The sequence below is a fragment of the Mesorhizobium sp. W016 genome, assembly GCF_054719485.1.
Genome location: NZ_JBTTIF010000002.1, coordinates 1,742,725 through 1,799,764, shown reverse-complemented (window position 1 = coordinate 1,799,764; position 57,040 = coordinate 1,742,725). Strand labels below are relative to the sequence as shown.

Below are 57,040 nucleotides of genomic sequence, written 5' to 3'. Positions count from 1 at the left end.
TTAGCTTTCGTCACATTCCCGCTTTATGTTGCAGGCGCGAAAGCCCCGGGACCATCGCTTGACGAAAAGCCTCCGGGTGGCAGCCAGTGTCAAGGCACATTTGGAGCGAATCAATATGCAGTGATTTGGCCTTGATGTGACACCATGGCACTGGATAGTTTAAATCGATTAGATTATATCCTGCCGCGTCACAGCGAGCGGCGTCAAAGCGGACAGACCATGACCAGCCAGATCATTCCCGTCGAGCCTTTCGACTTCATCATTTTCGGTGGCACCGGCGACCTGTCGGAACGCAAGCTGCTGCCCTCGCTCTACCACCGCCAGCGCGACCACCAGTTTTCCGAGCCGACCCGCATCATCGGCACCTCGCGCTCCAAGATGAGCGACGAGGAATTCCAGGCTTTCGCCAAGCAGGCGATTTCCCAGCATGTGAAGCCGGCCGACATCGACGCCGAGGAACTCAAGACATTTCTTGCCCGGCTGTCCTACGTATCGGCCGACGCGACGACGGGTGCCGGCTTCGACAAGCTGAAAAAGGCGATCGGCGAAAGCGACCGCATTCGCGCTTTCTATCTGGCGGTTGCGCCGGCGCTGTTCGGCGACATCTCGCACCAGCTGAAAGCCCACAATCTCATCACGCCGAATTCACGCATCGTGCTGGAGAAGCCGATCGGCCGCGACCTCGATTCGGCGCGCAAGCTCAACGACGTGGTTGGAGACGACTTCCACGAAAGCCAGATCTTCCGCATCGACCACTATCTCGGAAAGGAGACGGTGCAGAACCTGATGGCGCTGCGCTTTGCCAACGCGCTCTATGAGCCGCTTTGGAATTCTGCCCATATCGACCATGTGCAGATCACGGTGGCCGAGACCGTCGGTCTTGAAGACCGCGTCACCTACTACGACAAGGCCGGCGCGCTGCGCGACATGGTGCAGAACCACATGCTGCAGCTGCTCTGCCTGGTTGCCATGGAGGCGCCATCGTCGATGGATGCCGATGCCGTGCGCGACGAGAAGCTGAAGGTGCTGCGGGCGCTGAAGCGCATCAACGGCAATGAGGCACCCAAGCACACCGTGCGCGGGCAGTACCGCGCCGGCGCCTCTGCAGGCGGCGCGGTGAAAGGCTATGTCGAGGAACTCGGCAAAGACAGCTCCACCGAGACCTTCGTCGCCATCAAGGCCGAGATCGGCAATTGGCGCTGGGCCGGCGTGCCGTTCTATCTCCGGACCGGCAAAAGGCTGGCGACCCGCGTTTCGGAAATCGTCATCGAGTTCAAGCCGATCCCGCATTCGATCTTCGGCGACAGCGCCGGGCCGATCTCAGCCAACCAACTGGTGATCCGGCTGCAGCCCGACGAAGGCGTCAAGCAGTTCATCATGATCAAGGATCCAGGCCCGGGCGGCATGCGGCTGCGCCAGATCCCGCTCGACATGAGCTTTGCAACATCTTTCGACGGTCGCGCGCCGGACGCCTATGAACGGCTGATCATGGATGTTATCCGCGGCAACCAGACGCTGTTCATGCGCCGCGACGAAGTCGAGGCGGCATGGAAGTGGATCGACCCGATCCAGAACGCCTGGGAAAGCGCCAGGCAGGAGGCGCAAGGCTATACGGCCGGCACATGGGGTCCCTCGGCCTCGATTGCGCTGATCGAACGCGACGGGCGGACATGGCACGAAAGCAATTGAGCGAGCCCGTCTATAACTGGAACGGCTTTGCCGGGCGCCAGGATCTGGCGGCAGCCCTTGCCGGCAATGTCGCGGCGCGCCTGACCAAGGCCATCGACGAGCGCGGCACGGCCCTGCTTGCCGTTTCCGGCGGCACCACGCCGGCAAAGTTCTTTGCAGCACTTTCGGCCATTCCGATCGCCTGGAACAAGGTGACGGTGACGCTGGTCGACGAACGGTTCGTGCCGGCCTCCTCGCCGCGCTCGAATGCGGGGCTGGTGGCGGCCAACCTGCTGCAGAACAAGGCGGCTGCCGCGCACTTCGTGCCGCTCTACCATGAGGCGGCAAGCATCGAGACCGCCGCGGCGGCCGACGATGCGGCGCTGAAGGCTCTGCCCTGGCCCCTCGATGTCGTCGTGCTCGGCATGGGCGGCGACGGCCACACCGCCTCGTTCTTTCCCGACGCCGAGAATCTCGGCGATTTGCTCGACCCAGCCTCATCAAGGATCGTGCTGCCGGTTCACGCGGCAAGCGCCGGCGAACCCCGGTTGACGCTGCCGCTGGCGCGGATCGTCGACGCCGGCTTCATCGCGCTGCATATAGAAGGCGAGGACAAGCGCACCGCCTTCGACGATGCGATGGGACCGGGCGCGAAAAAGCCCATCCGCAAAGTGCTCGAAGCGGCACCCACCCCGGTAGAGGTGTTCTGGGCACCCTGATTTCACGCAAAGTAGTCCCGGCAGACGGTGGAGGACGTTCTTCCGGGGCTCGAAAGGACCGACCATGACAGCCAGACGCGACATCGAAGCCATCACGGAACGCATCCGCCAACGCTCGAAAGCCGGCCGCGAGCGCTATCTCGGCCGCATCGCCGAGGCCTCCAGCCGCACCGCCAACCGCGGCGTCCTGTCTTGCGGCAACCTCGCGCATGGCTTTGCCGTCTGCAGCCCGTCTGAAAAGCTGGCGCTCGGCGCCGACAAGGTGCCGAACCTCGGCGTCATCACCTCCTACAATGACATGCTGTCGGCGCATCAGCCCTTCGAAACCTTCCCGGCGCTGATCAAGGAAGCCGCGAAGGAAGTTGGCGGCATCGCGCAAGTGGCCGGCGGCGTGCCCGCCATGTGCGACGGCGTGACCCAGGGACAGCCCGGCATGGAGCTGTCGCTGTTTTCGCGCGACGTCATCGCCATGTCGGCGGCGATCGGCCTGTCGCACAACATGTTCGACGCCGCCGTCTATCTCGGCGTCTGCGACAAGATCGTGCCGGGGCTGGTGATCGCGGCTCTCACCTTCGGCCATCTGCCGGCGGTGTTCGTGCCGGCCGGGCCGATGACGACGGGCCTGCCCAACGACGAGAAGGCCAAGGTTCGCCAGCTCTATGCCGAGGGCAAGGCCGGACGCGCAGAACTGCTCGAAGCGGAGTCCAAATCCTATCACGGGCCGGGCACCTGCACGTTCTATGGCACCGCCAATTCCAACCAGATGCTGATGGAGATCATGGGCCTGCATACGCCCGGCGCGTCCTTCGTCAATCCAGGCACGCCGCTGCGCGACGCGCTGACGCGCGAGGCGACCAGGCGAGCCCTGGCGATCACCGCGCTCGGCAACGCCTACACGCCGGTCGGCCGCATGATCGACGAGCGCTCTTTCGTCAATGGCGTCGTCGGCCTGCACGCCACCGGCGGCTCTACCAACCACACCATCCATCTCATCGCCATGGCCGCGGCGGCCGGCATCACGCTTACCTGGCAGGACATTTCCGACCTGTCGGAAGCGGTGCCGCTTCTCGCGCGCGTCTATCCGAACGGGCTTGCCGACGTGAACCATTTCCATGCCGCCGGCGGGCTCGGCTTCCTGATCCGCGAATTGCTCGACGAAGGCATCCTGCATGAGGATGTGCAGACGGTATGGGGCGAAGGCCTGAGGCCCTATGCGGTCGAGGCCCGGCTCGGCGAAGATGGCGGCGTCGTGCGTGAAGCCTCGCCGCTGCAGAGCGGTGACGAGAAGGTGCTGGCGCCGTTCAAGAAGGCCTTCCAGCCGACCGGCGGCCTGAAAGTGCTCGCCGGCAATCTCGGCCACGCCGTCATCAAGACGTCCGCCGTGAAGCCGGAACGCCGCGTCATCGAGGCGCCGGCCAAGGTGTTCGACAGCCAGCAGGGACTGAACGAAGCCTTCAAGGCCGGCACGCTGACCGGCGACTTCATCGCCGTCATCCGCTTCCAGGGCCCAAAGGCAAACGGCATGCCGGAACTGCACAAGCTGACCACCGTGCTCGGCATCCTGCAGGATCGTGGCCAGCGCGTCGCGCTGGTCACGGACGGGCGCATGTCTGGCGCTTCCGGCAAGGTGCCGGCGGCGATCCATGTAACGCCGGAAGCGGTCGAGGAAGGGCCGATCGCCAGGATCCATGACGGCGACATCATCCGGCTCGACGCCGATGCCGGCACGCTGGAAGTGCTGGTGCCGGGGCCCGAGCTCGCGCTGCGCCGCACGGCCGACATTGATCTCATCGGCAACGAGTTCGGTTTCGGCCGCGAGCTGTTCGCCGGTTTCCGCCAGCTGGTCGGCCGCGCCGACCACGGCGCCAGTGCTTTCGGCACGGCCTGAGGCATCATTGCCTATTTTGTAAAAAGGGCGGCTCGAGCTCGGTTTGAGGCCGCCCTTTGGTGAGGGATGGATGGCGATTACGGCTGAACCGTAATCTCGCTCCGTTCGCCGGCCTTGACCGTCACCGGCATTTCCTTGTCATGGCCTTGATCGGGCATGTGGCGGAGGACGACATAGTCGCCGGCCGGGATAGTCTGCTGCCAGGTGTCGCCATAGTTCAGGCCGAGCGCCTTGCGGTTGCCCTGGATATCCTTCTTCGACGACAGCACCTCGATCGAATAGGCGCCCGGCGCCGACATCACCAGCACGCCGGCATCGAGCGTCACCTTGACGTCCTTGACGTCGCCAACCTTGACGCTGAAAGGCTGCTCGACGGTTGCGAGCTCAAGCGAGGTGACCGCGACATAATCGTCCGGCGGCAGCCAGAATTTGCTGTCGGGCCCATAGGAGTGGGCGACATCGTCACGCGAGCCGTCGATCTTTTTCTTGGCCTTGACGATCTGGACGCTGATTCCCGAGGAGTCGGCCTTGTCGCCACCTGCAGTGTAGTAGGCGTTGACGGCGGCATGGCCGACGCCGACGACTATGTCTTTTTCCACAGTCTGCCCGGCGGCGAGCTGGATGTTCTCGGTCACCGAGCCGCTGCCGATCGCAACCGTCACCTTCTGCTCACCAGCCGGCACGATGATCCTGGTGTCGCCATAGTGGGTGGTGCTGCCGCCCGGGAAGGCGAAGTCGACATCGGCTTCGTCACTGATCTCGGCGCCCTGGCTTGGCTTCGGATGGATGAGCATGGTGCCGGCGTTCAAGGTGAAGAGCGGCTTGTAGACCTGGCCCGCCTCGATCTTGACCTTCTGTTCCGCCCGAGCTTCGTCGGCGCGCGCGACGACGACATAGTCGCCCGGCTCGAGATTGGCCTCGTAGTTGTTGTACTGGGTGGTGACGGCCTCGCCGTGCGTGCCATCGGCCTTGGCCTTGTAGACCTCCCAGGCATTGCCGTCGGTGATCGGATCGCCGCCTTCGGCCATGACCACGCTCGGGATGAAATTGAATTCGGGCTTTGCCGGTTCAGGGGCTGGAGCTGGGGCTGGCGCCGGTGCGGGTTCAGGTGCCGGAGCCGGCGCGGCGACGGTTTCGACCAGTGCTTCCTGCAGCGCCTTCTCGTCCGAGGCCTGGATATATTTGCCGCCGGTGTTGTCGGCAAGGCAGGCGATCTGCTTGCCCTCGTCAGCGGTCAGGCCGAAGCCGACGACGTCGACTGTGAAATCGACGCCTGAGGCCTCCAGTTCCTTGCCCAGCGCGCACGGGTCACCTTCGCAGGTTTCAAGCCCATCGGTGATGAGGACCACGGTCGCCTTGTCCTCGGTGTATTTCAGAGCTTCGGCCGCCTGCTTGACGGCTGCGGTCAGCGGCGTCTTGCCGAGGAATTTCAGGCTGTCGGCAGCGGCCGAAATGGCGCTAGCCGAGCCGGCTTGCGGCGGCACGATCAGTTCGATGTCGTCGCAGCTGCCCTTTTCGCGGTGGCCATAGGCCATGAAGCCGATCTCGTCGTCGCCCGGGACCGACTGCAGCACGGTCCTCAGCGATTCGCGCGCGATCTCGAGCTTCGGCTTGCCGTCGATCTGGGCCCACATCGAGCCCGAAGCGTCAAGAATGATGATGACCTTGTTGGCGGCAAAGCCGAGCGAAGTCATCGACAAAAGGAGCAGCGCCGCAGCGACGCTCCGCAAAAGTCCCGCCATGGAAATCTCCTTGAGACCGCCCTCTGATCCGCGCCGGAAGCTATTTGACGGCGCGTCCGGGCACAAGCCCCGGAGCGGGTTACGAACGGTTGCCGTGTAACAGGATCGGCGCCGGCCGAGGCCTGTTCCGAGGCCGGCTCAGCACCGCGTCAGTACGTGGTGCGCCGCTCTTCGGAAGGCGGACGGCCGAACTGCAGCCGATAGCTCTGCGCGAAATAGGAGTGCGAGGTAAAGCCGGTGGCAATGGCCACGTCGAGGATCGGCATGTTGGTCTGGCGCAGCAGTTCGCGCGCCCGCTCAAGCCTGAGCCGCATGTAGTAACGACCGGGCGTGACGCTCAAATGGCGCAGGAACAAGCGCTCGACCTGGCGCACCGACAGGCCCGCCGATTTGGCAAGCTGCACGGCTGATAGCGGCTCGTCGAGATGGTCGGCCATCAGTTCGACGATGCGCCTTAGCTTCTCCGACTTGCCGGTCAGGTCGCGCTCCGGCCCGACGCGCTGGCGGTCGCCGGCGGAGCGGATGCGCTCATGCTGGAACTGGTTGGCAACGCCGTTGGCGAGGTTCGAGCCGAAGTCGCCACGCACGATCTCCAGCATCAGGTCGATCGAGGTGGTGCCGCCGGCGCATGTGTAGCGCTTGCGGTCGATCTCGAAGACGTTGCCGGTGCAATTGATGTCGGGAAAGCGCTCGACGAAGCCGGCGCGGTTTTCCCAATGGATGGTGCAGCGATAACCTTCGAGCTGACCGGCTTCGGCCAGGAGGTAAGAGCCCACCGACAGCGCGCCGAGCGCATTGCCGCGCCGGCCCCAGCTGCGCAGCGCCGCCAGCACCTTGCTCTTGCCGGGGAACTCGACCGACAGGCCCACCGACACGAACAGGATATCGACCGGCGGCAAATCGGCGACGGCATAGTCGATCTTGAGCGGCAGGCCGTTGGAGGCCATGACGGGATCGCCGTCGGCCGAGACCGTCGTCCAGCCATAGAAATCGCGGCCGAGCAGGCGGTTGGCCGAGCGGAAGGTATCGATCGCCGCTGCCAACGAAAACATCGAAAACTTGTCGACCAGCAGGAACGCGAATTGCCGGCCCCCTTGAACGGGATCATCCACGACCGGCCGTTCAGAGGGAATAGTAAGGTTCGGCAAAGAAGCTGCTTTCTGGGTCAGAAGGAAGGCCGCTTCAAGCCGGCCGCAAGGTAGGCTGAGGCTAACGTATTGGCCATCAGCATGGCAATGGTCATCGGTCCGACACCGCCGGGCACGGGGGTGATGGCGCCGGCGGCCTTGGCCGCTTCGGCATAGGCTACATCGCCGACGAGGCGGGTTTTGCCTTCGCCTTTCTCGGGTGCGGCAATGCGGTTAATCCCGACATCGATCACGGTGGCGCCGGGTTTGACCCAGTCGCCCTTGATCATTTCGGGCCGGCCGACGGCGGCAACCAGAATGTCGGCTGTGCGGGCCAGCGCCGGCAGATCCTTGGTGCGGCTGTGGGCAATGGTGACGGTGCAGTTGGCGGCAAGCAACAGATTTGCCATCGGCTTGCCGACGATGTTGGAGCGGCCGACGACGACCGCGTTGAGGCCGGAAAGATCCTTGCCGCGCACGCGTTCGATCAAAAGCATGGAGCCAGCCGGCGTGCAGGGCACGAAGGCTGTTTCGAGTTCGCCGGTGCCGAGCTTGCCGACATTGATGAAATGAAAGCCGTCGACATCCTTTTGTGGCGCGATGGCCTGGATGATCTTGCCGGCATCGATATGGGCGGGAAGCGGCAGCTGCACCAGAATGCCGTTGATGGCCGGATCGGCGTTGAGTTCGCCGATGATCTTCAGCAGTGCCGCTTCGGACGTGTCGGCCGGCAGTGTGTGCTGCAGCGAATGAAAGCCGCATTCCTTGGCGGTGCGCGACTTCGACGCGACATAGACCTGGCTTGCCGGATCCTCGCCGACGATGACCACCGCCAAGCCGGGCTGGGCCTTTCCCTTGGCGACCAGGTCCTCGGTCAAGGCCTTGACCTTCTGAACCACGTCTGCGGCGACGATCTTTCCGTCAATCACTTCGGCCATGAACCATCCTCGACATCATTCCAGCCAAGGCGCGGCGCGCGCCTTGAACGTTGCTTCGTGCATGTCGTTGTTCCAAACGTTCCGCCCATTCGGGTAAAGCCCGACGGCAGCGTTTTTTGGGCGCCATGCTGCGCGGCATTGTCACGAAATTTGGCCTAAGCAATCCCGTCAAAGCGCCGTCACATGCCGTAAACTCGAAACCGGCAGCTTTTATTCTGTGCTGACGGGCTCAGAGCGACTCATCCTTTCACGGAAAGGCTGAACCGCTCTATTTCTTGTTTTGACGCAATTCCCAAGGGAAAGCGCGCTACGCGCTTTTCCCGGGAAAACCGTTTCACACTTTTCCTGGAATTGCTCAGAAATAGCGGCGGTGCGAACGGCTTTCGGTGAGTTCGCGCACCGCTTCGCGAAATTCGCGCAGGCTGGCGCGGATATCGTCGATTTGCGCCTGCTGGTCTTCCGGCGCCGCCCCAGCGGGCTGCGGAGAAGACCACGGCCCGGACGCCGCGGGCAGCGGCTGAGCCTGCGAATAGGCATAGTCAGCCGGCTGACGAGGCTGCGCGTAGCCAGGCTGCTGCGCAGGGGAATTGGCGTGCGGAACCTCGTTCCGGAAGTCCGGCTGGCGATAGCCCACAGGCTCCTGCACCGGCCTTGTATATTCGGCGGCTGGTTGGGCGCGGTAGGTCTCGACGGGTTCGCCTGACGTCCCGCTACCCGGCGCGGCTTTGCGCATCGCCGAGAACAGTCCGTCGAACAGACCTGGGCTCCGGGCGGGAACGGCCGCGGTCGGCAACACCGGAGGTGCTGCCGGTGGCGGCGCCACAGGCAGCGGCGCGCGATAGACCTTGTCCTCGACCGGAGGGCGGCGCTCGTCCATTCTGCCGCGCGAACGCGAATTGGCAGCGCCGCGCAGGCTGGCAAAGGCGCCGCGCATGGCGCCGACACCGATGCCCGAAGCAAGCCCGAGCAGCAGGCCGGCCAGCGCTATTACAGCCCGCGACGGTCCGTTGGGTTCGAGCGGCGGTTGCGCGGGGGTCATCAGATTGATGTTGGTGGTGTTGATGTTTTGCTGTTCGCCGGTCTCCTTGGCGCGCAGAAGGTACTGTTCGTAGACGGAGCGTTTGGCGGTGGCATCGCGCTCCAGTTCGCGCAGGCTGACCAGATCGCTGTTGACGTCGCCGCTCTGGACCTTTGCCTGAGCCAGGCGGGAAGCGAGATCCTGCTCGAGCTGGACCGAGCGCTTCAAATCGACCTGTAGCGACGAGGCGATGCGGCGCAGTTCGCCTGCGATGCGCTCGCGCGAGCCGTTGAGCTGGGCACTGAGCGCCTGGTATTCGGGATGACGCGGTCCCAGACGCACGGCGGCGCGGTCGGCCTCCTGCTTCAAAGCTGCATATTGCGCGCGCAGTTCGCTCATCGTGTTGGAATTGATTTCTTCCGGCAACGTGCCGTTGATGACCGAATTGACGTCCAGCGAACGCGCCGACGCGGCCCGGGCATTGAGTTCCAGCGTACGGGCCCGGGTGACTGAGAGCTGCTCGTTGAGCTTCAGCATCTGGTCGTCGCTGATCAGATGGCCCTGCGCGTCGACGAGATCATGCGTGGCCCTGAAATCCTCGACCTTGCGCTCCGCTGTCTCGACATTCTTGCGCAGGTCATCGAGCTTGGCCGTCAGCTGGTCCGTCGCGCGCCCGGCCATCCCGAACTGGTATTGGGCCGCCTCCTGCTGGAAAACGTCCCTGGTCCTATTGGCTATCTCCGCCGATTTGTCGGCGCTTTGAGTGGTGGCGCTGATGGAAACGACAAAGCTCTTGCCGCTGCGCTCAACCGACAGGCTCTTGGCCAGATTGCCGACCGCCAGCGCCTGGCGGCGCACTTCACCGCCGCCGCCAGGGCCATCCTGGCGCGACAGTATCGAGCGAATGAGCGACAGGACGCCAAGGCCGCCAGAGCCCTGTCCGTTGAATTCCGGATCGTCGACGAGATTGAGATCGGCCACGACCTTGTCGAGGACCTTGCCGGATGTCACCATCTTGATGCGGGTTTCGACAACAGCCAGCGCCGCATCGGGCTGCCCGACCGGTTGGGTGAGATCGTTGTCGGAAAGCTTCAGGTCGCCTGGCTCGATGACCATCTGTGTGGTGGCTTCGTATTTCTTCGGTGTCGAAACGGCGACGGCGACGCCGAGCACCGTCCCCAATATCGTCGTCGAGACGATCAGCAACTTGGAACGACTAATGCCGCGGACGACCTGGAGCGGATCGATCAGCGGTTTCCATTCCTGCCCGTCATCGTCGTCGCGGTCCGGTCGCTGCTCGTGGAAAGAGCGGGGCTCATAGGCGGCGTGCTGCTGACGCCGGCCGGAAATAGGCTCCTCACGCGCGCTGCCGGCCGAAACGGGTTCGCCGTCGGCCTGGAACTGCGGCGGCTCGGGCGGTGACGTTGGCGCCGGATTCGACCGCGCCTCGCGTTGCGAGCGGGCTATGCGGTGACGCGTGGCGGCATCCTCGCGCCATGACGGATCCACCCGGTCACCGATCGAGACCGCCGACGCATCCGCCGCCTCATCGCCGCGCACGGCTTTGCCGAGCGCCAGGAGGGAACGCTCGCGCCTCCAGTCTTCACGGTTTTCCCTGTCGACCATTGTCTCGAAACTTTACCTTCGACGGCGCGGGAGCGGCGGTCGGCCAATCGTTAAGTCACGCTAAACAGGCATGGGAAACAAAAGGTTAATTTCCGAAGTCTGCAAGTGAAAGTTTCTCGCTTCGCCACGCATTGCCGGGATCTGTAAAATGGCGTCAGAACCGCACGTTAAGCTTTCCGGCTTACGGCTTTCCTCGATATGACGCAGGCCAGCGACATACCGCAAAGGCGGACATTCGCCCGCATCGGCACCTTCCTTGCCGAAAGACGGGGGCTGGTTCGCGACTATCTTTCAGCCATCAGCGGCGCCGGCGGGCGGCTGGTGTTCTCGCTTGCCTATTTCATCGCACTTGCCAACACGCTGTCGATTGCCGAGTTCGGCATGTTCGCCACCGCCTCGGCGGCCGGCGTCATGCTGTCGCGCATCCTCGCTTTCGGCTTCATCTCGGCGCTTTACCGCACAGCCACCATCCGCCCCAATCTGATCGGCACCTTCACCGCCGGCTTCCTTTTGCTTGGCGCCGTGTCCTTACCACTGCTGGCGGCCGCCTCGTGGGGCGTCTACCTGATCTTCTTCGCCAGCACCGTGCCTCTGGCCGTCTTTGCCGCAATCGTCTTTGCCGAAGCGCTTTTGTGGCGGCCGGTCGAGGTGGTGCTGATCGTCAACAACGGGCTCGGCAAATTCGGCCGCGCCGCGGTGCTGTCGATCGTGACCACGGCGTTCCGTGCGCTGGGCGCCGTGCTGTTCATGCTGTCGGGGCAGCACAGCGTCTGGATCTGGTCATTGTTCTACATCGGCGCCAACGCCGCCTCGCTGCTGCTGGCCTTCGGCTTCTATTATCCACGCCAGCGGCTGAGGCTGCGCACCGAGCTCTATCTCAGGCGGCTTGCCGATTCGATCTATGTTGCCGGCGCCGAAGTGCTGTTCTACCTGCAGTCGGAATTCGACAAGCTGCTCGTCCTGGCGATCGGCGGGCCGCGTCTGGCCGGCATCTATGCCATCATCATGCGGCTGGTCGACCTGACGGCAATACCGATCCGCACCTTCTCGATGATGCTGGTGCAGAAGATGATGCGGTCGCCGGAGCTGTTGTCGCGACTGCGGGTCAAGAGCGGTATCGAAGCCGGCGTGTTCCTGGTATCGACATTGGCGCTGGCCGCACTCGGCATCGTGCTGCATTTCGTCCCCAATGCACTTGGCCGGAATGTCGCCGAGGCGGCGCCCTTGGTGGCATTGGCAATCGGCGTGCCGGGACTGCGCAACCTGGTCGAATACCAGGCCGAGCTGCTGTTCGCGCGCGGCCAGACCGCGCTCAGGGCGCTCAACCTCGGCCTGCTGGCGGGGCTGAAGGCGGTGCTGTTGACCTATGTGCTGACCACGATTGCCGACACGCCCACGCTTGTCGTATCGCTCAATGTCGTCTTCCTGCTGCTCTATCTCGCCTCGGCGCTGCTGACCTATTCGGCGCTGCGCAAGCCCGCCAAGGCAATCTAAGCCAATCCGATCAGGCGGCGGATGCGGCCGATATCGGTGCCGATGAAGGATTGCATGCCGATCGCCACCTGCCCCGGTGCCATAGCGGCGACGAAGCTGCGGAATTCGTCATCCGACAGCGCCTCCCCGGTCCAATGCACGCGGCAGAATTCCTCCGAGCCGTGGAAATGGCCGGCGCCCCCCAGCACATCGTCGACATAGCGGCCATAGATCATGCATTCGGAGAACCGGCGCACTGAAGCGATGACCTCGACCCAGCCGCGCGCGTGCACCTTCTCGATCTCGGCGCACATCGCCGTCACGGTCTGACGGCGCCAGGCGATCAGCGTCGAAATATAGTCGTGGTTCGAAACCTCGGATGCATCGATACCAATCGCCGAGGCCGCATTGCGCGACCAGATGCGATGCTCGTCGTGACCGTCGCTCGACAGCACGCCGTCGCGCCGGAACAGCCGCACCTTGCCGTCGCGCCAGAAGGCGCTCAGATCGAATGGCTTGAGGAAGGCGACGTCGGAATCGCAGAAGACCAGCACGTCTTCTCCAGCATGCGCAGCGATGGCGATGCGGCGCAGCTGCTGCACATGCCAGCCGCGCAGCGGCTGGGTCTTGAAACTGAGCCAGATGCGACGGCGAAAGAGGCTCATCGGATCGTCGAACACACGCAGCCAGCGCGGCAGCAGGTCGCGCTCGTCGACAACGCTGCGGCGGTCGTTTTCCAACTGGCGAAACAGCGCCACGTCGCGGTGCTCGACCAGAATGTAATGATGCGCCACGCCGGAGACATGGCGGTCGAGGGTCTCGCACAACAGGCGGCAGCGTTCGAAATCCGGCGCATAGCTGGCGGTCACCACCGCCGCCGTCGGCGTTTGCGGCAGGGCACCGGTCTCGGCTGCAGGGCTCGGCACGACGCGGCTGTTCACCGCAACTCTCCGGCGGGCTCGGGCCGACGCGAGAATTTCTGCCTGACGACACGCAGCAGGAACACCGGATTGCCGACGACGTAGCGGCGCCACAGCCGGCCGGGCTCGATGCACAGACGGAACAACCATTCGAGCCTCAGCTGGCGCATCCACAGAGGCGCCCGCGGCACCGTGCCGGAGAGAAAATCGAGCAGCGCGCCGACGGCGATCGGCAGCGTGCAGTGGCGGGCATCGATATGACGGGCGATCCACAATTCCTGGCGCGGCACGCCCATGGCCACAAGCAGCACGTCGGGCCGCAATGCCTCGATGCGATCGACGATCGCCTGCTCTTCGGCGGGGGAGAAATAGCCGTCATGGATGACGACGAATTCGTGCTGCACCGCCAGAGCGGCTAGCCTGACCGACGCCGCCTCGGCGTTGGCGCGGGTGGCGCCAAGCAACCCGACGGTCAGCGGCCTCGCCGATGCCTGCAGAAAGGCCGGAATGAGATCAGTGCCGTTGAGATTGTCCGGGAACGGCGCGCCGTAGAGCAGCTTTGCCGCCAGATCGACGCCAACGCCGTCAGGCAGGATGAGGAAATCGTCGAGCGCCTCGGCAAAAACCGGATCGGTAGAGGCGATGTTGGCGTTGTGAGCGTTGAGAAAACTGACCTTGGTGAAGCGCCGCTCGGCAATCAGACGAGCGAGCAGCGCGATCGCGTCATCCCAGCCGATGGCAAGGACCGAAATGCCAAGGATCGTCTTCAGCGTATCGAGCCCGAAGGCGGCGCGGGCGGTGTGCATGTTCATGCAAACACCTCCTCCCCCACCGACCCGAGCTTTTCCAGGCCGAGCCTGATGGCGGCATCCAGTGCCTTGATCTGCCGGCGGTGAAAGGCGCTGCCATCGACATCCTTGACATCGGCCGCCGCTGCCTCCAGCGCGCCGGCGAAGGCGGCCGGATCGTCGGTGACGAAGCAATTTGCCGGGCGATGATCGATGCCGCGCAGCGAACGGCTGGTGGCGACCGACGGCAGGCCGAGCTCGAAGGTTTCGATGGTCTTGAGCTGAACGCCGCTGCCCGCGGTGCTGATCAGTGGAATGACGGCGGCGCCGCGCACGAAATTCTGGGCGTCGGACACGCGGCCGACAAATTCGACACCGGGATGGGCAGAGGTGATATCCGACGGCATGTTGCCGGCGACCCTGATGCGAAAGCTCCGGCGAAGATGCGGCACGACTTTTTCCAGGAACCAGTCGAGGCCGATGCGGTTCGGCTGCCAGGTCCAAGTGCCGATCAGCGCCGCGTCGCAATCGATGCGGCGCGGCTTGACCGGCTTTGGCGCCGTGGCTGTGGTCACCAGCGGCAGCACCGCCGAGCGGTCGTCGCTGGCAACGCCGAGTGCGGCGCGGTCTTCCTCGGCCAGCGTGAAGACGAAGCGAGCCCGGCGGCAGAGCCGCTCCTCCATGGTCTTGAGCAGCCTGGCCTCGCGGGCAAACAGCAGGCGCTGGAAGCGACTGTTTGATGATGCCGCATTCTCTTTGGCCGAACCATGTTCGACATTGTGGGCGACGAAAATCGAGGGACGGTCGGCGAACAGTTTTTCAAAGGCGCCGGCGAACTGCACCGAATTCAGGACATAGCCGTCGAAGGGACCGGCGCGCTCGATCGCGGCACGGACTTCGCTGTCGGAAACCGCGCGCAGCTTCACGGAAGCGAAGGTGAGCCCTGACAGCACCGCCTTGCCAAGCCAGGCGAGCTTCTGCCGCGCCGAGGCGCTTTCCGTGCGCACGTCGACGGCGCCGAGCACGATGGTGTTTTCGGGGTCGCTGGGCGCCTTGCCCGGCCAGATGAAGCCGATGACGGTGACGCGCACGCCGGCGCGCCGCAAGGCGGCGATGATCGCAGCATTGGCGATCTCATAGCCCGAAGCGAGAGCGCCGTCGGGCACGATCGATGTGGCGAACAGCAGATGCATCTCACCTATCCAGGCGTCAGCCACTAGCAAAGCTGGGTGAACCCTTGATTAAATCACGCAACGCAACGGCTGAAAGGCGCGGACCGGCAGGCGCCGCTGCGAAAGGTGATTAACGAAACGTTATCGTCGCGGTGTTATCGAAAGCCAGATTCAAAACATGCGGCTGGAGCGGATGATCCCTTTGCCATCGGACGGTTCGGTATCGATTGCGGGACGCTCTCCGGGGCTCGCCGCAGAGACGATGGAAGCCGTCGTCACGCTGCCGACCTTCAAGCGGCCGCAACTGCTGCTCGAAACGCTGGCGTCGCTCAAGGCACAGCAAACCAGCCGGCGCTTCGCCGTCATCGTCATCGAAAACGAGGCCGAGGCGCGTGAGGGCGCCCAGGCGGCCGTGCCGCTGTTCGAACGCGACGATATGAAGGGCATGGTCATCATCGCGCATGAGCGGGGCAATTGCAGTGCCTACAATGCTGGCTGGCAGACGGCGATCCTGCATTTTCCGGATTTCCGCCACCTGCTGGTCATCGACGATGACGAGATCGCCGACGCGGACTGGCTGGAGCGCATGTGCAGGACGGCGGAGACGCTTGGCGCCGACATTGTCGGTGGCCCGCAGGTGCCGGTGTTTACCGATCCTGCTCACGCCAAATGGGCCGAGCACCCGGTGTTTGCGCCGCCCTATCGCCAGACCGGGCGCGTGGCCGCACTCTATTCCTCTGGCAACCTTCTGGTCGGGCGCAATGTGCTCACCATCATGGGGCCACCCTTCCTCGACCTGCGGTTCAACTTCATGGGCGGCGGCGATTCCGACTTCCTCAGCCGCTCGGCGCAGAAAGGTTTCGTGCTTGGCTGGTGCGCCGAGGCAAAGGTGCGCGAAGGCGTTCCAGCCCGGCGCGTCGAGGCTGACTGGATCCGCGCCCGATCCTTACGCAACGGTGTAATCTCGACGCTGGTCGAAAAGAAGAAGCGCGCCGGCATGCCATTCGCCGGCGCCAAGGTGTTTGCAAAAAGCCTGGCGCTGCTGATAGCCTCGCCCGTGCGCGGCGCAATCAAATTGGCGCGGACAGGATCGCTGTCGACGGCGCTTTACCCCGTCTATGTCTCGCTCGGCCGCGTGCTTGCCGAATTCGGATACGCCAATGAGCAATACAGGCAGCCTGAGAAGAACTGACGAGCTGCTGCTGGGCGGCATCGTCACCCGCAACAGTGTGGCGACGGCGATTGCCGCGCTGTTGTTTGCCGTCGTCATCGTGTCGTTCCGGCCGTTTCAGCCGGCAGGCGCGGAACTGACCGGCGACGGCGGCGACATCGTCAACCAGCTCGGCTTCAGTTCGCTCGGCGCCATTTCGATCTTCTCACTGCTGACGTTCGCCGACCCCAAGGTGGTGCGCTCGCTGCTCAGCCCGTCCTGGATTCTGATGCTCGGCTTTTTCATGCTTTCGGTCATCAACGCGACCGACCCGTCCTCGGCCATGCGCGCGGCCTTCTTCACGCTGCTTGGCGTTCTGACGATAGCGACGGTCCTGGTGCTGCCGCGCGATGCCGACAGTTTTTCGAAAGTCATCATATTCTGCGCGATCGTCGTTATCGGCCTGTCCTATATCGGCCTCATCGTCTTTCCGCATGAGGCCCTGCATACGGCCGATTCGCAGGAGCCCGAACATGCCGGCCTGTGGCGTGGTGTGTTCGCCCACAAGAACATTGCCGGACCAATCATGGCCTGCTTCAGCTTCGCCGGCCTCTATCTCTTCCGGCGCGGCCAGAAATTCTGGGGCGTGGCGATCTTCGGCGCGGCGATGATCTTCATGCTGCACACCGGATCCAAGACGACGGCCGGCCTGGTGCCGTTCTCGATCCTGATCGTCGTGCTGCCGGGCCTGATCGGCATGCGGTTCGGCACGCCGATCCTGTTTGCACTGGCGATCATTGCGACGGCCATCGGTACCTTAGGCATCGTCTTCATCCCGCCGGTGAAAGAGCTGGCGGCCACCTATTTCCCCGACCTCACCTATACCGGGCGCACGACGCTGTGGGAGTTCTCCGGCGAGATGCTGGCGAAGAAGCCCTGGACCGGCTACGGCTATGAAAGCTTCTGGGGCACGCCGCTGCTGCTGAGCCAGGACCAGCCTTTCGACCGGGCCTGGGACATCCGGACCATCGTGCATGGCCATGACGGCTATCTGGACATTGCGGTGCTGATGGGCATCCCGGCGCTGTGCGTTGCCGTCTACACTTTCCTGATCGCGCCGCTGCGCGACTACATGCGCATCCCGCCCCGCAAGGAGAACATCTATCTCGGTGACTTCTTCATGATGGTGGTGCTGTTCACGGCGCTGAACGCGTTCCTGGAAAGCTTCTTCTTCCATCGCGGCGACCCGGTGTGGCTGTTCTTCGTGCTCGGCGTGCTTGGCTTGCGGCAAGTGTCGCTGCGGCCGATCGCGGTACGCCGGCGACCTTGACCGGCTGGCCTGGATCCAGCACCCCTTGAGGGGCTTTCCCGTCTGCCCGCTAGCGTCTAAGGAGAACCCTTGTCTCGGAGGGCTCTCAATGACGATCAGGCTTGTTCTCGCCGGTTGCGGCAATATGGGTTACGCCATGCTTGCGGGCTGGCTGAAATCCGGCAAGCTTGCCCCGCAAGCCGTGTTCGTGGTCGAGCCCAATGCCGAATTGCGCAAGCGCGCCGAGCACCTCGGTTGCAGTGTCGCCGCGGACGCGAACGGGATCCCCGCCGACGCAGAGCCCGACCTCGTCGTCATCGCCGTCAAGCCGCAGGTGATCCGCGACGTCACCGCCGCCTACAAGCGCTTCGGCGACGGCAGGACCACCTTCGTCAGCATCGCCGCGGGCACGCCGGTCGCCACCTTCGAGCACATACTTGGCCATCTCGCGCCTGTTATCCGCTGCATGCCCAACACGCCGGCCGCGATCGGCAAGGGCATGATGGTGGTCTATTCCAACCCGCTGGTGACCGACGACATCAGGCGTTTCGTTGCCGAGCTGCTGTCGGCGAGCGGTGTGGTGACGACGATCGACGACGAAGGCCTAATGGACGCGGTGACGGCGGTTTCGGGGTCCGGTCCGGCCTACATCTTCCATTTCATCGAGGCGCTTACGGTTGCAGCCGAGAAGGCCGGGCTGCCGACCGAGACTGCCAGGCTGCTGGCCATGCAGACCGTCTATGGCGCTGCTGCACTCGCTGCCGAAAGCGGCGAGGAGCCCGGCGTCCTGCGCCAGCAGGTGACCAGCCCCAACGGAACCACGGCAGCCGCCCTTGCCGTGCTGATGGGCGAAGACCGGCTGACGAAGCTGCTGACCGAAGCAGTCGAAGCGGCACGGCTGCGGTCGGTGGAATTGGGGAAGTAAACCGTTCGCGATACGTCAGGGCTGTAGGTGGCCCGTGTGCTCCTGCCTTAGCCCCGGGCCAACCGTATCAGCCCCACTTCATTTCACCCTTGGCGACCTTTGCTCCCAGTTCCAGCGACGAGACGTCAATAATATCAGGATAGCGCCGCTTCATCGCCGCAATCAGTTCCACGCTGGATTTCGATTTCCCGGCTTCCTCGTTGAAGGCTTCGAGGTAGGCGCGGGTGAATTCCACGGCCGCAAGACCGTCCGGCGCGCCGGCTACCTGATGGGACGGCACCACGATTTTGGGTTTGCGCGCCGTGATTTCATCAAGCGCAGCAATCCATTTTTTACGGTCGTCTACGGTTGGCTCGTCGGCAACCCAGACATGCACGCCGGACGAGATCAGCACGCCGCCAAACACGGCTTCAAGGCTGGGCACCCAGAGATAGCGGCGGTCTTTCAGATCGGCGACGGTGACGATCTCGATCTTGTTTCCTTCGATTTCAAGTGAGGTAATATCGGAAGCCTCGGGAATGACGACATCCGCCAGGACCTTCGGTCCATTGTCCTTGAGCTGCGGGCTCCAGACATCGAGCTTGGCTTGAACATTGGCTTTGATCGCCGCCACCGTTGCGCCGGCTGCGATGATCTTGGCGCCGGGGAATTCATCCGCGACGGGACGCAGGCCGAAATAATAGTCAGGGTCGCTGCAGCTGACGTAGATCGTGGTCAGAGTCTTGCCCGTCGCCTTGATCGCATCCGCGACCGCACGGCCATCCGACAGCGTAAATCCGCCATCGAGGAGGATGGCTTCCTTCTCACCGGTCAGCAGCACCGGCGTGCGGCGGAAACCCTTCTCGTCAGCCTGAAAATAGGTCCATTCCAGCTTGGCGGCGGCCTTGGCTGCAAAAGCCAGAGGCTGAAGCATGGCAACCATGCCCGTTGCCAGAAGGGTTTTCATTGTTTCGCGTCTTGTCCAAATGGTTTGCAAGATTTCAACCTCAATGGGGTTCAACTGATCGTTTGGAGATTGGCATCTCGGCATCGTTTGAAAAACCCGGATCAAAAAGACAGACTATATGAATGGATCATACAATCGCAGCCGATGGTCTGCGTCGTCAGCACGAGCGCAATGATCAGGCGTGTTGCGCGAGCAGGTCAACAGCCCCATGGCGCGACCGCGGCAGCATTTGGCCTGCTGGGCGGGAGCGGCTGACGAAGCTGCTGACCGAATCGTGGAACTGGGGGAGTAGGATCAGGCCAGATCGGTGTGGGAAAAGCCTTTCCCTTTGTAGAGCGAGGGCATCCCACGGCTTTTTGCCGAGGCATATGACAGGCAGTCAGCGAGGTTGAGCTGAGCCGGGTGGCCGCGACCTTTGCCATAGTTCGAAAAAGCCTGGATCGCGAGCTTGGCATCACCTCTTTCGATCGGAACCACCTCGATCGCGGCTTCGCGCAGGAAGTCTCCTATTGCCCTTTCGGCGAGAGCGGCTCCACCACCAACTTCGACGAAAGCCGCATCGCCGCTTCGAGCACGACCAGCGGAGATGTTATCCGTATCGAGGCCTGCCCGATCCGGCGGCTCCAATCGGCGGCGTCTTCCTCTCCGGCGAGGACAGCGATCACCACCGAGGTGTCGATGAACATCAGGAATGTCCCCACATCTCGTCGATCTCATCCTTAGTCAAATCCCTGCCGCCGCTTCCCGCCTTGGCCTTCAGATCGTTCGATATGGCGGCCAGCCGCTCAGCCAGCGGAACTCGTTCACGTTCGCGCTGAAGCTCGGATTCGAGCGCCTCGATCACCGCCTCGGTCAATGAAATCTTTCGCTTTTCGGCAAGCTGCCGGGCGAGGTCACGGGCGCGCGGGTCTCTGATCTGGAGATTCATCCTGGAAGCCTCCGTTCGGTGCCACTACAACATAGGGAGTTGTCATGACAAAGCCAGAGAGCTGGCCTGTTCATGCCATCTCAGCCCCGTAGAGCATATCATCCTGCAGCTTCCGCAAAGCGAACAGCCTGGTCGTGCGGTCGGGCGTAGCATTGTCGGCGGTGAGCAGTTCGCCCTTCCTCACCGGTTTCAGCACCTTGCCGCCTTCGAGCAGGCCGACCGGCACTGCCAGATTGGCGCGCGCCTCTTCGACGGTCATGGTCCAGGAGCGGTAGCAAGTCTCGCCGATGGCATCGAAGGTCTCGCCCGTGGCGAGATCGCGCTTGGCCACCGCGCAGACTTCGGCCACCGGCTTCGGCAGCGGCACCATGTCGGGGCGGCCGTAGAGCATGATACGGGCCGCCGTCAGCGGCACTTCCAGCGAGGTCAGATGATACGGCCGGAAGAAGCTGTAGTAGGGGCCGTGGCCTATGTGCAGGTCGTCCATGCGCTCGACGATGCGCGGATGCGTCGCCTCGACGATGACGAACACGCCGGGCGCCACGCCCTTGCCGATGGTGTAGTCGACAACGCCCTTCTTCGACAGGATGCCGCCATCCGCCTTCGGGATGAGCACCTTGGCCAGCTGATCGCGGTCGGCCTTCGGGCCGTGCATGCCGGGAACGTCTGGGACCAGCCCGGTGGCGTTGGCGATGGCGCACATCTCGACCATGGTTTTCGAGCCGTCGACGAACTCGACCAGCATGCGCGGGTTCATGTTGCGGCGAAGGGCTTCCTCGCGATAGTCATCCGGAACGGCATCGTGGTTGAGCGGGTTGTTCTTGCCCTTGCCGGCCGAGACGATGGTGTAGCCGAGCGCGGAGGCGAACTCGATCAGCTCCATGCAGCTCGACGGCTCGTCGCCGGCGCCGACCGAATAGACGACGCCGAGCCGGTCTGCCTGCTGCTTGAGATAGCAGCCGATGGTGACGTCGGCCTCGACATTCATCATCACCAGGTGCTTGCCGTGCTCCATCGCCTTCAAGTCGAAATCGGCGGCGACACCAGGCTTTCCGGTGGCGTCGATGACGACGTCGATCAGCGGATTGGTGACCAGCATCTCGTTTGAGGTGATGGCGATTTTCCCGGCCTCGATCGCCGCCATGACCTTCGATTGCGTGTCGGTCTCGGCCGCCATCGCCTCGTCGCCATAGGCGATGCGGATAGCGTCACGCGCGGTGTGCGGGCGCCTCGTCGAGATGGCGCAGACCTCGATGCCCGGCATCAGCATGCCTTGCGTGACCAGGTCGGTGCCCATTTCACCGGAGCCGATGACGCCGATGCGCACCGGGCGTCCCTCGGCGGCGCGCCTGGCGAGATCGCGGGCCAGTCCGGTCAGGGCGACATTGGTCATGCAAGCGTGTCCACGGCTTCTTGATTTGCAGGCGGGAATAGCAGGGAACGGCGCCGCTTTGCCAACGAAACCGGCGAGCACCGGCAATTTCTCCGGCAACAGGCCCGGCCGGTGAGGCCAACCCCGGTAGAGGCTGATTGACCCGCCTCGGCGTCAAACCACCCTGATATAGCTCGTCATGCCGGTTTTCTGATGTTCGATGATGTGGCAGTGCAGCAGCCAGTCGCCGGGATTGTCGGCGACGAAACCGAGCTGAACCTTCTCGTTGGGCTGCATGAGATAGGTGTCGGAGATGACCGGCTGAACCTGGCGTGTCGACGACGACAGCACCTTGAAGCTCATGCCGTGCAGATGCATCGGATGCGATTGCGGCGTCAAATTCTCCATGTCGATGACATAGTTTTTGCCGAGCTTCAGCTCGGCCAAAGGCGCGGTCGGATCCGGCGTGTCGCCCGGCCACGGTACCTTGTTGATGGCCCAGAAGGAGTAGCCTAGCGTGCCGCATATGCTGTCGCTCGGCACGTTTTCCGCCGTGGCGCTGAGCGAGAGCGCGATGTGTTTCGCGCTGGCGAGATCCACCTTCGGCACCGGGTTGGCTTCCAGCGGTGCGAGGTCTCGCAAATCGCGCTTGAGCGAGCTGCCGGTGGCGCGCAAGGTGGCGAGGACCTTGGGTTTGGTGCCTCTGATGTCGCCCAGGCTGACGATCGCGCCCTCCTGGTCAGGCATGCGGATGGCGAGCTCCATGCGCTGCCCCGGTCCGAGCAGCAAAGCATCGGGCGCAAAACGCTGCGGCACCGGATTGCCGTCCAGCGCGATGACCGCGGCCTCCCCACCCTCGACGCGAAAGGCGTAGATGCGGGTGACATCGGTGATGGCGACCCGCAGCCGCACCAACCCGCCGGCCGGCGCGTCGAATTGCGGCTGGTCGAGCCAGTTGGCGGTGCGCACCGTGCCATAGGTGCCGGTTTTCGCGGCATCGCGCGGCCGGAACTGCTGGATGAACTGGGCGTCGTCGCCGAGCCGCCAGTCTCGCAGATTGATGACCGCCTCCGCATCGAATTTCGGATCGCCCGGGTTTTCGACCACGATCACGCCGGTCAGGCCGTGGCCCATCTGCTCCAGCGTGTTGCAATGCGGGTGATACCAGAACGTGCCGGCGTCGGGCGGCGTGAAGGCATAGTCGAAATGATCGCCGGTGTAGACGTAAGGCTGAACCAGGAAAGGAACACCGTCCATCTTGTTTGGAACGCGAATGCCGTGCCAGTGGATGGTCGTCGGATCGTCGATGCCGTTGACAAGCCGTGCGGCGAAAGGCTCGCCCTTTTTCATCCTGAGCACCGGCGGCATTTTGGCCTCTCCATAAGTCAGCACATCGCGGGTCTGGCCGATATCCATGAACCTGGCCTGGATCTTTGCCGTCTTGAGAACCACCGGCTCCGGTGCGGCCGCGGCCCAGTCACCAAGCCTGGCCATCGCTGCAAGGCCAACCCCGCCAGCGCCGGCAACCGCGGCCGTTTTCAAAAGCCTGCGGCGGGTGAATAGGGTCATCTGGCGCTCCAACGGAATATGATTACCTGTCGTCCTGAATGACGGGTGGCGACCGGCGCACAAGCCGATACTGCCACATCGCATCTCTGTCATGCCATGGCGAGCCGGTGACATCTGCTTGCGCAACAGCGTGAACGCTGGCGTGCCCACCATTCGCCCGCATCCGGGAGCGCGGGCTCGGATTAATGCAACTCGGCCAGCAACGCCTGTGCCTCGGCGAGGTTCTTTTCGGAACCGGCGGCGAGATCGTCCATCTTCTTGTCACGGAAGATGACGAGCGCGTCCTGGCATGCGGCGATCGCTTCCTGTGCCATCGCCTTGTCCTTGTGGGCGGCGCCCAGATCGACCAGCACGTCGCACAGGCTGTCCTGCGTGAAGGCGACAGCCGGCACCGAATTGATCTTCTTTTGCACCACGATCGCCTCGCGCAGGACCAACACCGCCTCCTCGAAATGCGCGACATTGTTTTCGGCGCGGCCGGCCATGGTCAAGGCATAGCCCATCTCGTTGCGCGCATTGGCCCAACGTTCGGGATCGCGGTCGCGACCGAGCTGCTCGGCAAGCGCCCGGTTGACGACAATCGCCTCCTCGTACAATTCAGCCGAAGGCTCGCGGGCCGCGATCATGCTCAGCGTCTGCGCGAGACTGGTCTGGTTGGTGATCCAGAGATCGGGATCGCGGGTGATCGTTCGCACCGTGGCGAGGTCGCGGTAGATCTGAGCGGCTCGTTTCAGCTTGCCGACATCGTTCGCCCAGTAACCAAGACTCGACAGCCCGCCGGCGAGATTGTTCTGATTGTTCTCCCAGACAGCCAGCGCATTCTCGCGCGTTACCACGCTGAGCGCTGCGTCATAGGCGGCAATCGCGCGGGTGAGCAACTCGACGTCCTTGCCGTCCGCGGCCATCAGCAAGGCATTGCCGATATCGCCCTTGGTGCGCGCCCATTGCATGCGGTTGGGAAAACCGTCGTAGATCCGCGCTGCCGTCTCGAAGCTCTGCACGGCCTTGGCGTAGAACGTGGCGTCGCCACCAATCCGGCCCTGGCTGTAGAGGGCAAAGCCGAGGTCGTAATTGATATTGGCCCACTCCTCCGGGTCGGCGTCCTTGGAGTAGGCGGGGAGCGCGGCTTCCAGCATGTCGGCTGCTTGCGCCAGCAAGTCCAGGTTGGATGTATTGTCGCCCAGGATCGACAGGGTCTGGCCGAGCACGCGCCGCGTCTGGCCGATCTCCGTGACATCACCGCCTTTCGTCTGCCCGTCGAGCGCCGCCCGCAGCGCGTCGACCGATTGCTGCAGCAGTTGATCGTCAGAGGCCAGCTTGCCTGACATCATCAACGCGCAGCCGAGGCGGAATTCCGTCTTGGCCCAATTGGCTGGGTCCTTGTCGCGGGTGCGAACCCTGAGCACCTGACCGTAGACATCGATCGCCTGCCGCAGGGTCGAGATGTCCCCCGCGCGTTCGCCCCAGTTCGATAGCGTGCCTGCAAGGCTGTAACCAATCGAAGCGAACTCGCCCGGCGCGGCGGTTGCGGTATAGACCTCCCATGCCTGACGATACGCGGTCACCGCCTGAATGTAGTAATCGGTTCCCGTATCGAGACCGCCGAGCGTGTCGTTGACCGATCCCAGATTCTGCTGCAGCGAAGCCCAGTCGAGCGGCAGTTTCTCACGCGGATATTCGGACAGAGCGGCCTGGTACGCGGTGGCTGCCTGCAGCAGCAGTTCCTTGTTCTTCTGCTTGGCGCCGAGGCGCTGCAAGGCGTTGCCGAGCGTCAGCTGGCCGTTGGCCCAGCTCGCCGCGGCGTGCTCGCGCGTCCAAACCGTAAGCGATGCCTCCGCCGCCTCCCGCGCGCGCTGCAACGCGGCGATATCGCCGTTGATCTCGCCGATCGACTCGAATGCGGTGCTCAAATTGTTCTGGATCGTCGCCCATTGCGCCGGCGCGCGTTCCCTGGTCATCTCCTCAGCCGCCGCCTGGAAGGCCGCGACCGATTGCTCAAGCGTCGGTACATCCTTTTCGCGCGCGCCGAGGCTCGCCAGAACGACACCCAGATTGATCTGGCTCAATGCCCAGTCGAGCGGTACGCGATCCCGGCGATATTCTGTCAGCGCGGCGCGATGCGCCGATATCGCTGCGCGAAAGCTGTCGCTCGTCGGCTCGCGCTCGCCCAGTTCGGACAGCACAACGCCGAGATTGTTCTCGGTCGCCGCCCATTCGAGTGGTAGTTTCTTCGACCCCTGAACCTCAAGCACCGAGCGGAAGGCGGCGACCGCCTTTTCGAGCAGCGCGGTGCCGTTCTCGCGCCGGCCGAGCTGCCAGTAGACCGCGCCTAGATTGCCGAAAGTCCTGGCCCAGTCGTCCGGATAGGCGTCGCGCGTGTAGACGCTCAGCGCTTGCTCAAAGGCGGCTGCCGACTTGTCGAGATTGTCGCGGCCGGCCTCGCGCTCGCCCAGTGTCGACAGAGTGATTGCGATATTGTTTTCGGTGGCCGACCAGCGGATCGGCGCGTTTTCGCGCGTCACATAACTCAGGCTCTTTTCATAGGCCGCGACGGCCTGGAGCAGAAAGGCGTTGTCGCCCGAAAAAGAGCCGTGCGCGGAGAGCGCCTCGGCTTCCGCTGACTTGTAGGTCCAGGCGTCCTCGTCGCTCCATTTTTCTACCTCGTCATAGGCCTTGGCGTAATCTTGAGCCGCCTTCAGATAGTCAAAGGACAGTTCATAGGTTTGCGCACTGCTGGCGAAAACCTCCGCAAACTCCTGCCGCCGTGCCTTGATGTCGGCCTCCGCCTGATCGACAGTCGTTGACAGTTCGCCGACGCGCGCCTTGGCCTGCTCGTGGAATTTTTTGGCGGCCTCGAGCGCGCCCTCCCGTACCGCCTGTTCGGCGAGCCCGGTCAGCCTGACGATCTCCGGGTCCTGGCTCTTCAGCGCGGCCTGCTCGGCCAGCACCTGTTTCAGCCGCTCGGTCTGGCCGCGCAGCAATTTGTCGAGTTCGGCCGGATCCTTGGGTATGTCGACCCCGAGCGCCTTCAGCATGGCATAGAGCCCATCCATCGGCACCTTGCCGTCACGCGCTATGGTTTCGATCTGGCGGCGCTCCGGATCGGGTAGCGTCGAGATAGTCAGCAGGAGCTGGCGCCGCTCCCTTAGGATTTCCCCCTCGTCGCCTTTCGGCGCCTCGGCGGGGGTACCGAAATAGAGCAGCCGGCGCAGGCTCTCATTGACCCAGGGCCGCTGCTGGCCGTTGGTCTTGAGATAGACCTCCTCGCCGATCATGCGCAAAACGGTGCCGAATTCCTCGCCGCCCATCGTGTCGATGTGGCGCAGGATCGCTGCCGCATAGGGGCTGTTGCCATCGGCCGGACCGTCCAGCGCAACCTTGCCGGGCTCGGCGGCAAAGGCGATGACCTGGCCGAGGCTGTCGTCGACCGAGCCCTTGGCGTCGGCGCCGCCCTTCAGGGAAACCACGCCGCGCGTTTCCCCGAGACCGCCGGCGCCAATCGGCTTGCCTTCGTCGCCCGGCGCCAGCTTCAGGAGCGTGCCCGGCGGGAACGGATCGTTGCGGCAGGCGTCCAGCAGAACGATGGTGACCGGCACCTTGGCCTTCAGTTCGGCGACGATGGACGACAGCGGCACCAACTTTTCGCCGGCATTGTCGAGCGCCGAAATATCGGCATCGACAGGGACCAGATAATTCTCGCCGCCGGCTTCGATGCCGTGGCCGGAATAGTAGATGATGGCGACATCGGCGCCCTCGGCATCGTCGACGAAGCCTTCGAGATCGCGCCGCAATTTGCGTGCGTCGCGGTTGGTGGCGACATTGGTCTCGAAGCCGAGCTTGTCGAACATCTCCTCGATGGCGCGGGCGTCGTTTTCCGGATTGGGCAGTTTGCCCACATGCTGGTAGTCGGACTGACCGATGATGAGCGCGACGCCTTTCAGCGCCTTCGGCTCTTCAGCCCAAGCGGGGCCAAACACGCATAGGCACACCAGTGCCGCGGCAAGTGCCGCGCACATGCGCCCTGTCGCACCTGCTGTTCGCCCAAAGAGCATTCTCTACCCCAAAACCCGACGCTATCTTCCGCAAGCGAGATGGCATCATGATGGCCGGCCGGTGGCAAGTCCTTGGGCGAGCTGTGTTCTTGTCATGGATATGCGTACGAGGCGGCTGGCTTTCAGCGTGCGAGCGGTAGTGTTCAGCATGCCGGATACGGCCAGTCCGGCCTGTTCATGAGTTGACAGGTCCGGACTTGTTGAGCAGTCGTCCGGCCCCGTAGAGCCTCTTTCTCTCAATGTTTCCGGGCGAGGGGGCCACGGTTGGATGCGCGGGATTGGCACTTTTACGTCAGCCGGCTTTTTTGGTCCGCAACGAGACCCCGACTTCGCGACTGCATCGTTTTAAAATCAAAGGGAATGAACTGGTGCTGCGAGAGAGGATTGAACTCTCGACCTCTCCCTTACCAAGGGAGTGCTCTACCACTGAGCTACCGCAGCCGCTGATGGCGGGGCTTCTGCCATATAGAACCGGCAAGCGCAAGGCGTCTGTGAAAGGCTTTGCCAGACAAGTTTCGCTGACATGGCGGCGCCACAATGCTAGCTATCCCTTGAACGGCAGGCCCTGCCAGTCGCGGGCGGGACGGAACGATGGACGACAAGATAAATCCACCGAAAAAGGCTGATCCGGCAAAAAAGGGCGGGATTAACCGCAAGGACCGTCTGGCCGAGCAGTTGCGCGCCAATCTCATGAAGCGCAAGACGCAAGCGCGTTCGCGGCGCACCGGTGACGCTGACCAGCGCCCGGAAGGCCTGGCGGCTGCTGAAAAAATGCACAAGGACTGACCGATATCGGCCACACTGGCCGGCCAACTTGGCCAACGGGCTCAGGAATCTTGAACCAAGCCGGCCAATGGTCTAGACGGGCCGATACGCAAACTGACGAAAACCGGCCTTTCGGGCCGAGGGGACATTCTCTCATGGATCGCATCAGAATTGTCGGCGGCAACAAGCTCGCCGGAAGCATTCCGATTTCGGGCGCGAAAAACGCCGCTTTGCCGCTGATGATCGCCTCGCTGCTCACCGACGACACGCTGACGCTGGAAAACGTGCCGCATCTGGCCGATGTCGAGCAGCTGATCCGCATTCTCGGCAATCACGGCGTCGACTATTCGGTCAATGGCCGCCGCGAGAAGCAGAATGAGGGCTATTCGCGCACCATCAACTTCTCGGCCCGCAACATCGTCGACACGACCGCGCCTTACGAACTGGTGTCGAAGATGCGGGCATCGTTCTGGGTGATCGGCCCGCTGCTGGCCCGCATGGGCGAGGCGAAAGTGTCGCTTCCCGGCGGTTGCGCCATCGGCACGCGGCCGGTCGACCTGTTCCTTGAAGGCCTGCAGGCGCTGGGCGCCGACATCGATGTCGACACTGGTTATGTGCTGGCCAAGACCAGGAACGGCCGCCTCGTCGGCAATCGCTATGTGTTCCCGAAAGTCTCCGTCGGCGCCACCCATGTGCTGATGATGGCGGCGGCGCTCGCCAAGGGCGAGACGGTGCTGGAAAACGCCGCCTGCGAGCCCGAAATCGTCAACCTCGCCGAATGCCTCAACGCCATGGGCGCAAAAATTTCCGGCGCCGGCACTCCAACCATCACCATCGATGGCGTCGAATCGCTGTCGGGCGCGCGAGTGCGCGTCATCCCCGACCGCATCGAGACCGGGACCTATGCCATGGCTGTGGCCATGACCGGCGGCGATGTCGTGCTCGAAGGCGCCCGCCCCGAGCTGCTACAGACCGCGTTGGATGTGATTGCCCAGACCGGTACCGAGATCACGCCGACCAATTCCGGCATTCGCGTCCGGCGCAACGGCGCCGGCATTTCGCCGGTCGACGTAACGACGGCGCCGTTCCCGGCCTTCCCGACCGATCTGCAGGCGCAGTTCATGGGCCTGATGACCATGGCCAAAGGCAAGTCGCGCATCACCGAGACCATCTTTGAAAACCGCTTCATGCATGTGCAGGAACTGGCCCGGCTCGGCGCCCACATCACGCTGTCCGGCCAAACGGCGATCGTCGACGGCGTCTCCAAGCTGAAGGGCGCGCCCGTGATGGCGACCGATCTGCGCGCCTCGGTGTCGCTGGTCATCGCCGGTCTGGCGGCCGAAGGCGAAACGACGGTCAACCGCGTCTACCACCTCGACCGCGGTTTTGAGCGGCTGGAAGAAAAGCTGTCCAATTGCGGCGCGGTGATCGAGCGGATTTCGGCTTGACCGCACGGCAGTTGCTTCAGACAGACAGGCGTCTGGTGCTGCCTCCATTCACCGCCAACACTTCAAACCCGAGGCGCTAGCCTCGGGTTGAATTCGTGTCGCGGTTGCACCGACCGGAAAGACCGCCTAACAGAAGGCTGAAACCAACTTTCAGGTGTGCATTCGGCATGGCAGCCCTCAAACTCATTGCGCTCGACGATCAGGATCTGAGCATCGTCTCGGCTCACGTCCAGGACGCCGTGATGAAGGTCTCGGATCTCGAATACCTGCCTTCGGCCAAGCGTTTCATATTGACCATGAAACGCTTCGTCTGGGAGGCGAAGTCCGGATTGTTCAGCCAGCACAATGAGCGGCGCCAGGCGGTGTTGCATTTCGACCGCGTGCTCGGCGCCAAGACCAGCGGCATTGCCCGCGATCGGCCGGCCGAGGTGCTGTCGCTTCTGGCAATCAGCTTTATCGAAATCAGCAAGCCGGCCGGCATCGTCGAATTGGTCTTTTCCGGCGGCGGCGCGATCATGCTCGACGTCGAATGCATCGAGGCACGGCTTGCCGACATAGGCGGCGCCTGGGAAGCCACCTCGCGTCCGGTGCACAGGGTCTAGAGCATGATCCCAAAAAGTGGGTGCCGGTTTTTGTTGGACAAAACGGGAATCGTTTGTCCAGAGATCATGCTCCAACAAAGGGCTAGATCATGATGAGATTTCAAGCAAATCTCACCATGATCTAGACGCAGCCGATGGCCATTACGCTTATCCAATCCGATGCCGGTTTCGCGCAGCGTTTCGCCGCCTTCCTGACCACCAAGCGGGAAGTATCGGAGGACGTCGACACTGCCGTGCGTGCCATCATTGCGCGGGTTCGTGCCGAGGGCGACGCTGCCCTGGTCGACTACACGCTGAAATTCGACAAGGCCGACCTCAATAGCCTCGGCATCGCCGTGTCGAAGGACGACATCGCGCAGGCCTACAAAGACGCCGATCCGCAGACGGTCGATGCGCTCAAATTCGCGCGCGACCGCATCCGATCCCATCACGAGCGACAAATGCCCAAGGACGATCGCTATACCGATGCCGCCGGGGTCGAGTTGGGTTCGCGCTGGACGGCGATCGAGGCGGTCGGGCTCTATGTGCCGGGCGGCACGGCAAGCTATCCAAGCTCGGTGCTGATGAACGCCGTGCCGGCCAGGGTGGCGGGCGTCGAGCGCATCGTCATCGTCGTGCCGGCGCCGGGCGGCATCATCAATCCGCTGGTGCTGGTGGCCGCCGATATATCAGGCGTTTCAGAGATTTACCGCGTCGGCGGCGCGCAGGCGATCGCCGCTCTCGCCTATGGCACGCAGACGATCCGGCCGGTCGCCAAAATCGTCGGGCCCGGCAATGCCTATGTCGCCGCCGCCAAGCGCCAGGTGTTCGGCACGGTCGGCATCGACATGATTGCCGGACCGTCTGAAGTGCTGGTGGTGGCCGACGGCAGCAACGATCCCGACTGGATCGCCGCCGATCTTCTGGCGCAGGCCGAGCACGACGTGTCGGCGCAATCGATCCTGATCACCAACGATCCTGCGTTTGGAAAAGCAGTCGAACAGGCGGTCGAGCGCCAATTGCTGAGCCTGCCGCGCGCCGAGACGGCGGCTGCCAGCTGGCGCGATTTCGGCGCGGTGATCCTGGTGGAGACCATCGAAGCCGCGCTGCCGCTGGTCGACCGCATCGCCGCCGAACATGTGGAACTCGCCATCGACGATGCCGAGGGCTTCCTGGCCAGGATGCGCAATGCGGGCGCTGTGTTTCTGGGACGCCATACGCCCGAAGTCATCGGCGACTATGTCGGCGGCTCCAACCACGTGCTGCCGACGGCGCGTTCGGCGCGCTTCTCTTCGGGCCTGTCGGTGCTCGATTTCGTCAAGCGCACCTCGATCCTGAAGCTCGGGCCGGAGCAGCTGAGAGCACTTGCGCCGGCGGCGATTGCGCTGGCCAAGGCGGAAGGCCTCGACGCGCATGGCCGCTCCGTCGCCATCCGGCTGAACATGTAGGCGGCGATGGCGGACGGCGATCAAACCCGCGCAAGGCTGATCGATGTCGAGCTCGACGAGTCGATCGGCCGTTCGACGCCCGATGTCGAACATGAGCGCGCGGTGGCGATCTTCGACCTGATCGAAGAAAACAGCTTTCAGCCGGTCAATGATGACGGCGCCGGGCCTTATCGGCTGAAGCTCTCGCTGGCCGAATCCCGGCTGGTGTTTGCGGTCGCCCGCGAGGATGGTGCTGATGTCGTCACCCATATCCTGTCGCTGACGCCGCTCAGGCGCATCGTCAAGGACTACTACCTGATCTGCGAAAGCTATTACGACGCCATCCGCTCCTCGACGCCAAGCCATATCGAGGCGATCGACATGGGCCGGCGCGGCCTGCACAATGAAGGCTCGCAGACGTTGATGGACCGGCTGGCCGGCAAGATCGACATCGACTTCGACACGGCGCGGCGGCTGTTCACGCTGGTCTGCGTGCTGCACTGGCGGGGTTAGACCTGACTGGGGCGCCCCGCTCGATCCTGTTTTTGTGCGGCATGAACGCCGTGCGCTCGCCGATGGCCGAGCAGCTGGCGCGGCGCATGCTGCCGCCGGCCACTTTCGTCGCCTCTGCCGGCGTGCACAGGGGCGAGCGCGATCCGTTCGTCGACGCGGTGCTGGCCGAAGAGGGCCTGACGCTAGGCGAGCGCCAGCCGCGCTCGATGGACGATCTCGAGGACGATTATTTCGACCTGATCGTCACCCTGGCGCCGGAAGCCCACCACGCCGCGCTCGAACTCACCCGCTCGCTTGCCGTCGACGTCGAATACTGGCCGATGCCGGATCCGACCGATGTCGGCGGCAGGCGCGAGCAGATCATGGCCAGCTATCGCGACGTGAGAGAACGGCTGAAAGCGCGCATCAGCCGACGTTTTCTGCTTCCGGAGGTAAAAAACGCGGCGGATTGATGCATGTCGCTCAAAAGCGGTCCCGGTTTTGAGACAACGACATGCATAAAACGAAAGCTTGGAGCGCGTCGCATATGACGCGATCTAAGCGTGTTCACAAGCGCACGATTATCATATAGGTTCCGCCGAAATTCCGGCCTGGGCGCTCCAGGGCGCCGGAACTGCAATCCAAGCAAAGGTATCGAATGCCGAAGGAAGAAGTCCTCGAGTTTCCGGGTGTCGTGACGGAATTGTTGCCCAACGCGATGTTCCGGGTGAAGCTCGAAAACGAACACGAGATCATCGCCCATACGGCTGGCCGCATGCGCAAGAACCGCATCCGTGTGCTGACCGGCGACAAGGTCCTGGTCGAGATGACGCCCTATGACCTGACCAAGGGCCGCATCACCTACCGTTTCAAGTAACAGTCCGGCGCGAACCGCGATGAGCATCCTGCAGAAGCTCGTGCTTGCCTCTGGTTCGCCGCGCCGGATCGAACTGTTGCAACAGGCCGGCGTCGAGCCGGACCGCGTGCTGCCAGCCGATGTCGACGAAACGCCGCTGCGCGCCGAACATCCGCGCTCGCTGGCCAAGCGGCTGTCGAAGGAAAAGGCCGAGAAGGCGCTGGCCTCGCTGAAAAGCGAGGAAGACTATGCGCCAAGTTTCGTGCTGGCCGCCGATACGGTGGTCGCGGTCGGACGCCGCATCCTGCCCAAGGCCGAGACGCTGGACGACGCCGCCAATTGCCTTGGACTGCTTTCGGGCCGTTCGCACCGGGTCTATTCCGGCATCTGCCTGATTACGCCGGGCGGCAAGCTGCGCCAAAGGCTGGTTGAATCCAGGGTACGCTTCAAGCGGCTTCCACGCGAGGAGATCGACGCCTATGTCGCCTCCGGCGAATGGCGCGGCAAGGCCGGCGGCTATGCCGTCCAGGGTCTCGCCGGTTCGTTCGTCGTCAAGCTGGTCGGCTCCTACACCAACATTGTCGGCCTGCCGCTCTACGAGACGGTGGCGCTGCTTTCGGGCGAAGGCTTCAAGGTCCACACCAGCTGGCATACCGCGCGGCCATGAGCCTGGACGATAAGGTCACACCACTGCGCCCGAAGCGCCCCTGCCCCGAATGCGGCAAGCCGTCGGCGCGCGAGACCTATCCGTTCTGCTCGAAGCGCTGCAAGGACATCGACCTCAACCGCTGGCTGAAGGGCGCCTATGTCATCACCGCGCGGGATGACGAGGACGAGAGCGACGAGCCGAAGTAGGGTTTGGGCGGTGCCGGCCGCGCAATTCCACTTCGCCGACCTTACGCAATTGCTGCTTTGCCGGCGTCGGTATTGTCTGCGACAATTGCCCCGGAAAATCAGCGCTTAGGCGCTGGACAGGCCGGATTCCCGTGCTATAACCCACGCGCTTTCAAGGGGTGCCCCACGGCGCTTTCCTGAAATCCGGTCAGGCGATGTCTCGTTTGCCGGCGAGGCCCAGATAGCTCAGTTGGTAGAGCAGCGGACTGAAAATCCGCGTGTCGGTGGTTCGAATCCGCCTCTGGGCACCACTTCTCTCCGGTCCATTCCGGACACATAGGTTACGGTTTATATCGGAGACATGGGTAACACTTTTGGCCCGAAGGGGTTTTGGAGTGGTTCGAGCCTGCATGTCTCATCATCGAAGTAGCCCAAATCATAATCCATGAAGGAAGCCAGCCAGATATGGTCCTCGACCTGTTTGATGCCGACGGTCTGGCCGGCAAAGACGAGGCTGAGGTTGATCTTCTTGCGATTGTAGCAGATGCGGCCGCAGGTGGTGACGGTGACGGCCTTGTCGTGAAACGGATAATCGAGATCCGGCAGGCCGGCATAGATGCGCGGTGACGGCGTGTAGCGCTCGGCTGGACAGGCCATGTCGAGCGCCTGATGTGGGCGTTCTGAGTTGAACTCATTGATGAAGTCATCGAACCTGGCCTGCTGCTGCAGGAAATTGGCGCCAGCCGGTTTGGTGGTTTCCTTCTTGAGAGTCAGGTGCATGCGCTCATGGCGCCCGTTCTGCTGCGGACAGCCCGGCTGGATGCGCTCGATGTCGATGCCCAGGCGCAGCCACCAGACCGACAGTTTGCTGAGATTGAACAGCGCGTTTGGGCTGGCAAAGGGAACGCCATTGTCGGTCCTTATGGCGCTGGGCAGGCCGAACTCTTTGAAACGCTCTCGAACACCGTGAAGGCATAGGCTTCCTTGGTAGTCGACAACGCCTCGCAGGCGATGAGATAGCGGCTGGCGAAGTCGGTGATCGTCAGCGGATAGCAATAGCGCCGATCGGCGAGCATGAACTCGCCTTTGTAGTCGGCACACCACAGATCGTTGGGCCGATAGCCGTTTGAAAGTGGTGTTCCCATCGCCCTGTTGCGCCTTCGCTTGCGGCGCTCGACCAGGCCATGGCGGTCGAGAACCGCATGCACCGTCGAGATCGCAGGCCGGTGAACGTCAGGATACAGCCGGGCCAACCGTTCGCGTATCTTTGGCGCACCCCAGGTCGGCTTGTCTTGCTTGAGGCGCACAATCAGCTTCTCGATTTGAAACGGAAGCTGATTGGCGTGGCGGTAGGGTCGGCGTGATCGATCCGTCAGCCCCTCAAGGCCACTGTCATTGTAGCGTGTGAGGATCTTGTAGCCGGTCTTGCGCGAGATATCGAACTCACGGCAAAGCACCGCCATCTTCTCGCCGTCCAGCAGCCGGGCAATGAACTTCAGCCGCTCTTCCATGACGTTACACTCCTTCCAAGGCACCTTGCTCTCCTTGCAAAGGGCCGAAAGTGTAACCCATGTCTCCGGAATGAACTGTCACCCATCTCTCGGGAAGGGCATCCCGGAAGCTCCTGTTTCTCAATGATTTCAAGGCTTAGTCTTTCCTAGCGGTCCACATTCCGGTACACCGGAGGTCCACAATGGGACTTGTTTTGAAGCACGTTTTCCGCACTAAGGCCGGAACTTGGCACTACAGACGAAGGCTCCCCGGCGACACCATATCCATCGTCGGCAAGGGGGAGTTCAAGCGCTTGCTCGGCTCCACGGAACGGGAGGCCCTTCGCAACTTCCCAAAGGTCAATGTGGAATTTGAGCGGCTGGTGGCCGGCGCTCGCATGAGGCGCGATGCAGGCGCATTGGCGGGGACGCCCCTAGAGGTCCACCGGGAAGCGGAGAGACGGGCGCAAGAGCTTGCGGCCATGACCGTCCATATTGGAAGTCGTGAGTTGCCCGGTAGTCACCCAGACGCTGTTGATGTGATCCGGGAAAGCTATCTGTCGAGGCAGGACCGTGCGGCAGGGGATGAGGTTGAGGACCGCGCCGTAGCTATCCTGTCCAGCGGCGGGAAGTTGTCTCGCCCCGCGCCCATGATTGAGGATGCCCGAAAGCTCTACCTGAAGGAGCGCGTGGTCGGCGGCATAAACGAGACGGCAAAGACCGCGCGGGTAAACCGCAACATGGAGCATCTGTCCCTCGCCGGGGTCGGCAAAGACCGGGCCATAACCAGCCTCACCCGAGAGGATGCCCGAAACGTCCGGGATTATCTGGTGCGCGACCTCGGCATGAAGGCCGCTACGGTGCGTCGCTACATGAATGATGTCCGGGCCGTGATAAATCTGGGCATGACGGAGTTCGGCCTTCGAGACACGATGGCGAACCCGTTCCAGAACCTTCCTATCAAGGGGGCAGAGGTGTCGACCACGGCGGCGACTGATGAGCGGAAGCCCATCCCCGAGGCGATGATAGGCCCGCTCCGGCAGCGCATTGAGGCCCGCGCGGGGGAAGACCTTTGGCGCATATGGCGGATTGTCGAGGGGACAGGATGCCGTCTGGGATAGGTGGCAGGACTTCTCCTCCCTGACGTGGTTTTTGGCGCTGCCATCCCCTACATCAATCTTGTCCCCCACCCCCACAGGCGTCTCAAGACGGCAGGCTCTGTGCGGAGAGTTCCGCTGATAGGCGACGCCCTGAAAGCTGCACAAGAGGCCACGGAGGCGGCCGGGAAAGGCCCTGCCCTGTTCTCCCGCTATGGTCGATTGCGCGGCGCTGACGCAGCCTCTGCGGTGCTCATGAAGCATGTTCGCGCGATAACCGATGATCCGAAGATCGTCGTCCACTCGCTCCGGCATCGCATGGAAGATCGCCTCACGCTTGCTGGCGTGAGTGAGTTCGACCGAAACTTGATCTTGGGTCACTCCAGCGGCGGAATGAGCGAGCGCTACGGCGGCCCCGACGCCCGACTTGAGGTGGCCCAACGTGGTCTCAAGGCGGCCTTGGGTGTCGGCCGACCGTCCAGACGCAAACCCAAAGTGTAGCGGAGGGCGGCGTGGCGAAGCGGAACATTCCTGCGATGACATAGCGCAAGGCGCCAGAGGTCCCGGCGACCACTTGGAACCTCAAGCGGGCCGCCTTTCTTGCGGCCTCCGGGTGGGTGGTCGCCGTGTTCTTGGGCTTGTTGGAGCTTCCCGCCAAGGTGAACTCCTTCTTCAACGAGGCACCCGCAGCGTACAAAAACGTCACCGACCTCGTGCTGTTAGATCAGCAGTACTCGGGTGTGTGGACGACCGACTTGGAAGGGTGGATAGACGCGACTGACGACGAGCGAACTGCCTCCACAGTTGACGGGTCTCCCGTTGTGTTTGCGCTTGCGGGTCTACCGTGGCGAGGTCGTTGTATTCCGGAGGACTGGAGAAGAACTACGTCTACACCCGCCTTATGGTCGAGGGGCGGAAGCGATGGGGTGGCACAATAGAGGCAATTGTCTACGACTACATAGACGGGAAGAAGACCGCCTTGGCGCAATTCGAGCTTGCTCTAGACGAAAGCGCCCGATTGCCACTTCGCCTGAAAGCGGTCCACCAAGGCCTTCACGTTTTGCCTGAAACGATTGGGCTCCACCGAAACGACGATGCCTTCCCGGACGATCTTGGAGGCATCAACGTCGAGTTCTATGAAAAGGCGCTCAAGCGCTTCAATCCCGACCGGGCGATGCCTGCCGACAGAGCCGACCAAAAGCAAAGCGGGTAGGAGGGAGACCCCGGCCGACGGACCGCTCCGGCAAGTCCTCGATCATGTGAGACGAAGATCGCCGATAGCGGCAGGAAGTTGCCCAGTGGAACGAATGCTCCGGCCTGCCCTAGCCTCCCCATTCAGCGCCTCGTTCGTGGCCCTCCCCCGCAATCTCCGCAACCTACGTTCATTCGTCCTTCCAGATCACCCGCTTCTCCCAGCGGATTTCCACGAGGCGCCTGTAGCGGATTCGGTGTGCCTGCTCCCCAGTGGGGTGGAACAACTGTGCGCTCATCCACTCCCGGCTTTTGCACTTCTGGCAAAGCACCTTGTCCCGCACTCTATCGATGGTGACGTTCCCGACTATCTCTCGCAGTTCTGCCGGTTTGTAGTATCGGGTGATGTTGCAATGACCGCAGCGAATGCCCGCCACCTGCCCCGCGTCATGGGCATGCGTAAGGGTCCACGCGGCACCTCTCGGCCACTTCTCGGGTTGCTTTCCCCACCCAGAGGGAAAACGCCGAGGTCGAGGCGGAGTTGGCGATTCGCTCGGGCGATGATCAGGGCCGGGAGGTAAGGATGATCCGACGGGGTACGGGTCACGATGCTCATTCCAGACCCTTGGCACGAGCGTAAGCTGAGGGGCCGTAGGGCGTGTTGGCTAGATAGCATGTAAACTCGTGCTCTAGCTGGACCATGGCTATGTCCTTGTCATGCTCATGGCCGCGCGCACCCACGTCGTTGCGCCACCGATTGTCATTGGTCGAAATCGACCAGCGCCAAGTGCCCTCTCGCAGACCCCGCGACTTGTCGCGCTGGATGCGGCCAACGCTATCGGAGCCCAGGAAGCTGGCGGAGATACTGCTTGTTGCCGGGCTAAGGCTCCAGTCGAGCCAGAAACGCGCTGCGAAACTGCGCACATACTGAGCCGCGTGGACTATGGTGGCACAAATGGTGATGGGCTGTCCGTCGTAGTCGAGGACTTCATAGCCCTCACCGCCGGCATCGCGAACTCTCAATCGTTCGGCTGTCATGACCTTCTCCAATTCGCTCTTGAGGCCGCAACGCCCGTAGAGCGGACGGCGAGCCGGATTGTTGAGTAAGGAGTTATGTCGGGCAGCCGTGCTGCTTCTTACTTCTCTTCGACGTAAGGGCTCACCCATCGTCGGTTATCGCGCGGCTTGTCCGAAAGACGCCAAGGGCCGCTTCTCTCAAGGCACGATGTGAAAGGTGACGTAACGTCTGCACGCAGTCAAGGGATTGGCACGCTCGGTAGTGTCTCAGTTTGGAGTTGCGCTCTGTTCAAAGAAAGATGGAAGCCGACGTCAGGTAAATTCCATATACGCTCGCCCCAAGGAAGAGGAGGGCGAGGATGAGGCCGATTTGTTTCTCGCGCCTCAACGATGATGGTTCCTTCATCGTGAGCAGCACCAGCCACGCCGATAAGACCGCCATAGCCACAGCAATGACAAACATCGCGATATAGATGCTCTTCGGATAGAGGGGCCGCAGGAGAATGCCCGTCGAGGCAATTGCGAGGTTGGCAGCGATGAGCGCTTTGTAGCGCCCTGACAGCCGATGATCATTCATACCGATACTCGTTTTTGTAAGGGCCGCGCTTGCCCGCCTTCGATGCAGGGGGCGTCCATCTTCTCGCAAAGGTCATCCATAGACCAGAGCGCCTTCTCACGCTCTCAATCGTCCTCGCGGAAATCCTTCAGCGACGCATGGCGAAGCTTCTCCTCGCCCTTCAGGAACTTGACTCGCCCCACCAATCCCGGCTTGAGCCATTCGGCCTTCTCCTTTGGCGAGCCCTTTTGGCGGCGGAGCACCGGCCTTGCCCTGTACGCGGTCCCATAGTGCCTCCTTCTCGACGTAGCACTTGATCTTGCGCCAGTTCATGGTCGAGCCGCTGCGGTAGACGCTGTCGAGGCGCTTCGAGACGATGCCCTCAAGGCCAGCCTCACAGGCGAGATGATAGACGGCCTCGCCAGTGCCGGGCATGGCCTCGCTGAACTGGATATGGCCGCCAGCCGGGATCAGCGCTTGCAAGATTTCGCGCCTGTCCTTGAGCGGCATGTCGCGCAGATCGTGGCCGTTGGAGATTTTATTTTGTTCATCCAGAATTTCATTTTGAAACGCCGTGCTGAAATCTTCCGATATATCGTTGAATTCGGCTCGCACCCGCTCGAACAGCCTGGTGGCCTCGGCGTGATAGGTGACGATGTCCATCTCCTCCGCGATGCGCGTGGCGCTCGTGAGACCGAGCAGGCGGTTCACTTCTCTCGCGGCATCGGCCTTGGAAATGGTGACTTGGGTAATCGCGTTGAGATCCCGGCCCTTTTCGGCCGTGACCTTTTCCGCTTCTGGTTTGAACACCGAAGGATTGATACCGGAATAGAACCGGGCGGGCTTCTTTTCATCGTCAGCCAGCTTGTAGGCGGCGGAGATAGCATCATCGCCGAATTTCTCGACCGTTCTTTGAAGCTCGGCAAGAGGCGCTGGCAAGGCGTGCTTTACGGCGTCCCGACGCCTCTCCAGGGTAATGGTCGAGTGACCGGCGCGAGCCAACTCATCGATCTCGTTATTACACGCATCGCGCGCGTCGAGCAGCTGGCCGACGTTTTCGACGAGCTTCGTCAATAGAGTGGCGCGGTCACTCGTCAGATCAGCAATTTCTTTTGCCTTGGCATCGGCAATTTTTTTTTGCCTTGTCATCGGCGGAAACATTCGCGACCTGCTTCGCAATCGCAATCGCAATCTTGCCATCGCAATCGGCGAGTTCCTTCATCAGCCTGGTCGCGCTGTCGATCAGCGTTTCAGCTGGAGGTCCATTCGGGTGCTTAGCCATTTCTACTTCTCCCCTTTCATTTCATTCTGGATGAAGCCCTTTGCCCGGTTCATGCCGATCAAGAACAGGTCCATATCTCGGTCTCATCCATGACGAAGTTGAGCCAGTTGGTACTGCCGACATTGAGGGTCGCCAGCCGGAACGGATAAGACGGCGGCATGGCCCACTTTTTGTCGTCGTCCTTCTCTTGTTCTCGTCGAGCTTCGAAGCGCTTGCTGGCCTCCCTCAGCTGGTCGATCGCATCGCGATCACGCTGGTTGCGAATCATGAACGCGACCGTGCCGACATCCGTGACAAGGCTGCTCAAGCGTGCGCGGCGCTGATAGGGTTTCGCCAATGTCGTGCTCATCAGCGGCACAGCGACCGTCGGCACGTCCGGCATTGTCAGCCTGAAAGCATCGACCGGGAGGTTTGAAAAAATACCGCCGTCAAGAAACGCAACCTGATCGATCCCGGCAAACTCGTCGTGTTTGTCTTTGTCGACGAGCTCTGCAAGTCTGACCGAGATAAAACTCTCCCACGTCTTCTTGTTGACGTCGAAAAGGGCCGGCTCGAAGAACAGTGGGATCGACATCGAGGCTCGCACCAGGGCGGCGGGCGAGTTGGAATTCGTTTCCACCGACAGATATCTGACGTCGCGGGGGAATTGAAACTTCACGCCGACGGGCGTGCAGGCCGCCATGATCTGAAGCAGGTCCTCTCCAAGTTGTTTGTCGCCAGTTTGCTTGTCGTCGCCAAGCTGCCACGATGCAAACAAGGCCTGTTCTGGACTGGCGGTGGTTGCGTCGCGCAATTGCTTGCCGACATCTCTCAGCGTGTTGAACAATTCGTCGACGGTTCGAAGTCCGTTCTCAGCCAGGACGCCGCGCAGCCAATCTTCGAAGGCATTCCCGGGGTTGAGCCCACGCTTGCGCAGTATCTGGCGCAGCGCTCTAAGCCAGGCCGGCCAAGCCGAAGGAAGCAAGGAGATTCGCTTGAGCAGAAATTGCTTGATGAGCCTGCGCGTGCGAAACGGACCGTCGATGAACGCGCTCATCGGCATGCCGCCGACGATTTCCACCACCTTTTCATGGGTGGGGTCGAGCAGGTTTTTGCCGCGCACGGCTGCCAAGCCCATCGCCATGATGGCGCCGGCCGAAGCTCCGGCGATACCGGCAAAGCGGACGCCGGCCAATTCAAGGCCGGTGACGAATCCGGCATGCGCAAGGCCGAGAACACCACCGCCCTGCAGGACGATGTTGGCAATGCGATATGGCTCGCCGCTTCCGTCCGGTTTGACGTCGCGAAACAGCCGCAGCTCCCCCGTATCGTTCATGGCTGCCGCCTTCAGCCAAAAGAACTCATCCATTTTGGATTTGGACGGGTGCTTATCGTCCGGCTTTTTGGCCTCGGCGATGATCTCGCCTTTCAGCTTCAGGAAGTCAGGATTATTCCAGACATTCAGGGCCATTGTTCTTAGCCCCACCCCTCGCGGCAATGTCTCCAGGCAGCGTCTTGGGCACGACCCCCACTTCCGATCATGTTTCGGCCGGCGGAGGCCTTGTCTGCCTAACGCTTCGGCGCCTGTTCCTCAGTTCGCGGTCTTCTTGTACGCAAGATAAGCCGCGTGGCTCAGCCCAAGCAGCGCTACGAAGCCTTGGTCAATCGTTGGGAGGTCCTTGATAAACGGCAACTTGCTGTCGACGATCATCTTGTCGGAGAGTGCCCCTGCATAGATCGAAACCAGCAGGATCGTGAACGCCAACTGCTGTACCTTGCTGACGTCGATCTGCGCGTATCCGGCGGTGGTATCGCCGCGGACGATGTCCATCCAGCGCGCTTCCGGCGCCTCCTCCTTGGACGGCACATTATTGTCGAGCTTGACGGTCTTCGTCAGCGCATCTTCCGCCTTCACCGTGGCCTCGACGCGCTCGACCAGCGCGGCCGTCGGCTTCTTGTCCTTCTTTCGGCTCTCCACCAACACCGGCGCGGTGACGAAGCTGAACGCACCGATGCCCAGCAAAGCCCAAACCTCCGGTGGCACCTTGATGGCGAGCGGCGTGACGTCGCCGAGCGCGGCGTTCGACAGGCCGGCTGTCATCAATGCGGAGACAAGCAACACCGTCCACAAAACGAGCTGGAAGCGTGCAAGGCTGATACGGTTGCGATCGTCGATGAAGATGCCGTCCAGCCGCTGCTTGAACGCATTGCCGACATAGGCAAGCAGTGCCGCAAATGTGACTGCCGTTATCGCCCACGCCCAGACCCGGCCGAAGTCATAGCTGGAATTGCCGCCCAACGCGATGTTGACGAAAGCGCGACGGCGATGGCGAAGATGAGAACGCCCAGGCCCTTCATGGAGGAATCTCCTTCAGCAATGCGGACGAAAGCCGCGAACAGTCATGATCGAAAGCCAGCGACGACGACTGGCAGGCGGATGGGAGCCGGCGGCGATACGATGCCGCCGGCAGCGCTCATCGAGCGGCATCGACGTCATTGCGCAGTTTTGAAAGCTGCCCGAAGAAGCGATCGCCTGGACAGTCCGTGCTCTTGCACTGACGATGGCCGATGATGTCGGCGGTGCTCATGCCATATTGGTTGCATAGCCAGGCACAGAGCTGGACCAGCGCCGTCCACTGCGCGGCCGGGGGCAGGCCGACCATATAGGTGCCCTCGTTTTCGATGCCGACGTAGTCGCTGTTGCAGGCATCGCCGGCATGCGCTCCCAGCACGTGCTTCTGGCCGGCGCGGGCTATTTCAAGGCTGCGGTGCCGACCTTCCAGCATGTGCCCGCCGCGGCTGACGGTGAAGTGCTGGCCGGTATCCTTCCAGTTTCGCTGTGGCCCCATGTGAAAGCTCTGGATATTTCGAGCCAGCTGCTTGGCATGCACCAGGGATGTATCAGCGACATTGGCGCTGGCCGTGTGGTGAATGACAATGCCTTTGGGCCGCCTGTTCAGAACCGTGATCGCGCTCTTGGGCGGATGTGCCCCCCAGGACGCGGTATCATGGATCACCGGCGCCGCTGCCAGTTCCAGCATGGATGCGGGCGCCAATTCGAGCCCGGCTGATTCCATCAGCTGCGTCGTGCCGTGGCATCCGCAATCGGGCTTTGCGCCATAGACCTGCCCGATGTAGCTGTCCGCACCGAGCTGGCTCGTTGTTGCTAACTCCCTCAGGGTGTCCAACCCGTCGTCGAGCCATGCCGCTGCCGCCGGATCGGCCACACTCTCCATGGCAAGACCTTCCGTTGCTCCAGCATGGGCACGGTAGGCATCGAGAGCGACCTGGGCATAGCGTTCGCGGCTCGGGTAGTTTGGCACACCCGCCACCAGATATTTGCGTTCGAAAACCCGGACCGCCCTGACCAGATCCGTTTCCCGCAGCAAGGCGCGACTGGCGTAGTCGTGCGTCGTCGACAGTTCGTGTTTCAAGAAGCCGTAATTGGCCTGGTCGGAATCGATGTCGAGATGTTGCCGGCTGCACCATGCCTCGAAGGCACGCCGTCGAGGACCCGTCCATTGCTCCCAGCCGTAGCCGCCGCGCCCCGCAATCGGATGCACTTCCTGCATCGTGTGGAAGCCATTGCACTCATGGCCGGTATTGCCCAGCACCGCCGCCGTCTGCACGGTGGTGAAGTGGAAGTCGCGTTTCAAGGCATCCATTATCGACGGCGCCTTTTCGATGAAAAGTCGGTAGTTGGCCATCTTCCCCTCCTATCGGCTGCTGTTATGGCCGCGCTTGGATGCGGCTGACCGGCCGGCTGCGGCCGCCGGCGTTGCGACTTCGTGATCGCTTTCAGCGGCAGGCGCCACGACGACCGCGACCGCCGGACTGACAACAGGTTGCGGCTGGGTGGCGACTGCCCGCTCGGCATGAACGAGCCCGCGTCCGTACAGATCGGGCGCGCCGAGCGGCATGGCGGTGGCCTCGAGATGGCGCTGCGCCATGAGCGGGCTGAGGCCCGGATAGCGGGAAAGCAGGATTGCTGCCACGCCGGCAACATGGGGCGTCGCCATGCTCGTGCCGTTCAGCTCACGATAGGTGTTGGCCAGATACGTCGATTCGATCCCGACGCCTGGCGCGGAGAGATCGAGTTGCGAACCGCGATTGCTGAAATTGGCTCTGCGATTCGACTGGTCGGTCGCTGCGACCGCGATGCAAGCATCGTCGAAAGCAGCCGGATATGACACCGCCCCGCCATAATCATTGCCGGCCGCGGCACAGACAATCACCTGGCGCGATCGCGCATAGATGACAGCGCGACGCAGCGAATCCGACGCTTGCCCGCTTCCAAGGCTCAGATTGATCACTTGTGCGCCGTTGTTCGCGGCCCAGGTGATGCCAAGCGCCACTGAATCGCCGCGGGAATAGCCATCCCGCGCCAGAACCTTGACCGCCATCAGACGCGCCTGGGGCGCCACGCCCACGACGCCAAGACCGTTGCTGCGCCTGGCGGCGATTGTTCCGGCAACATGAGTGCCGTGACCGTGATCGTCGGTGTAGGAAATGCTGCCGGGCACGAATGTGGCGCCCCGCACCGGCAAAGCGAGATCGACATGTGGAGAAATGCCGGTGTCGACGACAGCCACGACAACGCCTTGGCCGGCGTAGCCCCTGCGCCAGGCCGCCCGGGCGCCGATCTGGTCGATGCCCCATGGCACGGATTCGCCAGCCAAAGCGGTTTGCAGCGCCGCCTGATGCCGACGGGCATCCAGGCCCGCCATTTCGGAATAGTCGTAGCCGTAACCATCACTTTCCGGCTCGGTCTGCAATGTCGTGTCGAACGCCGATATTGCCCGGTAGATGACGACCCGTTCGACGCCTTCCACAGCATCGTCTGATTTCACCGCCTCGCGGATGCCCGCCACCGCTTCGTCCGGCTCGAGGTTTTGCTCCGGATAGACCGAAAGCACGCCCGTGTATGGATTGTAGACCGGCACACCTTCCGGAGGGCCGACATTGGGGTCGAAATCGTCGATGGACAGAAAATGCAGGCCCGATTCCTCGCTGGCGACTGCCATGGTCGGAGCCTTAGCGCTGACCCTGGCGCAGATGCGCCTGACGACGTCTTCAGCGTGCGGGCGAAAATCCGGTTCATGCGCCTCGATTCGCCGAAATGCCTCACGGCGCACATTGCGTTCCGTACTTTCGAGAGCGGCGACCGTCTCGGCGCCAAGCTGTTGTTCCAGCGGGAACTTCAGCAGAATGTGGATCTGGTCCTGTGCACGGGAAAGTCCTGATCTAGCCATGTCGATTTCCTCCTGGTTGCAGTTCAGATTCGCCGTTGCCGACGGGTCAAAGCTCATGAGTCCCTCTTGGTTGTCCGGTACGCGGCTGCAGTCTCGACCTCGACACCCTCGCCGTCGGTCAGTGACTTGGCGGTCGATGAAACGTCTTTGAGATCGGCGTCGGCTGGGAGTGGAAGCGTCAGGGTCCATGTCGAATCGTTGAGGACGGGAACGTGTTCGAGCGGCGCGTGGTCGAGTTCCGAAAGAACCTGGTAGGACCGCGCCGTTCCCATCTGTTCCTGCGCATTCGCGATGCCAGGATCGTTCACAAGTTTGCCGACCAGCCCCTCGGCGAGTGCATGGTAGCGGCCAGGCGTCAGGCCCGGCGGCAGCAGCAATGTGATGGAACGAAACTTCTTTGGCATGACTGTTCCTTCTCTTGTCGGTCAAGTGTCGACCGTCCTGCGTGAAACCATCGTGAGTTCGGACGGTCATCGCGGGCCGCCATGTCTCACGGTGAATTCGCACCCGCGGCCGGGCCAAATTGACCAGGGGGGCCGCGGCGGTGGAGTGCGATCGATCCGCGGTTAACCGACGCTGTTCAGCAATCGAACTCCCCGGACGGAGCCGTCCGACACCCCCCTGTCGGTCGGACGGCTCCGCTGCAGCGCGATGCAAATGGGAGGAATACTTCGCGCTGGATTGCTACATTCCAAACCGCCGATTACGGCGTTCGACATAGGCAATGTATTCAAGCACGATGGCCTGGATGGCAGCGGCGTTCTTCGAGGTATCGGGAGTCCCTCCGGCCGTGCCGGGCTGGCTGAAAACGCCTCCGGGCGCCGCGCCGATTGCGGCGCTGCCGCCGGTATCGGCGCTGCCGCCATTGACGATGACGCTGCCGGTGCCGATCGCAACCGCAGGTGTCGATGGCGCGTTGCCGAGGCCGTCGATGGCCGCAATCACCGCAATGGTCACGTCTATGTTCGACAAGACCGTGACATAGTTGTTCTCGGTTATCGCACCGTTCATGTAGGCTTCGCACAGCCGGTAATACCCGTCGCGCAAGATCTGGATTGTCTGGGTGCGGTGTGCCAGCGACCCGGCCGATTCCTGAAAGCCAACCGCGGCGTTCCCACTTACGGTCGAGGCGCCGGACGGCCCCTTACCGCTTGCTGAAAAGACCGCGGCCTGCGCCACCAGCGCGTCGGGGCTGGGTTCGGCACATGTGGTGATCCCCCCGCCGGGCACCTGACGCCGGCCCTGCATCACAAGCCGCTGTTTCGCATCGATGCTGAGCGTCTGGACGCTGCCCAATGACGACCTCGTGTGGATCGTACTGCCGCCGCATCCCACGAGCAGTGTTGCCGCGGCGATCGCCGCCATCCTGCAATAATTATTCATGTCACTTTTCCCCTTGCCACTTGATTTTGCTAACTTTTTTCATTGCCATCCCGGCATTCATGATTACGCCTCGGACGCGGGGTTGCCTCGAACCAGGCAAGTGCCTTGTTGAGCTGGCCCAGCGTTCCGTCGTCGCAGTGGATCTGGTCGGTCATCTGGTCGCGGGCACGCCCGGTCAGCAGCCAGCCCAGTGGTGAGCGCTCGTCGCCCTTCCCGAAGACCCAGCCACCATTGGACCAGAGCCTCGGCTTCATGCGGAAATGAACGTAGTGGCCGGCATCATCGACAGCACAGGCGAGTTGCTTGGCCGCCAGCAGACCCCGTGACTCTCGGACCATGAGCAGGCCGTCGATCGGCGCCAAGCTATCGCTGGCGAAACGGCCCCATGCCCTTTCGTACCAGGGGCCGAGTTCGCCTCGGGGCGCGGTGAGCCCCATCGCCTTGCCACACAGTTTGAAATCGGGCTCCGAACTGTCGGTGAGGTCCGGATCGCTGCTGATCTGGATGACCGACAATTCGATGTCATCTGACGTTGTGGGTTCCGCTTTCGGCGGCGACTTTATGGCACGCAATAGATCAAGCGCGGTCTGCGCACCGAAGTTTTCGAAATAGCCGCCATCGATGATCCGCGCCTGGACCAGGCCGGCATTGGGCATTGACGGCGGGTAAAGTATGGTTCCGGCCGGGCTGACATAGGTGAACCGTGCGCTGTTCATGGCTGCCGTGCTCAGCCTGATCGGCGCGTGCGCGATGTCGAAATAGTCCAGCGTTTCAGGAAACCGCCCCGTGAGATCGAGATCGCTGGTGACGATCCTAGCGCCGGTTTCGGCATCGGTGCCGTTCAAAAGCAGATGCGGAGGGTGCGCGCGTTGGCCCGACCACAGTGTCAGGAAGCCTCCCTCCAGCTTGGCTCCGCCCTCCTTATAGAAGGCTGCTTCCCAAGCGCTTTCGAGCGCCTCGGCGCGATCTGGAAAGAGGCGGAACGGCAGGAAGCGCTGCGCCAGGTCCGGAAACAGGGTGGCACCCATCGTCGGCCCCAGGAAATCCCGGGACAGAGCCTGATCCATCCTGCAGGCAAATCCTTTGCGTCTGCTATCCGGGCAGACCAGCTTGTCGTTCGCCAGGGGCTCGCTCAGCGCGGTAGCGAAAAGGACGGCGCCAAGACTCCCGCCCGATACGCCGCTGATGGCGAACACGCATTTACGGAATTGTGGCGCATTGTCCTGAAGCGATCCCAGAATGGCCGCCGTCCAGTAGGCGGCGCGTAACCCACCGCCGGCGGTGGCCACCAAAATGAGCCGGCGCTTTTTCAAATCTGTTTCGGACCGACAGTCGTTCGGGCCCAGGCCGCTTCTCCAGTTCAGCAGCGCGGTTTCGATGCTCGGCCTGGCCAGCAACGGCCCTGTCAGCGATCGGACCTCATGGTTGTCATTCCCCGCAAAGAGACTCATCGCGAACGGCAAGGCCAGCATGGTCGTCAGGATCGGAAAGCGGCTGCTATGACAAATCCTGCTGAGAGCGCCGAGGATCGAAGTCGCGATGGCCAGAAAGGCGAATAGGACGACTGGCGCTCCCAGCCACTGTCCCCAGGCCGGAAGGAAGCAGAACACGCACAGCAGCACCACAAACATGGCGAGTGCAAACAGGACGGTGAACCCTTCCCAATCGGGTGCCTGCCCGCTCATCGCCTTTCTCATCCCGGACGATATGGGCTTTTTGGATTCGTCGGCCGCCCGCTCGCTGGTCGCCTTTGTCCCGCCAGCCGAAATGTCCGGCTGAAATTCGTCGGCCGCCCCTCTCCACAACAGTCTCGCGCCAACCGCCACCAGAGTCATATTCACCAGAAGCAGGACACGCAGCGGCCAGGTCACGATGTTGAGCTTGATCGCCGCCGTGACGATGCTCATGGCGTAGACAAGGAAGCAGGCGAAAAGCAGTTGTTGTGGCCATGTCCGATCCATAAAGCCATCAGCCCAGGGATAGGTCACCTCTGCCTCGTTCGAGTTATCTGCCTGGTCCTTGCGATTCTTTCCTGCCTGCTTTTCGCGGGCGTCTTTCGTCTGCTGCCTGCGGACCCCTTTCGCGTTGTCCAGATTGAGGCGAGCCATAAGAGTGCAGGAAAGTGCCCACCAGACGAACGTCAGCTGAACCACAGCGAGCCAGCCAGTCCATCCGAGCCAGCGAGCCCAGGACACATCGGCTATGGGTTCGGCGAGCGCCAGCGTGAGTTCCCGCCCCTGACCGGTCATAAGTAGAACAATTAGTCCGGCCAGCACACTGAAGCTTGCCACGCGGGTCAGGCGGATGATGTCTACGACCGGATTGACCGCGAGCCCAGCTTCCGAAATCCACTTCGTATTCCTGGTCTTCGCCGCATAGAGGCGAGCGACGGGATCCAAGATGCGTCTCAACAACTGGCGGAGCCGTTCCTTGCTTGCCCACAGCCGTTGCCCCCAGTTGCTGGTGGCATTTCCCGTCGGCGATAGTTGGGTCATGACCTGATCCCCCTGGATTGGTTTGAAGCCGAGTGTCGCCAGGCCGCGTGAATTCACCGTGATTTCAGATCGGCTGCCGCCAGCAACCGCGTTTCACGGTGATTTCACGCAAGTGATTTTATTGGTTCTATTATCCGATCAGCCAGCTTGACCGGGGCGGCCGCAGCGACGGGAGGTCCTGAGCTGCGAGCCAAAGTAGAGTCTGGTAGGAACTACTCGCAGGACGTAAAAAGACGCGCCTCTGTGGAGGTGATGAAGAATAATACAGCTGAATAGCGGATTTCCGCTGCTCCACCTTGCTTGTCGGATAGGTCAATTTATAACTGGTTCGGGGGGGAACACAGCCATCTTCTGTCTAGAACAATGTTGGCAATCTGTTTGGGGGAAAACGTGAGCGGACATGGGGGACTTGGGGTCGCAAGCTTAGCCAGCTTGGATCGGCGCCGCGCGGCGGACAATAATCTGTTGGTGTCCATGGACATCCAGGTAACCGTGCCTGGCAATACGGCTTTGACGACGATCTTCGTGAGCGCTTCGCCCACGCATTTCAGAAATTTCGGAATGACCATTGGTGATGCACCCGACATCAAGGATGTTTATGTCGGTCTTGGAAAGGCCTGGGATACCCAGGTGATGTTTGCCAAGCTGATGCGGCGGATGAACGAGGTCTATACGTTCAAGGACGGCGTTACATCCCACAGCGATGCGAACGTCAACAAGAATATCCCCGCAGGCTACACCTATCTGGGGCAATTCGCGGCGCATGACATTATCCGCAATTCCGCCTTGCTGACGGACCTAGCTGCGGCGGAGACGAACCGCAAGAACATGCGCGAGAACTCCTTGTTACTCGACGCTCTCTATGGCGATGGTCCGGCCTTCAGCGGTTCCTTATACCAGCTATCGCACCCTGGTGAATTTTTCCGAACCATGTTGCGCACGGGCTCGATTTCCACCCCACCCGCTTCGCCCGAACCGGCCCTTGGGGCTGCCGGAAAGTGTCCTTTTGCCTATCGCGACATTCCGCGATTTCAGCAATCCGACCTGAGCGAAAACACGCCGGTGGACTCCGGGCGACCCGACATTCTCATTCCGGAACAGAGGAATGACGACAACGCCATTGTTGCCCAGGTCACCGCCCTGTTTCATCATCTCCACAACGCGGTTGTGACTGCTTTACGGGCGTTGCCTGACATGCCGACTTACGGCGACCCCGCCCCCAGGGGGCGTCAGCTGTTTACCAATGCCCGCTGGGTAACCTCCTTCCTCTACCGCAGGATCATCAGGGACGATCTGCTGAACAAGCTGGTGATAGGCGCGGTCTGGGATCAATATGTCGCCAACGGCTACAAGCCGCTGGCCGATGCACCCAACTCCGACGGCATTCCTCTGGAGTTCTCGCATGCAGCGTATCGCCTCGGCCATGCCATGGTGCGCACAAACTACACATTCAACGATGACGAACCTGAACATCCTGACCATCAGCCGCAAGGCATCGGAGATATTCTCAAAACCAGCTCCGCCGAACGCCCACACAAATTTCCTTTGGATCTCAGGTGGATCGCTGACTGGTCGAAGTTCTTTAGAATCGCCGGCACCAACCGCCTTCAGTTCAGCCGCCGGATCGGCCCATGCTTCAATGAAAAACTCCTGACCGCCGATCTGTTCCCGAATTCTCCAGTAGGAACTGGGCCTGGCGGGGAAGTTCTTGATGGCGATGACGATGACGAAACCAAGTTCCCCAACAACTTTTGCTCGGGACTCCTGTTCAGCGATCTGATCCGCGGAACAGTCGGTGGCTTGCTCACCTTGGACAGAATCTTGAAAATCCTCCCAACGGACGTTCGAGGCAGCTCTCTTTTGCTTGCCGATGATGCGAGGCGCGCGCAGGTATTGCGAGACTGGCTGACAGCATCGCGCATCAACTTTTCCGAGCCCGAATTGGTCGAGTTGTCAACCAACCCGCCGCTGATCTTTTGGCTGCTCTTCGAGGCGGCCTACGAGGCCGACGGCTGCAGTCTCGGGACACTCGGCTCGATCATCGTCGGCGACGTTTTCCTCGCCAGACTTGCCGCCACTGCAGGCGAAATCGACTTGGATCGCAGGATCGAGGGGAATTTGCTGCAATTGCTCTTCCCGACCGGACTGCCTTCCGACATGGCGGACCTAATTCGTTTCACGGCCAGAACCCTTGGCCTGGAAAATGCAGATCCGTCGTTTGCTTCCAACTAACACCAACATAGGAGGAACATCATGCCAGACCCCGTCGACAACCCCGACGTGTTTCCAGATCCAATCGATATCCTGGATTTTCCAGGCGTCGGCAGAAAGGTGGTGGAGTGGGCGCAGAATCCCAAGTCAAGGCCGCGTGACATGGCGGAATTCAAGAAACAGCTTGGTGGCATGGTCGACGTTCCTGCCCGCTACAAGGAAATACAGATCGTTCAAGGTTACGATCACGTATTCTTTATGCGCCTGCCGCCCAACAATCAGGTCACGCAGTCGAAAAAGAAGTTGGACACAGAGAAGGGTGGCCTAAAAGAATATGGCATACCCGATTTTTATTTCGATTTCATCAAAGGCACTGCCAAATTCGATGATGTCAAGCGCGAGACGCTCTTCTATTCACGCATCGCCGACTACACGATCCGGGGCTGCCGCTAGAAGGCCAGCCGGCAGCAGCGTGTGGTCTTGCCTCGGCGCGGCCAAACCCGCGAGTTCGAGTCCCCGCTCAAGATTTGCCAGGACCTTGGGGCTGGCAATCGGGAAACACTGCAGCAGCCACCGAACGACCTCTTCGTTGCTCGGTGGCTGGGCAGAAAACCAGTTCGCGCGAATGAGAGAAACAAACTTTTGGAATTCCAGGTGCGCGGCGTCGAGATCGCCGACGATGGCGCACGCCGCCGCCTTCCAGGCACCGATGTAGAAGACGATGTCTTCCGCCTGATTTGCCGCATTGATGCATCCGGCGAAATCCTCGAGGATGAACCTGATGCTGGCCTGATAGCTCCAATGCAGTTTGGACAGGCCCAGACCAATATCGAGCGCCAGCTTCGAAAGCCGCTCCGCGTTGTCGAGATCGTCGCAATATGCGAGCCCGAGTGACGCCGACACCAACGTCCAGGGATCGTTTGAATTGAGTTCGCAGGCCAACAGGAAGTTCAGGCCGGCCCTGTCAGGCATGCCGTTCATTGCATAGGACCAGGCGAGGTGAAGCTGGGTCCTGGAATCGATCGGATCGATCTGCACCGCGGTCTTGGCAAGGCTGAGGGCTTCGGCATGCTGGTCCTTGGCGCGCAGGATGCCCGGAAAGATCAGGTGACGGGAGTTCAGGATGCCCGCAATACCGGAGTAGGCGGGAGCGAACCGTGGCGCCTCGCTGATGATCGAACGGAAGAGCGCTTCGGCCTTGGCTTCATCTTGCGGGCGCCACCGGAAAATCAGTTCCTGCGCCCTCAGCCATTTGTCGAACTGGTCGAGTGACAGATCCGGGATGCTCGATACTTGGGTCAGGCGCTCGGACGACATGCTGACGTCCAGCGCGACCGCGATGCGCCGGATCATCCGCTGCTGGGTCTGGTACCAATCGGTGGCCTCGATCGAAAACTGTTCGCTCCAGATGAAGCGCCCCGTAGCGATCTCCTTCAGCGTCAAGACAACGCGCAGCGAGCCATTGCCGTCGAAGGCTGTGGCTTCAATCAAGAAGGCTGGCCGGCCAACATCGACAGGCGATCTTCCTTCCAGGTCGAGCACGCCCCAGTCGCGAAACCGGACCAGCGAGGCAACCAGCTCATGACGGAAGATACGGATCGAAGCCGTGGCGATCGTGGCGATCTCGCTGGCTTCGAACGGACCGACGAAGAGAAACAGACTCTGGTTGATTTGAGGCTGAGGCGACTGCGAGCCGAAGAACGTTACGGCGTTGCGCGCTGTCGGCTCTCCACCACTTGAACCCACTGGTTCAGCGCCGCGCGGCGGTTCCACGCGACCCATCTTGATGTCGAGAACGAGATCTTGCGTCTTCTCGGACGGCTCCGAGTCGAAGTCCTCGCCGAGGACGTCCCAAAGCGACTTGTAGAGGCGGAGCGAACCGGCAAGATCGCCCAACCGCGCCGATGCTTCCATCGCCGCCCTGCAGCCCAGCTCGTGCGTCGGGTCGAGATTGAGTAGCGCCAAACCCGCACGCTTGAGCATGGCGATGTCAGGGGGTGCAGCAACAATATCTTCGAGATACCGCACGAATTCATCGTGCAGACACTGACGCTGCACCATCAGCCAGGTGCGGAAACCCGGATCCAGATCCTCGAAGCCTGAAAGCAAGCTGTCACAGAGCCGCTTTCTTTCCAGCAGCACCGGATCGATGGTGCCGCGAGCCAGCGATTCACGCATCTCGTGCAGATCGACGCGGACGAGCGGCAATCGAAAATACACGTTCAGCCTGTCCGCGGTGAAGGGCATTGTTTCGCAGACGGCCAAGCAATCCTTGAGATCACCGACAGTCTGCCGCAGCGAAGCGCGTGCCCTCTCCTCGCTTGACTCGCTCCACAGCAGTCCTGCCAGGCGCTCGCGGCTCTCCGAACCATGCAACGTATTTGCCAGGTAAGCCAGCAATGCTATTGATTTGCGATTGACGATTGGAACCTCGCGGCCCTCGTAGGCAAGAGCCGCCTTTCCAAAGATCGTCAGCCGGATATTTCCGTCCATTCCGTCTGGTACCTGCGGCTGTTCTGCTGATCGCATCTTGAGTTTTGTCGATCACTCCGCCAGAGAATATCGATCAAACCTAATATTAGAATAAATCAATACCATTAGCATAGGGAGATTTATGCGACGCAGCCTCCGCGAGCCGCGAGCTGACGAACGTTGAAGGGTATGGTTGCAGCCCGGGGACGATGACGCGTGCGACCGGGATGGCGAATTCGGCGCGGGTCAGATCGGCAGCGTAGGCATGGAAACCGGCGGACGCCAGCCTAGAGAGGGCTTCTGAAAGGCTCTCTGGTTCCGTGCTGTTCAGTGATATGGCGCCCATCAAGCCATCGACGAGGTGAGCCAGGCTTGCCAGACGTTCTTTCTTGCGCTGTTCCTGCCTGATGTCTGCCTCGTTCAGGCTGTCGGCACCCAAGTTCGAGCGCTTGGCGGAGACGACGTCATGGCCGAGCTCCATCTGGCACATTTCGACGATAGCTGCCCTGCAGGCCTGTCTGGCATTCAGACGACAGGCGAAGCCGGCGGCAAAGCCGCTGCCGTCCCGATCGAATGATATCGCTGCAATGCAGGGAATTTCGAATTCGCTCGATATGTCGATGAGTGTTGTCACACGACCCTGCGTCTCCTTCCTGATCCTGCCGATAAGGTCGATCGCGCCAGCTTTGGCCAAGGTCTCCAATGCAATCGGTCTGCCGGCTCGGCCACCCCTCCACCACATTGCAACCGCGTCGCGTTCTAGCACCTCGCACAAGGCTGCGGTCACAGCCGCGCTCCAAGTCGGCCCGGCCGCACAGCCGCTGCCGAGGGCAAGACGTCCCAGATCACAATTGTCACCTGCCGGAGGCCGCAAGATAAGACAGGCAGGCAGGCAGCCAGCTTCGCCGTCGTGAAGCCTCGTCGCGGCGAACCATTCGACCGGATCTGGTCCTGTGGCGGGGAGGCCCACCCAATCGGTCAGGCGCTCGGCAAGATTCATATCCTTCCAGATCGCGATGTCTGCGAAAGGTCCCTCTTTGATAGCATCGTCCGCGTGTCGGAACTGCGACAGGTATTCGACACCTTCCCCAATACAGGCCCCGAAAGCCTCCCGAGGCGTTTCTCCAGCTCCGTTCAGACTGACGGACACAGATGTACTATCCGAAGTCGGAACCAACGGCGGACGGGCAGCACCACCGAAGAACGTCAACCCCGGCGCGTGTCTGGAGTGTAGTCGGAAAATTCCGCCTATTTTCGCTGCGGCACGCAAGAGCGATATTCTGTTGTCGCTGTTTGCCACATCGGCGGTCAAAGGCTCGTCCGAATCACTCAGCCCAAGCAGGTCCAAGAACCTCCAAATGTCCTTCACCCGTTCTGACTCAATCTGGTCGTGTATTCCAGATAGGAGATCCGCTGCCAGTTCGAATATGTTGGAAGTGGCCACCGAATTGGGCGTCTTGGTTTCCATTATGAACACGGCTTCCTTGGTAACTAAGATCAGGATACTCGCAGTATCTTTTGTACAACGCCTGCATAAGTTCATTTTCTGGCCCGAATCGGTCTCGCGCCGATCTCGGCCTCAAATGAAAAGAACGTCAAGCTTTTGAAAGTGATGATGATCTCGGCCCGCTGATTGTCAACCTGATGACACCTCCGGTCCCTCCAAACGACCGGCGAGATGACGCGCCTCTCTTCCAGCGCTTTCGCGCGCGTCCATATCCCGGCCGCACCAGCGCCCTCGAGCGTTGCCAACAGGATTCTCATATCCGTCACGAGCAGTCATTCGGGCTGCGATCCGAGCGCGGTCGACGGCGATCGGCGACTGGTTGTCGTTGAGTAGCGATTGCTGCATGGATGGTGGTGTAGGTGCAAAGCCCGGTGAGCAGCACTCCGAACATCGACACCGCCGACAGGCCGATGACCAGCACTTCAAGCGTGGTCAGGCCGTTGTGGACCAGCACCTTGGTCGATCACAAGCTGGAAGAAGAATAGGTGAGATCAGGCCGAGCAGCTGCACGAAGAACGAGGCGAGCAGCACCTCAGCGAAGATCTAGCGGTAGCGGATGATCTCGGGAATGAACCTGGAGAAGTCGAAACGCCGCGAAAAACCTTGCACAAAGGCGCGGCTGCTGACGAGGACGACGAAACCACTCCACAGCGCCTCGAAGTCGGTCCGCGCAAGCTCCTGCGGCGCCCCGGCGTGCGGATCCTGGAGCAGGACTTGCCTGGCGACAGTGCCGCCAGCACAGCGAGGCTGCTGTCGGTCTTTTCGATGATCGCCGGCAGCGGCAGCCGGTCCAGCCTTTGGGCGACGGCCTGGCGATCTTGGCCTTGAGCTTCAACCGCTTTGCCGCCCGCACTATGTCTACACGGTCAGCAACCTTTTCGCCCGCGTTCGCTTGGGAACATATGTTCGTTGTGGCCATGCGCCGTACCCGGCTGGCGGGAGGGCGTCACTTCCTCATTCATCAAATAATCCACAGAAATATTTAGTTGGTACTTCTGTTGGCACGCAGTGACGATTCCAGAGGGCCAAACACTTGGAAACAAAGTCAAATTTGTTTCTTTTGGAATCCGCCTCTGGGCACCAGTTTTCTCTGAACATCAAGGGCTTGACTTCCTGGCGCCGCACCGACGGATTCCTGATTTCGGCCTGCCGGCTGTGCCGGCAAGCCTGCGCAACCGAGTTATGAACTTTCGGGGCGCACGGTCTCCACGCGCAGCGAGCCGGCTGGAAGCGGCTGCAGCAGTTCGGCTTCCGGCTTCGTCAGACTGAGCCAAGCCGCCCAATCGCCGGGCCGAAGCACCACGACCTGCCGACTGTGATAGGGCGCAATATCCGGTCCAGGCTCGGTTGTCAGCATGGTGAAGGTTGGCGGCTT

The 57,040-nt window shown here is 62.0% G+C and carries 50 protein-coding genes, 2 tRNA genes and 1 pseudogene (1 of these 53 cut by a window edge); 21 read left to right on the top strand and 32 right to left on the bottom strand.

The genetic code is table 11. From position 1 onward, the window contains the following. Window positions 1-219: 219 nt before the first annotated feature. From zwf to edd, 3 genes are all read left to right on the top strand, one after another. The gene (gene zwf / locus ACYG9V_RS09090; RefSeq protein WP_023669307.1) at window positions 220-1,689 is read left to right on the top strand and encodes a glucose-6-phosphate dehydrogenase; all 1,470 of its coding nucleotides are present in this window, start codon (window positions 220-222) and stop codon (window positions 1,687-1,689) included. Further along, the gene (gene pgl / locus ACYG9V_RS09085) at window positions 1,671-2,387 is read left to right on the top strand and encodes a 6-phosphogluconolactonase (RefSeq protein WP_023701816.1); all 717 of its coding nucleotides are present in this window, start codon (window positions 1,671-1,673) and stop codon (window positions 2,385-2,387) included. Before zwf ends, pgl begins: the two co-directional genes overlap by 19 nt. A gap of 64 nt (window positions 2,388-2,451) precedes the next feature. Continuing rightward, complete coding sequence (edd, locus tag ACYG9V_RS09080) at window positions 2,452-4,275, top strand: phosphogluconate dehydratase (RefSeq protein WP_023747208.1); 1,824 nt, start codon at window positions 2,452-2,454, stop codon at window positions 4,273-4,275. Window positions 4,276-4,352: 77 nt separating this feature from the next. On the opposite strand, the gene ACYG9V_RS09075 is transcribed toward edd, so the two are convergent. The 4 genes from ACYG9V_RS09075 to ACYG9V_RS09060 form a co-directional block, all read right to left on the bottom strand. Then, entirely contained in the window at window positions 4,353-6,017 is a 1,665-nt protein-coding gene (locus ACYG9V_RS09075) for a vWA domain-containing protein (RefSeq protein WP_023697312.1), read from the bottom strand. 149 nt (window positions 6,018-6,166) lie between these two features. Further along, window positions 6,167-7,165 carry a GlxA family transcriptional regulator gene (locus tag ACYG9V_RS09070; protein WP_032888631.1) on the bottom strand — a complete coding sequence of 333 codons (999 nt, stop codon included), beginning with the start codon at window positions 7,163-7,165 and terminating at the stop codon, window positions 6,167-6,169. A 17-nt stretch (window positions 7,166-7,182) separates the two neighbouring features. Then, window positions 7,183-8,082, bottom strand: coding sequence for a bifunctional methylenetetrahydrofolate dehydrogenase/methenyltetrahydrofolate cyclohydrolase FolD (gene folD / locus ACYG9V_RS09065; RefSeq protein ID WP_023669302.1), 900 nt, complete (start codon window positions 8,080-8,082; stop codon window positions 7,183-7,185). A 355-nt stretch (window positions 8,083-8,437) separates the two neighbouring features. Then, entirely contained in the window at window positions 8,438-10,726 is a 2,289-nt protein-coding gene (locus tag ACYG9V_RS09060) for a GumC family protein (RefSeq protein ID WP_352765665.1), read from the bottom strand. A 198-nt stretch (window positions 10,727-10,924) separates the two neighbouring features. Between ACYG9V_RS09060 and ACYG9V_RS09055 the strand changes: the two genes are divergently transcribed. Then, window positions 10,925-12,220: a lipopolysaccharide biosynthesis protein gene (locus ACYG9V_RS09055; RefSeq protein ID WP_352651764.1), complete on the top strand. Its 1,296-nt coding sequence runs from the start codon at window positions 10,925-10,927 to the stop codon at window positions 12,218-12,220. Here ACYG9V_RS09055 and ACYG9V_RS09050 read toward each other — a convergent pair. Genes ACYG9V_RS09050 through ACYG9V_RS09040 form a run of 3 tightly spaced genes read right to left on the bottom strand, consistent with a single transcriptional unit; the run spans window position 12,217 to window position 15,100 of the window. Then, window positions 12,217-13,140, bottom strand: a complete 924-nt coding sequence (locus ACYG9V_RS09050; RefSeq protein ID WP_023704513.1) for a DUF6492 family protein — start codon at window positions 13,138-13,140, stop codon at window positions 12,217-12,219. The genes ACYG9V_RS09055 and ACYG9V_RS09050 overlap by 4 nt on opposite strands. Next, window positions 13,137-13,931 (bottom strand): WecB/TagA/CpsF family glycosyltransferase, encoded by a 795-nt coding sequence (locus ACYG9V_RS09045; RefSeq protein ID WP_023669298.1) that lies wholly within the window; start codon window positions 13,929-13,931, stop codon window positions 13,137-13,139. The genes ACYG9V_RS09050 and ACYG9V_RS09045 overlap by 4 nt, the downstream gene beginning before the upstream one ends. Further along, window positions 13,928-15,100 carry a glycosyltransferase gene (locus tag ACYG9V_RS09040; protein ID WP_352651766.1) on the bottom strand — a complete coding sequence of 391 codons (1,173 nt, stop codon included), beginning with the start codon at window positions 15,098-15,100 and terminating at the stop codon, window positions 13,928-13,930. The genes ACYG9V_RS09045 and ACYG9V_RS09040 overlap by 4 nt, the downstream gene beginning before the upstream one ends. Before the next feature lie 172 nt (window positions 15,101-15,272). Between ACYG9V_RS09040 and ACYG9V_RS09035 the strand changes: the two genes are divergently transcribed. The 3 genes from ACYG9V_RS09035 (at window position 15,273) to proC (ending at window position 18,463) form a co-directional block, all read left to right on the top strand. Next, window positions 15,273-16,271 carry a glycosyltransferase family 2 protein gene (locus ACYG9V_RS09035; protein ID WP_352446451.1) on the top strand — a complete coding sequence of 333 codons (999 nt, stop codon included), beginning with the start codon at window positions 15,273-15,275 and terminating at the stop codon, window positions 16,269-16,271. After that, window positions 16,240-17,559 (top strand): O-antigen ligase family protein, encoded by a 1,320-nt coding sequence (locus ACYG9V_RS09030; RefSeq protein WP_352446449.1) that lies wholly within the window; start codon window positions 16,240-16,242, stop codon window positions 17,557-17,559. The genes ACYG9V_RS09035 and ACYG9V_RS09030 overlap by 32 nt, the downstream gene beginning before the upstream one ends. Before the next feature lie 88 nt (window positions 17,560-17,647). Then, entirely contained in the window at window positions 17,648-18,463 is an 816-nt protein-coding gene (proC, locus tag ACYG9V_RS09025) for a pyrroline-5-carboxylate reductase (RefSeq protein WP_023669294.1), read from the top strand. A gap of 67 nt (window positions 18,464-18,530) precedes the next feature. Here proC and ACYG9V_RS09020 read toward each other — a convergent pair whose 3' ends face one another. The 8 genes from ACYG9V_RS09020 to ACYG9V_RS08985 all read right to left on the bottom strand — a co-directional run bounded on the left by ACYG9V_RS09020 (window position 18,531) and on the right by ACYG9V_RS08985 (window position 27,771). Then, a complete protein-coding gene (locus tag ACYG9V_RS09020) occupies window positions 18,531-19,430 on the bottom strand; it encodes an MBL fold metallo-hydrolase (RefSeq protein ID WP_023825868.1) in 900 nt (299 codons plus the stop codon). A gap of 273 nt (window positions 19,431-19,703) precedes the next feature. Beyond that, window positions 19,704-19,886, bottom strand: coding sequence for a type II toxin-antitoxin system VapC family toxin (locus tag ACYG9V_RS09015; protein WP_280806608.1), 183 nt, complete (start codon window positions 19,884-19,886; stop codon window positions 19,704-19,706). 29 nt (window positions 19,887-19,915) lie between these two features. Then, entirely contained in the window at window positions 19,916-20,095 is a 180-nt protein-coding gene (locus tag ACYG9V_RS09010) for a type II toxin-antitoxin system VapC family toxin (protein ID WP_245261319.1), read from the bottom strand. Beyond that, window positions 20,095-20,337: a type II toxin-antitoxin system VapB family antitoxin gene (locus ACYG9V_RS09005; protein WP_023689347.1), complete on the bottom strand. Its 243-nt coding sequence runs from the start codon at window positions 20,335-20,337 to the stop codon at window positions 20,095-20,097. Before ACYG9V_RS09005 ends, ACYG9V_RS09010 begins: the two co-directional genes overlap by 1 nt. A 70-nt stretch (window positions 20,338-20,407) precedes the next feature. Continuing rightward, on the bottom strand, window positions 20,408-21,730 hold the full coding sequence (locus ACYG9V_RS09000; RefSeq protein ID WP_352538357.1) for an NAD(P)H-dependent oxidoreductase: 1,323 nt from the start codon (window positions 21,728-21,730) through the stop codon (window positions 20,408-20,410). A 153-nt stretch (window positions 21,731-21,883) separates the two neighbouring features. Further along, a complete protein-coding gene (locus ACYG9V_RS08995; protein WP_023681905.1) occupies window positions 21,884-23,278 on the bottom strand; it encodes a multicopper oxidase family protein in 1,395 nt (464 codons plus the stop codon). A gap of 182 nt (window positions 23,279-23,460) precedes the next feature. Then, window positions 23,461-27,294 (bottom strand): caspase family protein, encoded by a 3,834-nt coding sequence (locus ACYG9V_RS08990; protein WP_352765667.1) that lies wholly within the window; start codon window positions 27,292-27,294, stop codon window positions 23,461-23,463. 402 nt (window positions 27,295-27,696) lie between these two features. Then, a tRNA-Thr gene (locus tag ACYG9V_RS08985) sits at window positions 27,697-27,771 on the bottom strand. Window positions 27,772-27,921: 150 nt separating this feature from the next. Here ACYG9V_RS08985 and ACYG9V_RS08980 point away from each other — a divergent pair. From ACYG9V_RS08980 to ACYG9V_RS08935, 10 genes are all read left to right on the top strand, one after another. After that, complete coding sequence (locus tag ACYG9V_RS08980) at window positions 27,922-28,116, top strand: hypothetical protein (protein WP_352765669.1); 195 nt, start codon at window positions 27,922-27,924, stop codon at window positions 28,114-28,116. A 134-nt stretch (window positions 28,117-28,250) separates the two neighbouring features. Beyond that, window positions 28,251-29,543 carry a UDP-N-acetylglucosamine 1-carboxyvinyltransferase gene (gene murA / locus ACYG9V_RS08975; RefSeq protein WP_023732388.1) on the top strand — a complete coding sequence of 431 codons (1,293 nt, stop codon included), beginning with the start codon at window positions 28,251-28,253 and terminating at the stop codon, window positions 29,541-29,543. A gap of 167 nt (window positions 29,544-29,710) precedes the next feature. Then, window positions 29,711-30,145: a DUF2948 family protein gene (locus ACYG9V_RS08970; RefSeq protein ID WP_023753868.1), complete on the top strand. Its 435-nt coding sequence runs from the start codon at window positions 29,711-29,713 to the stop codon at window positions 30,143-30,145. 134 nt (window positions 30,146-30,279) lie between these two features. Beyond that, window positions 30,280-31,572, top strand: a complete 1,293-nt coding sequence (hisD, locus tag ACYG9V_RS08965; protein ID WP_023729049.1) for a histidinol dehydrogenase — start codon at window positions 30,280-30,282, stop codon at window positions 31,570-31,572. Window positions 31,573-31,578: 6 nt separating this feature from the next. Further along, window positions 31,579-32,064 (top strand): UPF0262 family protein, encoded by a 486-nt coding sequence (locus ACYG9V_RS08960; RefSeq protein ID WP_023669283.1) that lies wholly within the window; start codon window positions 31,579-31,581, stop codon window positions 32,062-32,064. Then, entirely contained in the window at window positions 32,052-32,516 is a 465-nt protein-coding gene (locus ACYG9V_RS08955) for an arsenate-mycothiol transferase ArsC (RefSeq protein ID WP_081725519.1), read from the top strand. The genes ACYG9V_RS08960 and ACYG9V_RS08955 overlap by 13 nt, the downstream gene beginning before the upstream one ends. Before the next feature lie 185 nt (window positions 32,517-32,701). Further along, on the top strand, window positions 32,702-32,920 hold the full coding sequence (infA, locus tag ACYG9V_RS08950) for a translation initiation factor IF-1 (protein ID WP_006200926.1): 219 nt from the start codon (window positions 32,702-32,704) through the stop codon (window positions 32,918-32,920). 19 nt (window positions 32,921-32,939) lie between these two features. Next, entirely contained in the window at window positions 32,940-33,566 is a 627-nt protein-coding gene (locus ACYG9V_RS08945) for a Maf-like protein (protein ID WP_352712782.1), read from the top strand. Continuing rightward, the gene (gene yacG, locus ACYG9V_RS08940; protein WP_023669280.1) at window positions 33,563-33,754 is read left to right on the top strand and encodes a DNA gyrase inhibitor YacG; all 192 of its coding nucleotides are present in this window, start codon (window positions 33,563-33,565) and stop codon (window positions 33,752-33,754) included. Before ACYG9V_RS08945 ends, yacG begins: the two co-directional genes overlap by 4 nt. A gap of 214 nt (window positions 33,755-33,968) precedes the next feature. Continuing rightward, window positions 33,969-34,044, top strand: a tRNA-Phe gene (locus ACYG9V_RS08935). Window positions 34,045-34,081: 37 nt separating this feature from the next. Here the strand turns inward: ACYG9V_RS08935 and ACYG9V_RS08930 are convergent. Further along, window positions 34,082-35,268: pseudogene (locus tag ACYG9V_RS08930) on the bottom strand (helix-turn-helix domain-containing protein). A gap of 158 nt (window positions 35,269-35,426) precedes the next feature. Here ACYG9V_RS08930 and ACYG9V_RS08925 point away from each other — a divergent pair. Both ACYG9V_RS08925 and ACYG9V_RS08920 read left to right on the top strand, forming a co-directional pair. Further along, the gene (locus tag ACYG9V_RS08925; RefSeq protein WP_460221939.1) at window positions 35,427-36,344 is read left to right on the top strand and encodes a DUF6538 domain-containing protein; all 918 of its coding nucleotides are present in this window, start codon (window positions 35,427-35,429) and stop codon (window positions 36,342-36,344) included. A gap of 832 nt (window positions 36,345-37,176) precedes the next feature. Continuing rightward, the gene (locus tag ACYG9V_RS08920) at window positions 37,177-37,533 is read left to right on the top strand and encodes a hypothetical protein (RefSeq protein WP_352763724.1); all 357 of its coding nucleotides are present in this window, start codon (window positions 37,177-37,179) and stop codon (window positions 37,531-37,533) included. A 590-nt stretch (window positions 37,534-38,123) separates the two neighbouring features. Here the strand turns inward: ACYG9V_RS08920 and ACYG9V_RS08915 are convergent. From ACYG9V_RS08915 to ACYG9V_RS08865, 11 genes are all read right to left on the bottom strand, one after another. After that, window positions 38,124-38,549 (bottom strand): hypothetical protein, encoded by a 426-nt coding sequence (locus ACYG9V_RS08915; protein WP_352763726.1) that lies wholly within the window; start codon window positions 38,547-38,549, stop codon window positions 38,124-38,126. 268 nt (window positions 38,550-38,817) lie between these two features. After that, entirely contained in the window at window positions 38,818-39,105 is a 288-nt protein-coding gene (locus ACYG9V_RS08910; RefSeq protein ID WP_352763729.1) for a hypothetical protein, read from the bottom strand. 96 nt (window positions 39,106-39,201) lie between these two features. Next, window positions 39,202-40,245 carry an ATP-dependent DNA ligase gene (locus ACYG9V_RS08905; RefSeq protein WP_460221938.1) on the bottom strand — a complete coding sequence of 348 codons (1,044 nt, stop codon included), beginning with the start codon at window positions 40,243-40,245 and terminating at the stop codon, window positions 39,202-39,204. Then, window positions 40,184-40,366: a hypothetical protein gene (locus ACYG9V_RS08900; RefSeq protein WP_352763732.1), complete on the bottom strand. Its 183-nt coding sequence runs from the start codon at window positions 40,364-40,366 to the stop codon at window positions 40,184-40,186. Before ACYG9V_RS08900 ends, ACYG9V_RS08905 begins: the two co-directional genes overlap by 62 nt. A 58-nt stretch (window positions 40,367-40,424) precedes the next feature. Further along, window positions 40,425-41,816 (bottom strand): patatin-like phospholipase family protein, encoded by a 1,392-nt coding sequence (locus ACYG9V_RS08895; protein ID WP_352763736.1) that lies wholly within the window; start codon window positions 41,814-41,816, stop codon window positions 40,425-40,427. Between the two features lie 120 nt (window positions 41,817-41,936). Continuing rightward, window positions 41,937-42,644, bottom strand: coding sequence for a hypothetical protein (locus tag ACYG9V_RS08890; RefSeq protein ID WP_352763739.1), 708 nt, complete (start codon window positions 42,642-42,644; stop codon window positions 41,937-41,939). Window positions 42,645-42,819: 175 nt separating this feature from the next. After that, a complete protein-coding gene (locus ACYG9V_RS08885) occupies window positions 42,820-44,052 on the bottom strand; it encodes a phage tail tip lysozyme (protein WP_352763741.1) in 1,233 nt (410 codons plus the stop codon). Window positions 44,053-44,061: 9 nt separating this feature from the next. Then, on the bottom strand, window positions 44,062-45,597 hold the full coding sequence (locus tag ACYG9V_RS08880) for a S8 family peptidase (protein WP_352789811.1): 1,536 nt from the start codon (window positions 45,595-45,597) through the stop codon (window positions 44,062-44,064). Between the two features lie 53 nt (window positions 45,598-45,650). Beyond that, window positions 45,651-46,001, bottom strand: a complete 351-nt coding sequence (locus ACYG9V_RS08875) for a hypothetical protein (protein ID WP_352763747.1) — start codon at window positions 45,999-46,001, stop codon at window positions 45,651-45,653. A gap of 280 nt (window positions 46,002-46,281) precedes the next feature. Then, on the bottom strand, window positions 46,282-46,893 hold the full coding sequence (locus ACYG9V_RS08870) for a hypothetical protein (protein WP_352763749.1): 612 nt from the start codon (window positions 46,891-46,893) through the stop codon (window positions 46,282-46,284). A gap of 116 nt (window positions 46,894-47,009) precedes the next feature. After that, window positions 47,010-49,475: a patatin-like phospholipase domain-containing protein gene (locus tag ACYG9V_RS08865; protein ID WP_352763751.1), complete on the bottom strand. Its 2,466-nt coding sequence runs from the start codon at window positions 49,473-49,475 to the stop codon at window positions 47,010-47,012. A gap of 474 nt (window positions 49,476-49,949) precedes the next feature. Between ACYG9V_RS08865 and ACYG9V_RS08860 the strand changes: the two genes are divergently transcribed. Next, on the top strand, window positions 49,950-51,707 hold the full coding sequence (locus ACYG9V_RS08860) for a peroxidase family protein (RefSeq protein ID WP_352763753.1): 1,758 nt from the start codon (window positions 49,950-49,952) through the stop codon (window positions 51,705-51,707). Window positions 51,708-51,728: 21 nt separating this feature from the next. Then, entirely contained in the window at window positions 51,729-52,139 is a 411-nt protein-coding gene (locus ACYG9V_RS08855) for a hypothetical protein (protein WP_352763755.1), read from the top strand. Here the strand turns inward: ACYG9V_RS08855 and ACYG9V_RS08850 are convergent. The 5 genes from ACYG9V_RS08850 to ACYG9V_RS08830 all read right to left on the bottom strand — a co-directional run. Continuing rightward, window positions 52,101-54,179: a BTAD domain-containing putative transcriptional regulator gene (locus ACYG9V_RS08850; protein WP_352888855.1), complete on the bottom strand. Its 2,079-nt coding sequence runs from the start codon at window positions 54,177-54,179 to the stop codon at window positions 52,101-52,103. The two genes, ACYG9V_RS08855 and ACYG9V_RS08850, sit on opposite strands and share 39 nt — an antisense overlap. A gap of 85 nt (window positions 54,180-54,264) precedes the next feature. Further along, window positions 54,265-55,626, bottom strand: coding sequence for a YcaO-like family protein (locus ACYG9V_RS08845; RefSeq protein WP_352763759.1), 1,362 nt, complete (start codon window positions 55,624-55,626; stop codon window positions 54,265-54,267). A gap of 71 nt (window positions 55,627-55,697) precedes the next feature. Continuing rightward, window positions 55,698-55,910 (bottom strand): hypothetical protein, encoded by a 213-nt coding sequence (locus ACYG9V_RS08840; RefSeq protein ID WP_352763762.1) that lies wholly within the window; start codon window positions 55,908-55,910, stop codon window positions 55,698-55,700. Window positions 55,911-55,927: 17 nt separating this feature from the next. Further along, window positions 55,928-56,119: a hypothetical protein gene (locus ACYG9V_RS08835; protein ID WP_352763764.1), complete on the bottom strand. Its 192-nt coding sequence runs from the start codon at window positions 56,117-56,119 to the stop codon at window positions 55,928-55,930. 726 nt (window positions 56,120-56,845) lie between these two features. Continuing rightward, window positions 56,846-57,040, bottom strand: the 3' portion of a protein-coding gene (locus ACYG9V_RS08830) for an SOS response-associated peptidase (RefSeq protein WP_023730999.1). The gene runs 405 nt beyond the window's last position; 195 of the gene's 600 nt are visible here — the last part of the coding sequence; its start codon lies off the right edge, out of view; its stop codon occupies window positions 56,846-56,848.

Bases quoted from the DNA above. Each gene is read 5' to 3' on its own strand.
- zwf (WP_023669307.1), top strand. From the start codon at position 220: ATGACCAGCCAGATCATTCCCGTCGAGCCTTTCGACTTCATCATTTTC.
- pgl (WP_023701816.1), top strand. From the start codon at position 1,671: ATGGCACGAAAGCAATTGAGCGAGCCCGTCTATAACTGGAACGGCTTT.
- edd (WP_023747208.1), top strand. From the start codon at position 2,452: ATGACAGCCAGACGCGACATCGAAGCCATCACGGAACGCATCCGCCAA.
- ACYG9V_RS09075 (WP_023697312.1), bottom strand. From the start codon at position 6,017: ATGGCGGGACTTTTGCGGAGCGTCGCTGCGGCGCTGCTCCTTTTGTCG.
- folD (WP_023669302.1), bottom strand. From the start codon at position 8,082: ATGGCCGAAGTGATTGACGGAAAGATCGTCGCCGCAGACGTGGTTCAG.
- ACYG9V_RS09060 (WP_352765665.1), bottom strand. From the start codon at position 10,726: ATGGTCGACAGGGAAAACCGTGAAGACTGGAGGCGCGAGCGTTCCCTC.
- ACYG9V_RS09055 (WP_352651764.1), top strand. From the start codon at position 10,925: ATGACGCAGGCCAGCGACATACCGCAAAGGCGGACATTCGCCCGCATC.
- ACYG9V_RS09045 (WP_023669298.1), bottom strand. From the start codon at position 13,931: ATGAACATGCACACCGCCCGCGCCGCCTTCGGGCTCGATACGCTGAAG.
- ACYG9V_RS09040 (WP_352651766.1), bottom strand. From the start codon at position 15,100: ATGCATCTGCTGTTCGCCACATCGATCGTGCCCGACGGCGCTCTCGCT.
- ACYG9V_RS09035 (WP_352446451.1), top strand. From the start codon at position 15,273: ATGATCCCTTTGCCATCGGACGGTTCGGTATCGATTGCGGGACGCTCT.
- ACYG9V_RS09030 (WP_352446449.1), top strand. From the start codon at position 16,240: ATGAGCAATACAGGCAGCCTGAGAAGAACTGACGAGCTGCTGCTGGGC.
- proC (WP_023669294.1), top strand. From the start codon at position 17,648: ATGACGATCAGGCTTGTTCTCGCCGGTTGCGGCAATATGGGTTACGCC.
- ACYG9V_RS09010 (WP_245261319.1), bottom strand. From the start codon at position 20,095: ATGTTCATCGACACCTCGGTGGTGATCGCTGTCCTCGCCGGAGAGGAA.
- ACYG9V_RS09005 (WP_023689347.1), bottom strand. From the start codon at position 20,337: ATGAATCTCCAGATCAGAGACCCGCGCGCCCGTGACCTCGCCCGGCAG.
- ACYG9V_RS09000 (WP_352538357.1), bottom strand. From the start codon at position 21,730: ATGACCAATGTCGCCCTGACCGGACTGGCCCGCGATCTCGCCAGGCGC.
- ACYG9V_RS08995 (WP_023681905.1), bottom strand. From the start codon at position 23,278: ATGACCCTATTCACCCGCCGCAGGCTTTTGAAAACGGCCGCGGTTGCC.
- ACYG9V_RS08990 (WP_352765667.1), bottom strand. From the start codon at position 27,294: ATGTGCGCGGCACTTGCCGCGGCACTGGTGTGCCTATGCGTGTTTGGC.
- ACYG9V_RS08980 (WP_352765669.1), top strand. From the start codon at position 27,922: ATGGACGACAAGATAAATCCACCGAAAAAGGCTGATCCGGCAAAAAAG.
- murA (WP_023732388.1), top strand. From the start codon at position 28,251: ATGGATCGCATCAGAATTGTCGGCGGCAACAAGCTCGCCGGAAGCATT.
- ACYG9V_RS08970 (WP_023753868.1), top strand. From the start codon at position 29,711: ATGGCAGCCCTCAAACTCATTGCGCTCGACGATCAGGATCTGAGCATC.
- hisD (WP_023729049.1), top strand. From the start codon at position 30,280: ATGGCCATTACGCTTATCCAATCCGATGCCGGTTTCGCGCAGCGTTTC.
- ACYG9V_RS08960 (WP_023669283.1), top strand. From the start codon at position 31,579: ATGGCGGACGGCGATCAAACCCGCGCAAGGCTGATCGATGTCGAGCTC.
- infA (WP_006200926.1), top strand. From the start codon at position 32,702: ATGCCGAAGGAAGAAGTCCTCGAGTTTCCGGGTGTCGTGACGGAATTG.
- ACYG9V_RS08945 (WP_352712782.1), top strand. From the start codon at position 32,940: ATGAGCATCCTGCAGAAGCTCGTGCTTGCCTCTGGTTCGCCGCGCCGG.
- yacG (WP_023669280.1), top strand. From the start codon at position 33,563: ATGAGCCTGGACGATAAGGTCACACCACTGCGCCCGAAGCGCCCCTGC.
- ACYG9V_RS08925 (WP_460221939.1), top strand. From the start codon at position 35,427: ATGGGACTTGTTTTGAAGCACGTTTTCCGCACTAAGGCCGGAACTTGG.
- ACYG9V_RS08915 (WP_352763726.1), bottom strand. From the start codon at position 38,549: ATGACAGCCGAACGATTGAGAGTTCGCGATGCCGGCGGTGAGGGCTAT.
- ACYG9V_RS08910 (WP_352763729.1), bottom strand. From the start codon at position 39,105: ATGAATGATCATCGGCTGTCAGGGCGCTACAAAGCGCTCATCGCTGCC.
- ACYG9V_RS08905 (WP_460221938.1), bottom strand. From the start codon at position 40,245: ATGTTTCCGCCGATGACAAGGCAAAAAAAAATTGCCGATGCCAAGGCA.
- ACYG9V_RS08900 (WP_352763732.1), bottom strand. From the start codon at position 40,366: ATGGCTAAGCACCCGAATGGACCTCCAGCTGAAACGCTGATCGACAGC.
- ACYG9V_RS08895 (WP_352763736.1), bottom strand. From the start codon at position 41,816: ATGGCCCTGAATGTCTGGAATAATCCTGACTTCCTGAAGCTGAAAGGC.
- ACYG9V_RS08885 (WP_352763741.1), bottom strand. From the start codon at position 44,052: ATGGCCAACTACCGACTTTTCATCGAAAAGGCGCCGTCGATAATGGAT.
- ACYG9V_RS08880 (WP_352789811.1), bottom strand. From the start codon at position 45,597: ATGGCTAGATCAGGACTTTCCCGTGCACAGGACCAGATCCACATTCTG.
- ACYG9V_RS08875 (WP_352763747.1), bottom strand. From the start codon at position 46,001: ATGCCAAAGAAGTTTCGTTCCATCACATTGCTGCTGCCGCCGGGCCTG.
- ACYG9V_RS08865 (WP_352763751.1), bottom strand. From the start codon at position 49,475: ATGACCCAACTATCGCCGACGGGAAATGCCACCAGCAACTGGGGGCAA.
- ACYG9V_RS08860 (WP_352763753.1), top strand. From the start codon at position 49,950: ATGGACATCCAGGTAACCGTGCCTGGCAATACGGCTTTGACGACGATC.
- ACYG9V_RS08855 (WP_352763755.1), top strand. From the start codon at position 51,729: ATGCCAGACCCCGTCGACAACCCCGACGTGTTTCCAGATCCAATCGAT.
- ACYG9V_RS08850 (WP_352888855.1), bottom strand. From the start codon at position 54,179: ATGGACGGAAATATCCGGCTGACGATCTTTGGAAAGGCGGCTCTTGCC.
- ACYG9V_RS08845 (WP_352763759.1), bottom strand. From the start codon at position 55,626: ATGGAAACCAAGACGCCCAATTCGGTGGCCACTTCCAACATATTCGAA.